The 55698-nt window shown below is 52.4% G+C and carries 64 protein-coding genes and 1 pseudogene (1 of these 65 only partly in view); 36 read left to right on the top strand and 29 right to left on the bottom strand.

Annotation, left to right across the window (positions count from 1 at the left end):
- Positions 1-170: 170 nt before the first annotated feature.
- The 9 genes from K1V27_RS00005 to K1V27_RS00045 all read right to left on the bottom strand — a co-directional run bounded on the left by K1V27_RS00005 (position 171) and on the right by K1V27_RS00045 (position 9503).
- Entirely contained in the window at positions 171-2330 is a 2160-nt protein-coding gene (locus tag K1V27_RS00005) for a winged helix DNA-binding protein (protein ID WP_258927467.1), read from the bottom strand.
- Positions 2331-2425: 95 nt separating this feature from the next.
- Positions 2426-3373 carry a hypothetical protein gene (locus K1V27_RS00010; protein WP_258927468.1) on the bottom strand — a complete coding sequence of 316 codons (948 nt, stop codon included), beginning with the start codon at positions 3371-3373 and terminating at the stop codon, positions 2426-2428.
- Complete coding sequence (locus K1V27_RS00015) at positions 3370-3828, bottom strand: DUF6932 family protein (protein WP_258927469.1); 459 nt, start codon at positions 3826-3828, stop codon at positions 3370-3372. The genes K1V27_RS00010 and K1V27_RS00015 overlap by 4 nt, the downstream gene beginning before the upstream one ends.
- An 88-nt stretch (positions 3829-3916) precedes the next feature.
- Entirely contained in the window at positions 3917-4210 is a 294-nt protein-coding gene (locus K1V27_RS00020) for a hypothetical protein (protein ID WP_258927470.1), read from the bottom strand.
- Between the two features lie 206 nt (positions 4211-4416).
- Positions 4417-5832, bottom strand: a complete 1416-nt coding sequence (locus K1V27_RS00025; RefSeq protein WP_258927471.1) for a cold-shock protein — start codon at positions 5830-5832, stop codon at positions 4417-4419.
- 299 nt (positions 5833-6131) lie between these two features.
- Positions 6132-6419 (bottom strand): CHC2 zinc finger domain-containing protein, encoded by a 288-nt coding sequence (locus tag K1V27_RS00030; protein ID WP_258927472.1) that lies wholly within the window; start codon positions 6417-6419, stop codon positions 6132-6134.
- Positions 6420-6430: 11 nt separating this feature from the next.
- A complete protein-coding gene (locus K1V27_RS00035) occupies positions 6431-7222 on the bottom strand; it encodes an ExeA family protein (RefSeq protein ID WP_258927473.1) in 792 nt (263 codons plus the stop codon).
- A gap of 5 nt (positions 7223-7227) precedes the next feature.
- A complete protein-coding gene (locus K1V27_RS00040; protein ID WP_258927474.1) occupies positions 7228-8784 on the bottom strand; it encodes a helix-turn-helix domain-containing protein in 1557 nt (518 codons plus the stop codon).
- A 38-nt stretch (positions 8785-8822) separates the two neighbouring features.
- Positions 8823-9503, bottom strand: a complete 681-nt coding sequence (locus tag K1V27_RS00045) for a DUF6431 domain-containing protein (RefSeq protein ID WP_258927475.1) — start codon at positions 9501-9503, stop codon at positions 8823-8825.
- Positions 9504-9529: 26 nt separating this feature from the next.
- Between K1V27_RS00045 and K1V27_RS00050 the strand changes: the two genes are divergently transcribed.
- Positions 9530-10099 carry a tetratricopeptide repeat protein gene (locus K1V27_RS00050; RefSeq protein WP_258927476.1) on the top strand — a complete coding sequence of 190 codons (570 nt, stop codon included), beginning with the start codon at positions 9530-9532 and terminating at the stop codon, positions 10097-10099.
- Between the two features lie 369 nt (positions 10100-10468).
- Here K1V27_RS00050 and K1V27_RS00055 read toward each other — a convergent pair whose 3' ends face one another.
- Positions 10469-11224, bottom strand: coding sequence for a hypothetical protein (locus K1V27_RS00055; RefSeq protein WP_258927477.1), 756 nt, complete (start codon positions 11222-11224; stop codon positions 10469-10471).
- Positions 11225-11647: 423 nt separating this feature from the next.
- On the opposite strand from K1V27_RS00055, the gene K1V27_RS00060 reads away from it, so the two are divergent.
- From K1V27_RS00060 to K1V27_RS00100, 9 genes are all read left to right on the top strand, one after another.
- Positions 11648-11959: a hypothetical protein gene (locus K1V27_RS00060; protein WP_258927478.1), complete on the top strand. Its 312-nt coding sequence runs from the start codon at positions 11648-11650 to the stop codon at positions 11957-11959.
- 603 nt (positions 11960-12562) lie between these two features.
- Positions 12563-13171: a DNA-processing protein DprA gene (locus tag K1V27_RS00065; RefSeq protein WP_258927479.1), complete on the top strand. Its 609-nt coding sequence runs from the start codon at positions 12563-12565 to the stop codon at positions 13169-13171.
- Positions 13172-13224: 53 nt separating this feature from the next.
- Positions 13225-14443, top strand: a protein-coding gene (locus K1V27_RS00070) for an ISAzo13 family transposase (RefSeq protein WP_258927480.1) whose coding sequence is annotated in 2 segments (ribosomal slippage) — positions 13225-13544 and positions 13543-14443 — 1221 coding nt in all. Because the reading frame shifts where the segments join, the coding sequence is not laid out codon by codon here.
- Positions 14444-14608: 165 nt separating this feature from the next.
- On the top strand, positions 14609-15643 hold the full coding sequence (locus tag K1V27_RS00075; RefSeq protein WP_258927481.1) for a hypothetical protein: 1035 nt from the start codon (positions 14609-14611) through the stop codon (positions 15641-15643).
- Between the two features lie 142 nt (positions 15644-15785).
- Entirely contained in the window at positions 15786-15923 is a 138-nt protein-coding gene (locus K1V27_RS00080) for a hypothetical protein (protein WP_258927482.1), read from the top strand.
- Positions 15924-16212: 289 nt separating this feature from the next.
- Positions 16213-16431, top strand: coding sequence for a hypothetical protein (locus tag K1V27_RS00085; RefSeq protein WP_258927483.1), 219 nt, complete (start codon positions 16213-16215; stop codon positions 16429-16431).
- A gap of 95 nt (positions 16432-16526) precedes the next feature.
- Positions 16527-16874 carry a hypothetical protein gene (locus K1V27_RS00090; protein ID WP_258927484.1) on the top strand — a complete coding sequence of 116 codons (348 nt, stop codon included), beginning with the start codon at positions 16527-16529 and terminating at the stop codon, positions 16872-16874.
- On the top strand, positions 16871-17512 hold the full coding sequence (locus tag K1V27_RS00095) for a hypothetical protein (RefSeq protein ID WP_258927485.1): 642 nt from the start codon (positions 16871-16873) through the stop codon (positions 17510-17512). The genes K1V27_RS00090 and K1V27_RS00095 overlap by 4 nt, the downstream gene beginning before the upstream one ends.
- Positions 17513-17892: 380 nt before the next feature.
- Complete coding sequence (locus tag K1V27_RS00100; protein ID WP_258927486.1) at positions 17893-18396, top strand: single-stranded DNA-binding protein; 504 nt, start codon at positions 17893-17895, stop codon at positions 18394-18396.
- A gap of 301 nt (positions 18397-18697) precedes the next feature.
- Here K1V27_RS00100 and K1V27_RS00105 read toward each other — a convergent pair whose 3' ends face one another.
- Positions 18698-18928, bottom strand: a complete 231-nt coding sequence (locus tag K1V27_RS00105; protein ID WP_258927487.1) for a hypothetical protein — start codon at positions 18926-18928, stop codon at positions 18698-18700.
- Positions 18929-19540: 612 nt separating this feature from the next.
- On the opposite strand from K1V27_RS00105, the gene K1V27_RS00110 reads away from it, so the two are divergent.
- The 9 genes from K1V27_RS00110 to K1V27_RS00150 all read left to right on the top strand — a co-directional run bounded on the left by K1V27_RS00110 (position 19541) and on the right by K1V27_RS00150 (position 26003).
- Positions 19541-20971: an AAA family ATPase gene (locus K1V27_RS00110; RefSeq protein ID WP_258927488.1), complete on the top strand. Its 1431-nt coding sequence runs from the start codon at positions 19541-19543 to the stop codon at positions 20969-20971.
- 317 nt (positions 20972-21288) lie between these two features.
- Positions 21289-21534, top strand: a complete 246-nt coding sequence (locus tag K1V27_RS00115; protein WP_258927489.1) for a hypothetical protein — start codon at positions 21289-21291, stop codon at positions 21532-21534.
- Between the two features lie 110 nt (positions 21535-21644).
- Positions 21645-21896, top strand: coding sequence for a hypothetical protein (locus K1V27_RS00120; RefSeq protein ID WP_258927490.1), 252 nt, complete (start codon positions 21645-21647; stop codon positions 21894-21896).
- Positions 21897-21955: 59 nt separating this feature from the next.
- A complete protein-coding gene (locus tag K1V27_RS00125) occupies positions 21956-22336 on the top strand; it encodes a DUF1257 domain-containing protein (protein WP_258927491.1) in 381 nt (126 codons plus the stop codon).
- A 3-nt stretch (positions 22337-22339) separates the two neighbouring features.
- Positions 22340-22570: a hypothetical protein gene (locus K1V27_RS00130; protein ID WP_258927492.1), complete on the top strand. Its 231-nt coding sequence runs from the start codon at positions 22340-22342 to the stop codon at positions 22568-22570.
- Between the two features lies 1 nt (position 22571).
- Positions 22572-22778 carry a DUF2997 domain-containing protein gene (locus K1V27_RS00135; RefSeq protein ID WP_258927493.1) on the top strand — a complete coding sequence of 69 codons (207 nt, stop codon included), beginning with the start codon at positions 22572-22574 and terminating at the stop codon, positions 22776-22778.
- A gap of 224 nt (positions 22779-23002) precedes the next feature.
- On the top strand, positions 23003-23881 hold the full coding sequence (locus tag K1V27_RS00140; protein ID WP_258927494.1) for a DUF3150 domain-containing protein: 879 nt from the start codon (positions 23003-23005) through the stop codon (positions 23879-23881).
- Positions 23882-24108: 227 nt separating this feature from the next.
- Positions 24109-24963, top strand: a complete 855-nt coding sequence (locus K1V27_RS00145) for a hypothetical protein (protein WP_258927495.1) — start codon at positions 24109-24111, stop codon at positions 24961-24963.
- Between the two features lie 89 nt (positions 24964-25052).
- Positions 25053-26003 (top strand): ATP-binding protein, encoded by a 951-nt coding sequence (locus K1V27_RS00150; RefSeq protein ID WP_258927496.1) that lies wholly within the window; start codon positions 25053-25055, stop codon positions 26001-26003.
- 73 nt (positions 26004-26076) lie between these two features.
- Here the strand turns inward: K1V27_RS00150 and K1V27_RS00155 are convergent, their stop codons facing one another.
- Both K1V27_RS00155 and K1V27_RS00160 read right to left on the bottom strand, forming a co-directional pair.
- Complete coding sequence (locus K1V27_RS00155; protein WP_258927497.1) at positions 26077-26778, bottom strand: hypothetical protein; 702 nt, start codon at positions 26776-26778, stop codon at positions 26077-26079.
- A complete protein-coding gene (locus tag K1V27_RS00160; RefSeq protein ID WP_258927498.1) occupies positions 26775-27287 on the bottom strand; it encodes a hypothetical protein in 513 nt (170 codons plus the stop codon). The genes K1V27_RS00155 and K1V27_RS00160 overlap by 4 nt, the downstream gene beginning before the upstream one ends.
- A gap of 153 nt (positions 27288-27440) precedes the next feature.
- Here K1V27_RS00160 and K1V27_RS00165 point away from each other — a divergent pair, with 153 nt between their 5' ends.
- Complete coding sequence (locus K1V27_RS00165) at positions 27441-27623, top strand: hypothetical protein (protein ID WP_258927499.1); 183 nt, start codon at positions 27441-27443, stop codon at positions 27621-27623.
- A gap of 373 nt (positions 27624-27996) precedes the next feature.
- Complete coding sequence (locus tag K1V27_RS00170; protein WP_258927500.1) at positions 27997-28428, top strand: hypothetical protein; 432 nt, start codon at positions 27997-27999, stop codon at positions 28426-28428.
- A gap of 51 nt (positions 28429-28479) precedes the next feature.
- Here K1V27_RS00170 and K1V27_RS00175 read toward each other — a convergent pair whose 3' ends face one another.
- From K1V27_RS00175 to K1V27_RS00205, 7 genes are all read right to left on the bottom strand, one after another.
- The gene (locus K1V27_RS00175; RefSeq protein WP_258927501.1) at positions 28480-29346 is read right to left on the bottom strand and encodes a hypothetical protein; all 867 of its coding nucleotides are present in this window, start codon (positions 29344-29346) and stop codon (positions 28480-28482) included.
- Positions 29331-29576 carry a hypothetical protein gene (locus tag K1V27_RS00180; RefSeq protein WP_258927502.1) on the bottom strand — a complete coding sequence of 82 codons (246 nt, stop codon included), beginning with the start codon at positions 29574-29576 and terminating at the stop codon, positions 29331-29333. Before K1V27_RS00180 ends, K1V27_RS00175 begins: the two co-directional genes overlap by 16 nt.
- A 235-nt stretch (positions 29577-29811) precedes the next feature.
- Positions 29812-30081, bottom strand: a complete 270-nt coding sequence (locus K1V27_RS00185) for a hypothetical protein (protein ID WP_258927503.1) — start codon at positions 30079-30081, stop codon at positions 29812-29814.
- 24 nt (positions 30082-30105) lie between these two features.
- A complete protein-coding gene (locus tag K1V27_RS00190; RefSeq protein WP_258927504.1) occupies positions 30106-30642 on the bottom strand; it encodes a hypothetical protein in 537 nt (178 codons plus the stop codon).
- Between the two features lie 107 nt (positions 30643-30749).
- Positions 30750-32213 (bottom strand): patatin-like phospholipase family protein, encoded by a 1464-nt coding sequence (locus K1V27_RS00195; RefSeq protein ID WP_258927505.1) that lies wholly within the window; start codon positions 32211-32213, stop codon positions 30750-30752.
- Complete coding sequence (locus K1V27_RS00200) at positions 32210-32431, bottom strand: PEGA domain-containing protein (protein WP_258927506.1); 222 nt, start codon at positions 32429-32431, stop codon at positions 32210-32212. Before K1V27_RS00200 ends, K1V27_RS00195 begins: the two co-directional genes overlap by 4 nt.
- 718 nt (positions 32432-33149) lie before the next feature.
- A complete protein-coding gene (locus K1V27_RS00205; RefSeq protein ID WP_258927507.1) occupies positions 33150-33341 on the bottom strand; it encodes an SEC-C metal-binding domain-containing protein in 192 nt (63 codons plus the stop codon).
- Positions 33342-33553: 212 nt separating this feature from the next.
- Between K1V27_RS00205 and K1V27_RS00210 the strand changes: the two genes are divergently transcribed.
- The 6 genes from K1V27_RS00210 (at position 33554) to K1V27_RS00235 (ending at position 36225) form a co-directional block, all read left to right on the top strand.
- A complete protein-coding gene (locus K1V27_RS00210; RefSeq protein WP_258927508.1) occupies positions 33554-33766 on the top strand; it encodes a hypothetical protein in 213 nt (70 codons plus the stop codon).
- 312 nt (positions 33767-34078) lie between these two features.
- Entirely contained in the window at positions 34079-34399 is a 321-nt protein-coding gene (locus tag K1V27_RS00215) for a hypothetical protein (RefSeq protein ID WP_258927509.1), read from the top strand.
- A 520-nt stretch (positions 34400-34919) separates the two neighbouring features.
- The gene (locus tag K1V27_RS00220; RefSeq protein WP_258927510.1) at positions 34920-35045 is read left to right on the top strand and encodes a hypothetical protein; all 126 of its coding nucleotides are present in this window, start codon (positions 34920-34922) and stop codon (positions 35043-35045) included.
- Positions 35046-35256: 211 nt separating this feature from the next.
- A complete protein-coding gene (locus K1V27_RS00225) occupies positions 35257-35610 on the top strand; it encodes a hypothetical protein (protein ID WP_258927511.1) in 354 nt (117 codons plus the stop codon).
- Between the two features lie 10 nt (positions 35611-35620).
- Complete coding sequence (locus K1V27_RS00230; RefSeq protein ID WP_258927512.1) at positions 35621-35869, top strand: ATP-binding protein; 249 nt, start codon at positions 35621-35623, stop codon at positions 35867-35869.
- A gap of 89 nt (positions 35870-35958) precedes the next feature.
- Entirely contained in the window at positions 35959-36225 is a 267-nt protein-coding gene (locus K1V27_RS00235) for an AAA family ATPase (protein WP_258927513.1), read from the top strand.
- Between the two features lie 18 nt (positions 36226-36243).
- On the opposite strand, the gene K1V27_RS00240 is transcribed toward K1V27_RS00235, so the two are convergent.
- Entirely contained in the window at positions 36244-37764 is a 1521-nt protein-coding gene (locus tag K1V27_RS00240) for a pesticin C-terminus-like muramidase (RefSeq protein WP_258927514.1), read from the bottom strand.
- A 1340-nt stretch (positions 37765-39104) separates the two neighbouring features.
- Here K1V27_RS00240 and K1V27_RS00245 point away from each other — a divergent pair.
- Positions 39105-40103, top strand: coding sequence for a DUF72 domain-containing protein (locus tag K1V27_RS00245; RefSeq protein WP_258927515.1), 999 nt, complete (start codon positions 39105-39107; stop codon positions 40101-40103).
- A gap of 30 nt (positions 40104-40133) precedes the next feature.
- Here the strand turns inward: K1V27_RS00245 and K1V27_RS00250 are convergent, their stop codons facing one another.
- Genes K1V27_RS00250 through K1V27_RS00260 form a run of 3 tightly spaced genes read right to left on the bottom strand, consistent with a single transcriptional unit; the run spans position 40134 to position 40769 of the window.
- Positions 40134-40418: an integration host factor subunit alpha gene (locus tag K1V27_RS00250; RefSeq protein ID WP_435051654.1), complete on the bottom strand. Its 285-nt coding sequence runs from the start codon at positions 40416-40418 to the stop codon at positions 40134-40136.
- Between the two features lie 40 nt (positions 40419-40458).
- A complete protein-coding gene (locus tag K1V27_RS00255; RefSeq protein ID WP_258927517.1) occupies positions 40459-40596 on the bottom strand; it encodes a hypothetical protein in 138 nt (45 codons plus the stop codon).
- Positions 40593-40769, bottom strand: coding sequence for a hypothetical protein (locus K1V27_RS00260; protein WP_258927518.1), 177 nt, complete (start codon positions 40767-40769; stop codon positions 40593-40595). Before K1V27_RS00260 ends, K1V27_RS00255 begins: the two co-directional genes overlap by 4 nt.
- Positions 40770-40878: 109 nt before the next feature.
- Here K1V27_RS00260 and K1V27_RS00265 point away from each other — a divergent pair, with 109 nt between their 5' ends.
- Positions 40879-41181 carry a hypothetical protein gene (locus K1V27_RS00265; protein WP_258927519.1) on the top strand — a complete coding sequence of 101 codons (303 nt, stop codon included), beginning with the start codon at positions 40879-40881 and terminating at the stop codon, positions 41179-41181.
- A 38-nt stretch (positions 41182-41219) separates the two neighbouring features.
- On the opposite strand, the gene K1V27_RS00270 is transcribed toward K1V27_RS00265, so the two are convergent.
- Together K1V27_RS00270 and K1V27_RS00275 are read right to left on the bottom strand one after the other, a co-directional pair.
- A complete protein-coding gene (locus tag K1V27_RS00270; RefSeq protein ID WP_258927520.1) occupies positions 41220-42620 on the bottom strand; it encodes an AcrVA2 family anti-CRISPR protein in 1401 nt (466 codons plus the stop codon).
- Between the two features lie 762 nt (positions 42621-43382).
- Positions 43383-43964 (bottom strand): hypothetical protein, encoded by a 582-nt coding sequence (locus K1V27_RS00275; protein ID WP_258927521.1) that lies wholly within the window; start codon positions 43962-43964, stop codon positions 43383-43385.
- Positions 43965-44109: 145 nt separating this feature from the next.
- Here K1V27_RS00275 and K1V27_RS00280 point away from each other — a divergent pair, with 145 nt between their 5' ends.
- The gene (locus tag K1V27_RS00280; protein ID WP_258927522.1) at positions 44110-44472 is read left to right on the top strand and encodes a GIY-YIG nuclease family protein; all 363 of its coding nucleotides are present in this window, start codon (positions 44110-44112) and stop codon (positions 44470-44472) included.
- Here the strand turns inward: K1V27_RS00280 and K1V27_RS00285 are convergent.
- Positions 44469-44612 (bottom strand): hypothetical protein, encoded by a 144-nt coding sequence (locus tag K1V27_RS00285; protein WP_258927523.1) that lies wholly within the window; start codon positions 44610-44612, stop codon positions 44469-44471. The two genes, K1V27_RS00280 and K1V27_RS00285, sit on opposite strands and share 4 nt — an antisense overlap.
- On the opposite strand from K1V27_RS00285, the pseudogene K1V27_RS22680 reads away from it, so the two are divergent.
- Positions 44554-44812 (top strand): annotated as a pseudogene (locus K1V27_RS22680) (DUF5131 family protein). The gene K1V27_RS00285 and the pseudogene K1V27_RS22680 sit on opposite strands and share 59 nt — an antisense overlap.
- Before the next feature lie 5 nt (positions 44813-44817).
- Here the strand turns inward: K1V27_RS22680 and K1V27_RS00290 are convergent.
- Together K1V27_RS00290 and K1V27_RS00295 are read right to left on the bottom strand one after the other, a co-directional pair.
- Positions 44818-46239 (bottom strand): ATP-binding protein, encoded by a 1422-nt coding sequence (locus K1V27_RS00290; protein WP_258927524.1) that lies wholly within the window; start codon positions 46237-46239, stop codon positions 44818-44820.
- 2 nt (positions 46240-46241) lie between these two features.
- The gene (locus K1V27_RS00295) at positions 46242-46967 is read right to left on the bottom strand and encodes a response regulator transcription factor (protein WP_258927525.1); all 726 of its coding nucleotides are present in this window, start codon (positions 46965-46967) and stop codon (positions 46242-46244) included.
- 142 nt (positions 46968-47109) lie between these two features.
- Here K1V27_RS00295 and K1V27_RS00300 point away from each other — a divergent pair, with 142 nt between their 5' ends.
- From K1V27_RS00300 to K1V27_RS00320, 5 genes are all read left to right on the top strand, one after another.
- Positions 47110-47727 carry a Spy/CpxP family protein refolding chaperone gene (locus K1V27_RS00300; RefSeq protein ID WP_258927526.1) on the top strand — a complete coding sequence of 206 codons (618 nt, stop codon included), beginning with the start codon at positions 47110-47112 and terminating at the stop codon, positions 47725-47727.
- A 572-nt stretch (positions 47728-48299) separates the two neighbouring features.
- Positions 48300-49034 (top strand): RadC family protein, encoded by a 735-nt coding sequence (gene radC, locus K1V27_RS00305; RefSeq protein ID WP_258927527.1) that lies wholly within the window; start codon positions 48300-48302, stop codon positions 49032-49034.
- Between the two features lie 225 nt (positions 49035-49259).
- A complete protein-coding gene (locus K1V27_RS00310; protein WP_258927528.1) occupies positions 49260-49532 on the top strand; it encodes an HU family DNA-binding protein in 273 nt (90 codons plus the stop codon).
- Between the two features lie 8 nt (positions 49533-49540).
- Positions 49541-50713 (top strand): UvrD-helicase domain-containing protein, encoded by a 1173-nt coding sequence (locus K1V27_RS00315; RefSeq protein WP_258927529.1) that lies wholly within the window; start codon positions 49541-49543, stop codon positions 50711-50713.
- A gap of 359 nt (positions 50714-51072) precedes the next feature.
- On the top strand, positions 51073-55698 hold the 5' portion of the coding sequence (locus tag K1V27_RS00320) for a hypothetical protein (RefSeq protein ID WP_258927530.1). Its footprint extends 60 nt past the window's final position; the window shows 4626 of its 4686 coding nt (coding positions 1-4626); it begins with the start codon at positions 51073-51075; its stop codon lies beyond the right edge, outside the window.

The following is a 55698-nucleotide window of genomic DNA, read 5'->3' on the forward strand; positions in this document are numbered from 1 at the left end:
ATACAGTCAATTGAAATCAAGATTAACATGAGCTTACGCGTTTAGCTCAAGAATGCTGATATACACTACCAATTTACATCGCGATAAAGCCAGCGTTCCAGGCATTAAATGATTATCCAGGAGGCTAACATGAGGGCTCAGGCGCGGCGGCCAAGGACTGTGACCTAACATCACGCGCGTGGTCCGCCGTCGCCTGCAGCCCTGGGTTCGGCGTCTCCAGTTGTAGGGAAATATGTCCGACGTGCCCTATCAGTGATCGTACTTCTCATCTTGCCATCCTGGGAGCTGGGCTGTTTCTGCACTAGCCCAGCATCGCGCAATTTCGAAGTTCGATGACCGACTAACTGATATGTGACGTCGATAAACGCCGAGATTTCACCCGCTCGCATTGGTCTTCCCTCAGAGTCGAGGGTATTTAAGATATCGAGTTCCACACTCTCGAGCATGAGGTCATCGCGCAATTCTGCGACTTCCGCTCGGAAGTCATCGGCAAGATTGACTACTGCACAGATCCCATCTCGGCATTCCGGACAGCGCCACTTGTAGAGTTCAAAGCTTCCTCTCTGCTCAAGTGGATAGCACTTCCCACAATTGGAACATCGTATTGTTTGGTTACGTGATAGAAATTCGTGAATCGCCGCAGTGAAATCGAAGCAACGTTGAACGAAGTAATTTCGGTACTCTCGTCCAGGTGGGTAACCCCAGGCAAGCCGCTCGAATTCAGCTAAGCCGTAGAAGAGGGCATAGACTGCTACAGCCCTGCCATCTTTGTCTCGAGTGTCCTTGTATTTGGAAAGAAGGAAATTTGACTCCAGAGACTTGAAGACATCTCCGATGGCAGAACTTATGACAAAATGACTGGTTGGTGGATTGCTTAAACCCTGGAAGTATGTGCCGCCAACGGAACCATCTGATATTCTCCGGCGTACGTCGCGTGCTTCCTTTACGATGTATCTGAGCAGTTGTTCCTGGTTGTGCCGATCTAGCTTATTCTCGAAGGGTTCCAAGGCAAACCGGTTCATTCGTTGGAAGTACTGCATGATTGTCGATTCATAGTACTTTCGTGCGGCTAAGCGCAGTGAAGCAGCGTTTACTTGTAGCCCTCTGGAAACCCTGTCGAGATAGCAGATGTGGAGGAGTGAACCCATCAGACGCGGCACGTTGAATGTAGTTTGAAACATGAGTTTCATATGTTCATCCATTGGGACTGACGGATCGAAATAGGCCGACATATTCTCCCCGAACGCCTTAAATCGCGTGTCCAGCAGTCTTGTGGCGTAATCGATGGCGGCCCTTTCCATCGTCTGGACCTCAGTAGCCTCATACAAAGCCGAGAAATCTAGACTGAAAGTATCGACCTTTGTTGCGTCGATCCGACCGTAATATACACGGCCAGGGTAGCCAGCGATCTTCAGCTTTACAGCCTCATTACTCGAATTGTTCAAAGGAGCTAATACAACATCGACAAACAATCGCTGGTCAAGGAAGTTCAGCTCCGAGAAATCATCGAAGAACACGACCAACCGTTTAAGACTGCTTTCATCGAGCAGGTCACGTAGTTCAGAAATGATTTCCTCGAATGGGAAAGATTTAAGCACCACATCGGAGTACTGGTTGTAGACTTCGCTGTCGTCCAACGACTTCTCGAAATCGGAGACCGACGCGTGGGTGCCAGCTTTAACACCTGTAACGGACACTTCGCCCTTCAACCCAGCATTTGCCCCCTCGGAATGTTCCATCTGCAAGCGTGATTTCCAGCTCCTGTTGATTTCTTGGAGTATTGGCAGTTCATGCTCAGTTAGTTTGACTTCTCTCACCCTACTCTGGAGATTGGATAGTTCGCCTCGCAAATCGACGAAGGATTTCTTTTTCCCACGCCATATGTCCCAAAGGGACATCTCGCTGCAAAGACGGTCGACTTCTTTGAGGAGTTCGGAGATAACGGCCCCTAAGAAGGCCTTCCGAAGGAGGTGCGCTCTGCAAATCCCGGCGTCAATGTCAGCCGATTCGACAATACGGGCTGGTGTCTCGGCAGTGTTGACGATGTCATAAAGGCTCTTGACATCAATGTACGTGGAGAGCAGGTCCTTCCTATTGCGGAAAATGCTCTGTGCGCGTGCGAATACTGTGCTCTTGCCAGTTCCCTTCCGTCCAAGAAGAAAAGTGGTATTGCTAGAGAGCACGGAATTCAGGACAGCGTCATTTGGCAGTGGATCTACATAAATAGCGTCAACAGGTCGGGCTCCGATTTCCTCCTCAAAGTCTTTAAGCTCTGCTCGTTGATACTGACGCAGAGATTCTGCAATTCTGGCGAACTTCTGAACGTTCACGGCCAAACCTCCATTTCTTTTCACTGGCTATGTCGAACGCGGCCGAACAAAAAGTTCACCAGCGCCTGTCTTTTCGGCGTCTGGTGCAACGACCGTTAGGTTTCTTCCTGGTTCTGATGTATCTCGACGAGGTCCAGAGTAACTTTCTCCTTGTCGGTCATAGAATTATAGATGGTGGTCTTGTTTATGGCACAGGTAATTCTGTCACCTAAATGCAACTTCTTAACCTGCCCAATCAGAAAGTGTGCAAAATTACATCTGTGAGTACATTCGCGATCATCTTTCAAATCTAGGCGACCTTTTTCGCTTAATAAAACCACTTCACCAGAGATTTTAATCCGCTCCGGCTTTTGTATTTGCAGCATGTCCAACGACGACGCAAGTTTTGTAATATCATATGTTGTAGCTTGCCATCCGTATTGTTCACCTGTGGGGGAGGTCCAACGAGCATCCAACGCCAGATTGTTTTTAGTTAAATACTTAAGGAGAGAGCTGACATTGTGAGTACTTCTTGCACCAAGAATCTGAACTGAGTCAGTAAGACTGCTTTCCTCCTGGGCAGTTAATAGATTAAATAAACCTCTAAGGCTTTCTTCGGTCATGCTACGCCCAAATAGATTGGGAGAGGTGTCAGCTGTTATGAGGAGTCTTGATGATCCCGGTTCAATACCGACAAGTCGCAAGTTCAAAGAACTCATTATGGATTCAGCAATACGCCCCTTTGGCTCTCGTCCAGTCCTGATGCGTGCAGATGCCGCGTGAAGCGCACCTGAAATGTAATGTGCTATCCCCGCCAAGACGCTGAGCGGCAAAGAACCGAATTGTGCAATAGAACCTTCTAAACGCAATTCGAGTACTTCTTTTTGGCGCTTTTCCTTCTCCTTGCGCAATTGATTTTCGAGATCTGAGATGTGTGCTTCTAAAGAGTTCAAGGCCAGCTCCAAAGCGAAATTGCCGGCACTGGTCTCTATGGTGCTCAACTGCTCCGTTCGCAGCTTATTAGCTTCATCTAGCTGATCTTGTAGGCTACGGATTACGTTCATGATAGCTGAACCAATCGGGCTATACCTTTCGGATTTTCACCCCTTGAGAAACCAAACCACCCTCGCCAATAGCTCCTTGCATTCGCGTCCTCGCCAGGCACAAAGTAGGCGTCACAACCGTATCTGTATTTGACTGCCTCTTTATGCTCCTTCGCGAATAGTTCCTTCATAAGGTTCCTGCCAGCTGCAGGCAATTTGTTGACTGCGTTAATTGGAGCAAAAACGACTAAGTCAATATCACCGGGTTCTGGCTTCATAGTGCAAAAGGAACCGTCAACCCAGATCTCGAAAGGTATGCCCAAGGAAAGCAACAGTTCAACGAAGTTTCTCAGACGCTCACAAAGGTACTGACGGTGTTCACCACTGTTGAATGGGGCGACAAATGTCTCCTCTAAATGAGAGAGCGGAACATTCTGGATTCCAGGCGCGAATAGAGGTTCGTAATCTGTTTTCATGCCATCACTCGATAGAAAGCGTCCTGAACCAAAAACCTAACGTGCTGATCACCGGTGCTGGCTTTTTAGCATCCGGTGAATTAGCTGGTTATATGATTTTCGTTAAATCCTCGCCGTATCGTTCCTTTGCCTTCGCGATATTATCAAAAACCCATTCTGGCATCGTAGGCTTGCCAATCCGGTAATGAATAACCATTTTTGCAAAAGCCTTCACCGTGCGTTTTAAAAGATCAATCTCTTGCAATTCTTCCCAGGGTGGTTCCGGTTCTCTCTGCTTTGGAATATCATAGGTTGGCAGTCTCCATGCCATTCCAGGTAAACAATTTGGGCATGGTTCATTTTTGTGCTCTAAAGGTGTCCCGCAGGCTGCACAATTAATCATTTCAATCTCCTTTCATATAACAGCGAGCATAACCGGCGGCGCGGAGCCGGTAAGGTTGGGCGGACGATGCGACTTCCTGTCACGCGCCCACGGATTGCGCCGTCCGGTTGATGCACTCGTTAGAAAATAGTTTTCTCAGCTCCCGTAGTTGAAGTACCCACTTCAATGAGTAAAAGCCGGAGGTTTAACCTCTGTCATGTATTGCTTTAGCTCATTCGTTCGTAGTATTTCTGTAAGTACTTATGAAATAAATAATCCTTTATAAAGTAATTGCCCTTCGAATACTTATAGATCAGTTCATTCTTTTCGAGAGTATCAAGGGCTGTTATAATTGCATTTTCATCGGTATCTGGAAGTAATTGCAGAAGTGTCTGGAATGAAATGTTTGCTCCCTGTCGTTCTCTCAATATTAATTTGAGAATTTGCTCAGCAAGTCCGAAGCCAATGCTTTCATGCTTACTGATAAACTCTTCCTTCTTCACATTGTCTAAAATATAATCCACGGCTATCTTGAGGTCATCATCATCAATATAGGAGTCCTTATCTATTTGATAAGCGTAAAATCCAAGTAACTGTAAATTAACAGGGTATCCTCTCGCCATTTTACATATAGATGTCCTGGTGCGGGAGTGATAGCGTTTCTTTCCAGAGCCCAAGTACGAGTCAAGTAGCTCATACGATTCTATTGCGGAAAATTCTTTAAGTTCAATAGGCGAGAATAATCGCAGAAACGAAGGATGCTGCAAGAAGAGGTCTGTTAGTGTGCATGGAATCCCCGAAAGCACAAAAGTTATATGCCTGTTTTCAGAAGAGAAATACTCGGTAATATTTTTGATGAAATTTGCAAAACCCGATGTAGGGTCTATGTTTTCGACCTCGTCAATCAGAATCAATAAGCCATCTCGATATCCCAAAGTATCGCATATCTTTATGATATCATACCCAAAGAAGTCCATAATGTTCTTAAGATCAAAATCTTTTGTTGTAGATTTAGCCTTAAATTTGTATACCTTCAAGTCAATCTGATGTTCAGTTTCCAGTTTTTCACCAATATCAAACTTGACTACTAATTCTCTTACTATTCCACCCGCAACATCTTCTAGTGTCATGTCTTTGAAGCCGCGGATGGAGATAGCAGCATACTGCGGGGAGTAAGACTCGGGTAGGTTTATACTCATTTTCTTCAATAAAAAAGTGTCACCTTCAGAAATGCGAACTAGCTGGTTGGCAAAGGAACTTTTTCCAATTCCTCTATCTCCAGTTATCAGAATATTGCTGTTATTTACGAGGCTAGTAACTCCATCTTTAATTCCGGTCTTCCTGCCGGCGAATTTCTCGGGGTTGTTTATCGGGCTTCGGGGAATAAATGGGTTTCTGTGGACTTGATATGGTTCGGAATCATCCATGTCGAGAATGGGTTGTATGTTAATTGCTGCGTCATATTTATGTTTTGAGTGATCTGATTCTACAACTTGAAACTGAACATATTCGTTGACATATAACCGCTCTTCCAGCCTGCCGACTATCTTGGAACAATGTGCAAAATACTGCTTTCCGTCCCCGCCCAGAATAAAGCCATATCCCTTTGATGGATCGAAGCTGGTGACTTTTCCCCTTTTCATGGGCACCTCCACATGGCCGAGAGTATCATATCATCGCACGCTAACAAGTAATTGAGGGTCGCTAATGGGACGTTCTTGAATTCGTCAACTTATCTTTCCGGTTGCGGTCCTCCCGATCATCGACGATCCGGCGTCTTTCTATTCCCCGGATGATCACGTGATGCAATGTCCCGGGTACGTCCAACCCTCGCTTGTCGTGGTGCTAAGTCTCACAATATTTGACTCTGAGAGTCCCAGTTTAGATGAAGATGTCCTCCCCCACAAGTTGGTGGGAGCTTGTGAGGGAAGACGTGAGTATTTTAGCAGTCTTGTAAGCCGTCGATCATTTCAACAGCCTCACGGAAGTTGCAGCATTTGACGGCCATGACCATGTCGATGGGATTGAAGTTTTTCTGGCACCGGAAGCACCGGGCCAGGTTGGTTTTGGGGTTGGTGGCGGTTTGAAACTCAGAGCACAGGGGGCATAGAAAGCGAAAATACCCGTCTGATACTTTGCAGGGGATGCGCAGAAAATCAGAGATGAGCCGGGAGATGGGGATCTGATTACGCAGTATCCGGAGTTTTTGCTTGGAATAGAGCTTTGTCATGATGTCTTCTCCTAGGGAAGGCGGAATTCGGCCATGGTGTCGGTGACCAGGGCTTCGTTGATCTTGTTGAGATTTTGGGCGGCGGCATTGAGGAGGCAGGCGGTAGCGATGTTATTAATCTGCCTTGGGATGCCGCTGGCATAGTCATGGATGAGGGATTTGGCTTCGGGCTCGAAGACCTTCTCGTTGCTCCCCGCGAAACGCATCCTGGAGTCGATATAGGAGGTGGTCTGGTCCGAGGTTAAGGCGCCGAGGTGACATCGGACGGTGATTCGGTTGACAAGATCGCTAAGAGAGGCACGGGCAAGGAGCTTGGCGAGGGGCTCCTGACCGCTGAGGACGATCTTTACGGGAGTATCGGTATCGAGGGCTGAGCTAACCAGGAGGCGCAGATCGGTCAAAGCTTGCGGATCTATAAGGTGGGCTTCGTCGATGATAAGCACCGTTGAGAGATCTTCTTTTGCGGTGCGATCGAGAATTTGTAAAAAGAGATGATCCTTGCCTCGCCGGGGGGCTTCTCCCAACTGAGTCACGATTAGGCGAAGCAGGCTGGATGACGGGATTCCGGTGAAGTGGAGATAAACGGGGCGGTAGCGGTTTTTAGAGAGGTTATGGATGAAGAGCCTTAAGAGTGTGGATTTTCCGGCACCGGTTGGTCCGATGAGGAGGGCCAGGGTCCCTTGCCGGGCAAAGTAGTCGAGTCTGGCCAGGGACTGGGAGATGCGGTGGTCGTTGAGGATCCATTCCACGGGAGGGCGTTCCTGGAAGGGATGGCTGTTCATTTTGAAATGATCGAGGAACATGGTGGTTACTCCTTTTGCTGTAGGATTTGTTTGAGCTCACCGACGAGGTGGGGGAACGACTTGTTAGGCACTCGGGCAAAGGCCTGCGTGAGCACGGATTCTGTGAGCTGAACGTTTTGATTGTAGAGTTTTTTGAGCGTTTCGAGCTCCTGTGCCGTGAAGGCGGAGATGCCCACTTCTTTTCCGAGCAGCCGGGCAAAGGCTTTGACAAAGGCATGAAACGGCCACGGCCGCACGGAGACGACCTTGCGGTAATCGATGCCGCGAGTGTTTGCGGCGAGCTGCTCCCGGTGCTCGCGAACGAGGAGATCGATGAGGTTATGCTTGGGTTTTCCCCGAGCTTGTGCGGGAAGGGGCGGTTGCTCGGCCTCGCGGTGATGGAGCACGCCCGATCCCTGGTATTCGCCTTTCAGGGAAAAGATCTTCACGCTATCTGAAGACGAGAAGGGATCGTAGTGGACCCAGACCTTGTCTCCCCTTAAAGCTGGATCGACCCGGTAGAGCCGCTTATCGAGGCTAATGTCGGAAAAATCCTTGTGGACGACCCGAGTGACCTTTCTAAGGAAGGAAGCGAGCACCTGGTCCATTTCCACGTGGCGGATGACGGAAAGTCCGGTATGATAGCGGTCCTTGGGAGTCTCGCCGGTCTCGGAATGAATGGAGCTATGATAATCCACCGAGATCCATGCGCTGAGAGCTCGGTTGAGATCATCGAGGCTTATGGCATCTTGTGCCCGCACCTCGGATTCAAACCGGTCTTGGGCGGTCTCAAAGAAGCGCTCAATGAGTCCTCCCGGGGAAGGGTCCCCGGCCGGCCGGTGGCGAAGCCGGATGTGGAGCCGGTAGCAGGCAGCCTTGAGGCCGATTGCGTGATAGACCTTGGCGTTATCGAGGTAGAGTTCGCCGGGGGCGCCATGCTTGGCCAGGGCGCGCAGCAGCGAGTCGATGAGGATATCGAGGCTTTGGCGCAGGTAGTAGCGGGCCTCGACGATATACCTGCTGTGGCAGTCGATGAAAGCGGAAAGATAGGTGGGCAGGACCTCCCGGCCGAAAACAACATAGGGGCCTTCCTCGAAGTCCCCAACCCAGAGATCATGGGTATGGTCTCTGGTCCAACGTTTTCTCACCTTGTTTTTGACAACGCCGAGCTTGAGGCGGGTTGCGCCCGCACCTTTAAGATGGCGATACAAAGTAGAGCGGGAGAGCGTAACGCCATAGAGGTCCTTTAGGAATCGGTTGATGGTGGCAGGGGAGCGCTTGGGCTGCTCGCATTTAAGCTCGATGGCGGTTGCAATGATTTCTGCGGGTGCGGCCCTGGCATGGCCGCGGTCATGGCGGTCTTTTCTTGCGAGAGCATCGAATCCTCCGGTTCGATAGCGCTTCAGCTTTCGCCTGAGGGTGGAAAGGGAGGGCTTGCCGGTACGTCCGCCGGGAAAGACCATCTCCTTTTGAGAGATCTCTTTGAGAAAATCCTGGATCGATTCCGGCTCCACCTCGTCGAAGAGAACGGGGCGAAGGAGATCGCACCAGAACAGGGCCCATTTTTCATCTTTTTGCTTCATAACGCCTCCTTTGTTTTATGGTTGGAGGCGAGCATAAATCATTGCCAGGCGCAGCCTGTTGCAAAGAAGGGGAAAATTGAAGCACCAAAAACAACTCGGAATACCGCCTCCAGGTGGACGAGCCGGCGAGAGCGTTTGAGGGTTTCTTCCCGAGCGGTTTTCACGAACTTATTGGGGGAGATCGTTAGCGCGGCGAGATCCCGGTAGACTTTTGTCGCCGGATCCTTCTGTAAGATGAGGTCCAGAGCGCGGCGCGGGATTTCTTTGAAGCGGCCAAGAGTGTCGATCCAGCGGTAAGGGGTTGTGTGGGAGAGGACTTTATCGACCGGCGTATTTCCTTCGTCCGTCGAGGCATGGAAGATCTCCGAGCCTTCTTCCAGGACTGTCTTCCGATAGGTCGACGTCTCATCTTCCAGATAGCTTGCCGAGCGATGAAGTATCGCGTCGCTGGTGTAACGCTTGAAGGGAAGCGCGAAAGGAGGCTGTTCGGTGAAGGTCTTATGGCAGCCGGGGCATTTCCACCGAATGACAAGGCATTTTACCACCTGGACCAATGCGTCGCATAGAATGCGGAATTTGCGGGGGCGTGCCTGATGCCGCCTGAACAAATACGGTTGAGTATTGCAGACGGGGCAGGAGGGCAAACCGCAGCGGATCTTGTTTCGCAGCACATTCAAGCTGTATTTTCTAATATCTGAGCGGGTAAATGGAGCAAACATGGCGTCTCCCACTTGAGCGAATAGTCATGATCGAAGAGGTTTCCGAAAAAGCCGTTCGTTTACTCCAACCTGGCGCCGCCCGCAAGCGCAAAACCGCCGGCGCCCGACGCGCCAGATGCTATGTTTGGCAACGGTTTTTCAACAAAGGAGTTGCGTTACCCATGAGTAAGATATCCCGCAATGCGCCCTGCCCTTGTGGAAGTGGAAAGAAGTACAAAAAATGCTGTTTGTTGCGCGAACAGGTCTCAGCGACACGGCCGCCGCAGGCTCCTTCAGATGTCTTCAAACAGATCCATGCCCAAATGGAGGAGTTGGACAACCTATCGAATAGTGTCATTGATCTCATCCAAGCCGGGAAACTGGACGAAGCGGAAGCTCAGTGTCACAAGCTATTGGAGCAATATCCGGACGATGTTGACGGGCTCGACAGACTGGCAACGGTCTATGAAGCCAAGGGGCAGAATAGGATGGCCGCTGAGTACTACCGAAAGGCGGCCGCTTTTATGCGCTCAAGGCCAGGATTTGACAACGAAGCCATTGAATGGGCTCTGAAGAAAGCCTCTGAACTGGAGTCTGCATCGTCATCAGCAGAATAGATCTTGCAGCCGAGCCATGGCCTGCAGGTGGTCGGCGAGGCTCGTGGCGCTGCGACAACCAGTAATGTTGACATTCCGGAGGTGCTTCGGCGCCCCCGCTGATGCCCAGCCGTTATCCGGCGTGGTCTTGGGACCGGTTAGCGCCCGGCGCGCGGGGTAGGCAGGGTAAAGTGCAAAAGCATGGCGAGGTATAGCGGGATAGGCGGGATCAGATTACTTGGGACTGTTCAAATCAAATATTGTGGGACGTAGGATCGTGGCATGCAAGCTCCCTATACGCAATGAATTCTATCTATCATTCCCTCTGCCATACGTTCAGCAGTAACATAACAAGTTAACTAATTCAAGAACGTCCCCTTTGTGCCTAGCTCACTGCCTTGAATTCAACCGCGCCTGTAGCACCGGTTCCATCAGGATCAGCATTCTCCTTGCCTGACCAGGATCAATCTCCTCGCGTATGAATCTATCGTAGACATCCTTTACCTCTTCAGGCAGAGAGGAACGCGCCAAAATAGCACAGTTGCTTTCCACCTTCCATTTTTTGAACTTTTCGAGAACTTCATGAATCAATACAAATCCAGCTTCCTGGAATTTCCTGCCAATGGACGTAAATGTCTCCTCAGGATGAAACTGCATATGGCAGTATTCACTCAGATCCCGCCATTTCCTGTTGAGATACGCCGTGTCCACCATGGTGACCTCCGGCAAGCCAGGCGACAGGGAAACAACCAACTTCGTAAACTCAATTGTCTTCCGATAGAATGGATCCGTCTCTTTCATCAAGGTAAACATGCCGGTAATGCTGCGACAACGGCTTTGTTCGCTTGGGGATAGATTACCTTCCTTCAGAAGGTAGAGCAGTTCAAAGATGTACCTCTCGATGGCCGCTCTCAATTCGACGGCAGCATATACAAGTGTGCTGTCGAGTCTCCGACCTCCATCAAATTCAAGCCACTTCATCGTTTGGACAATATGCCAATCGAATGAAACCCCACGTGCTGATTCTAGAAAGGGTATGTTCATATGAAAACAAACCTTGCAGTGAAAATAGCTAACAACGAATTGTGTAGTTCTGCTTATCTCACCATTCCCGATGATGACCAGAAGGGTAATTGGTACTGACAAACTTCTGAATCCGACGCGGGAAGGACTTGCCGTTGTGAGTGGAGCGATCTGTGTCTATCCTGGAAGCGATCGGGGGTGTGCTGATTCCCACATCGTACTGTTTTTTCAAATTATTATGAGCGAAAAAGCTTTACAAGTTTTTTCTGGATTTATTTTTCTGTATATCTGTCGAACGGAAGATTATCCTAATTTTGGGGAGTTCCCATGCTTAATATGTCCTGCCTCAGCTATAATACGGATTCAATAAAGTGGAGAGGGCATTACGAACTTCATTTGGTATAATTTGCACAAATCCGCCTAGATCCCAGAGGTTTCAGCTACCTCCTTTAGACTCCCTTGTTTTATCTGACCTTCAACCCACCGATTTATGCGATCACTCATTAATACTCGCAAACGGGCACGCAAGGATCGCTCCCGGCTAGTATGCGGGGCAGTTTAGGCATGCCCTGGGCGAGGCAGCTGAGTTTCGAGTTGCTCATGTGCAGCATGCAGTGGGGCACCGGGGCTGACACGGGCCATGCAGAGCGGGGCCTGTGCAAAAGCGCGCAGCTCAGGGGTGGGCATGGCCCGCGCCAGAAGGGAGGCCCCGGTGGTGCGGGCGTTGTCCTCGGGCGGCACAGTGCTCGCCTGCAGGCACTGGGCAGTACGCAAGCCCTCGGCATAACGGAGGCATCTGGCAGTGCCGCCCTGCGGGTGGAATGCTGCAAGCCGCTGATCGTCTATGTTGGGAATTAAGGTGCAGCGGCTTGCAGGGTGGGGTTCGCGCGGCCCGGTTGGTCGCAGATGCCGGGTTGGGGGCCGCGCGGGTGGAGTCCGTCGGGTAACGAACTCCCGGGGATTATGGGGGCGCGGCCTCCTCTGGCCGGCAGGGGCCGCGCCAAAGCCGGCGCCCTGTCACGCCTTGCAAAGAGTTGCCTGCACAGACTGCGAATCGAACGGGGAGCAAGGCGCGCCAGGGCACCATCTTTGGCACGCCCCCCGCACGCCAGAGATCCGCGCTTTCCCACCACACACAACTCACCTCAGTCTACCATGGGTACCCTCCCCAAACTCAAGGGGTGGATGGTTTTCGGCAAAAAAGAGTATTTTTTGTCACGGCGCTTGACAAAGCCCGTGATTGCCCATTAATCATCCCCCCTCGCATGCGCCGCGCCAAAAAATCTTCCTTTTTTCCCGAAAACCACGATGGCTGTAGAGAATTTGCGGGCACGACCTTTGGACGCTGTGCCCGCAAATTCAACAGCCATCGCCCCTTGACTTTGGGGCCCCGTCCCATGGTGGTGGTGGAAAGTGTGTTGTGTGGTTTTGGGGTGTTCACGTTTTCATGGGAGGTGCGTCATGTCTAATCGTTTGGTTGCGGTTGTTGGTTCTCGGGTGCTTCCGGCTTCCTGGTCGGGTGCGGTTTCAAAAGTGGTATCTGATCTCGTCGGTCGGGGCTGCCGGGTCGGTTCGGGCGGTGCCGTCGGGGCGGATCTGTTCGCTTTGCAGGCGGTCGTCTCCATCGGTCGTTCGGCTTGTCAGGGGTCGCGTATTTTTCTTCCGGGCGGCATCGATCAGGCTCCCAGGTCCTGCCGGGCGCTGCTCGTTCACTTTCAGCAGCTCGGTGGGGAAATCGTATCGGGCAGTGCGGTTCCCGGCTGTTCGCGCTCTGATTTTATTTCTTCTTTATTTGCGCGCTCAAGGGCACTGGTTGCCTCGGGCTCGGGGGTTGTCGCGTTTGTTTCCGGGCGCTCTGCCGGCACCTGGTTCACCTGTCGGGAGGCGGCTCGCCGGGGCCAGCCGGTGGTCGTTTTTCCAGTTTCCGGTCCGCGCTCTCTGCAGTCTCTCGGGTGCGGGTCCTGGGCGCCTCTTTCCTGCTGGCCCGGTGCTTATCGTTGGGTGCCATCGGTTGCCGTCGGTAATCGTTGCCGGCACGGTATTTCGGTGCAGTGCTGTGCCGGTGTTTAGTGCCTGTCACGAAATAAGCTTTACACTATTCCTTCCCATGATATACTGCTGTCATGGAGAAAGAATTGATCAAAAAACGATTTGAATTTCTGGCTCCACTGCTCAACGAGAGGCAGCTGCGACTCTACGTGGCTGCCGAGGCGCTGGTTCTTGGCCGTGGAGGCATCTCCGTGACGTCCCAAGCGACAGGGATTTCGCGGCCAACGATCACTATGGGGTGCAGAGAGCTTCTCGATGAAACGACAAAGAAGGCTTCTGCGAAGTCCTCTGCGGGGCGTGTGCGCAAGAAAGGCGGAGGACGAAAGCGTACCATCGAAGTTGACGAGACACTTCGAAGTGACTTGGAAGGACTCATTGAACCCGTCACAAGAGGATCCCGAATCGCCATTGCGATGGACGGCTAAGAGTGTGCGTAATCTTTCCGATGAATTGAAGAAAATGGGACATAAGACCAGTCATCGGATGGTTGCCGAGCTCCTTCACGCGATGGACTATAGTCTGCAGGCGAACCGAAAGACCGCTGAGGGAGGCACGCATCCGGACCGGAATGCCCAGTTTGAGCACATTCACGGGAAGGTCAAGGAGTTTCAGTCTTGTAACCAGCCTGTTATTTCGGTGGACACAAAAAAGAAGGAACGTGTGGGTGACTTCAAGAACGGTGGACGGGAGCTCCGACCAAAGGGCAACCCGGAAAAAGTCCGCGTCTACGATTTTGAGATCCCCGAACTTGGAAAAGTGGCCCCCTACGGGATTTACGACCAGACCCGCAATACCGGATGGGTCAATGTCGGAACCGACCATGACACTGCAACGTTTGCCGTGGAAAGCATCCGCAAGTGGTGGATTACCATGGGACGGGAAGCTTATCCGAAGGCGGCTCGCCTTCTGATTACCGCTGATGGTGGCGGCAGCAACGGGGCGAGAGTTCGACTCTGGAAGATCGAGTTGCAGAAGTTCGCCAACGAAACTGGTCTTGTCATATCGGTTTGCCATTTCCCACCGGGCACCAGCAAGTGGAACAAGATCGAGCATCGACTCTTTTCCTTCATCAGTCAGAATTGGCGGGGTAAACCTCTTGTGAGTCATGAAGTGATCGTCAACCTCATTGCTTCAACGAAGACCCGCACAGGCCTGACAGTCAAGTGCGAGCTCGATACCAATAAGTATCCCAAAGGAATTAAGGTTTCGGACAAGGAGTTGCGCCAGGTCAACATCGTCCGTGACGAATTCCATGGCGAGTGGAACTATGCTATACGCCCACAATCCGCATAAACTGTAAATGTTATTTTGTGACACGCACTTAGGCGCTCCAAGTTTTGGGTTCTCACGCCGGGGTGGTTTATCCATCCCGGCTTTTTTCGTTTTAGGTCAAACAAATTTTATTTCTGTCTGTTTCCAGCAACATTTATCCGGCATGGCCGGAGAAAGGAGCGAGTCATGAATCCTATGTCTTATCTGCTTCCGGTATCACCGAATTATTGGCCTCAATACGGGCTGGAGGTCCATTCGGTCGAGAGCGCGCTGGAAATTCCGGCGGGGAATCACTTCCCAAAATTTGTCCGGCAGCTGGATCGCGCGGTTTTTGAAGGCATCCCTGCCGGCATGCGCGAAGTCGTTGCCGCTCACGAGGTGTTCGACACCTGCCCCAGGCACCTTCGGCCCGAGATCATTGCCACAAAAGCTCGTTGCACGCTTTCGGAGGCTGTTCAGCTGGCCGATGCTTTGCACATTCTGGATGCCGACGAAAAGGTTGCCAAGGCCGTCACGACCTGGGCGCGGGTAAGAAGCGTGAAAGCCACCCTGCACTATCTTCACAGGTTTTTGGTCGGTGTTGCCGAAGTTGAAAACCCTTCCCAGGATCCCGATCCGGACACCCCACCCGTCCTCGGTTTCCAGGAAATCCCCGATGTTCGAGGCATGACCTGCAAGCAGTTGCGCCAGGAGCTTACCCGCCGGGGCAGAACACCTTATGCTCGAGCCACCAAGGCCGAACTTCAAATGGCCGTCATAAAGCTCGACCAGGCAGATGCAGAAACCGATGAGCCCTCTCCGGAAACTCTCGGGTATCACCGGCTCGGCGAAACCGGCCAGCAGGACTGGATCGCATTTCAGCCCGCCTGGTTTCAAAAGCTCATCGCAATGGTTCGAGGGTGCAAGGATGTTTCGGCTCTGAAAGAGATCGGAAAGCGGGTTTTTGCCTCCAACCTCACTGGCGACCGCGCCAGTGTCTTCTGGTCCTTCTACAACATCCAAAAGCGCTTTTTGGAAAGCCGACAGGTCATCTCCAAAGCCGCTCTGAACTTCATTTCAAAAATCCGCGAGGCGGGCCCCAGGGAGTTCGCCGTTTTCGGCAGGCACCTCTTTCGTATCCAAAAAGGCGTGATCAAAGGTCCCGCTTTTCGCGAGCATGAATGGAAGGCCATCTGGGGCGCCTATCACGAAGCCAAAGCACGGTTTCAGCAAGCAGCGTAAACGGAAATCGGAGGTCGGAGGTCAGAGATCGGATAGCGGAAATCGGAAAAATAAAAGTGCATGTCGAACCATCCAGGCTCATCCCCCTCAACATCCGCCCTCCGACTTCCGTCCTCTGCCCTCCGTCCGAAAGGAGCATGCCATGAAAAGCATTCTTCAACACCATTTGAATGTTCTCCACGTCTATTGCCGGCTTTGTCCCTTCCTCGGGTGCCGGGTTGCCCGACAGTTTTCTCAAAGATGGGCACGCACTGTAATTTACCGGGTGCTCTACGCTTAGGCCGGGGCCTCCCGGCCCCTTTTTTGTGCTCGCCAACATATTCTTCTTTTCCTTTTGGCTTTCTACTTCGACTCGGCCCGCTACTCAGCACTGCGTAGCCTAGGGCCTTGTGCCCGTTCCAGCAACGCCCACAAGGGGCTAGACTACACAGAGGCGGAGCCGGAGACTCCGCCCAGCCACCACGCAATCCCAATGGCAATTCAATCAGCGCTCCTCTGCATTGTGCTTGGCCGTAATTTCATTTCCGTCTGTCGGGGATGAGAGTCACTTTCAAAAGGAGGATTTAATCATGAGGGATTTCCTGAGCGTGCTTTTTCTGGCTTTGGCCATTGCAGGCTGTGTCGAGTTTTTCATGAGTGTGCCTTTGCCTGCAGATCCACCGCACATGAGCGTCAAAACCATTTGTTCGAGTCCGGAGCGGCCGGAATGGTGTCAAGAATACTATGCCGACCTGGCTCGGGCGGGAAAGGAGGTGATAGATTCCCCGCCCGCCATAGCTACGCCATAGGCGCAGCGGCGGGCTTGCAGGGCAATGCGGCCTCGAACTGCATTGAGGATGAAACATTAGAGGAGTTTTAAACCCAAATCAGAAAGGACAAACACATGAGAAAACAGAGCAACATGGTCAGTAAGGTAGCCGTTTTGGTCTTCGTTCTTAGCTTGCTCACCATTTCGACCGCTGCGATCGCAGCGGACACGGTGATCGAAGCCAAGGTGACCAACGTCATGGAAAAGCTTGATAAAAACGGCAATCCCTTCAGCGTGATCATCTTCGAAGAGCAGCGCACGCTGAATGGAGTTTCCTACACGACGGAAGTCATCGCCACGGCTTTTCGCAAGGTGCACGAGGACGTGAGCCAAGTCAAAGTAGGTGACACCATCAAGGCCATTGCCTCGAAGCGCGAATACAACGGCGATGTCACCTACACGCTCAGAAAAGTCATCAAATGATCCGCCTGAAAGCAATTCTTCGGAGGATCAAAAGCAAGGCCAAGGTCATCGTGTCGACCTTGGCCGTCTACATTTCCACCGCGGGCCTGGTGACTTTTTCGTTGTTCATCCTGGAGGAATCGATTCAAACAGCGATGTTCGGTACCTGGCCCGCCCAGGAAGCGAAAGATTGGGCCGTCGTCCAGTTCGGATGCGACCGCATCCGTGACGCCAATCGGGCGCTAAAGCTCATGAACTACACCCTCGGCTGGATCCAGCCGCTGGCTTTCCTTGCCTACAAATCCTACGGAGAATCCACCGATATCTACATCCAAGGCCTGGAGGCGAAAATCTTCGCTAACGCTCCCGAGCTTTTCGCCGGCAGAGCGGTCACCTTTTCTTTCAATCCGCAATCGGTCACCACATCTTCCGAAGGGTTTCACCATGTCAATCGGCGCATCCATGTCGTCTCTCCAACCAAGCTGCAGCCCGGCATCCAACATCGTGTGACCGGCCGTGTGACAGTTGCCGGCAACCAGCTCATTATTCACGTTCTAGATGTCGGCTCGACTTCCAGCTCGAATTCCTCACCCACCGAATCCTCCCTGGAGAACGGGCCAGCAAACCAGAGCGCGAGCTCGTTGATTCGCACCAACTAAAAATCTCATTTCCGGCTGTCTTCAATGAAGTGATTGCAGGCTGTCGCCTTCAGACCGAGTGCAGGCTAGAGGCCTGAGGGCAAAAGCTTCCCCGCCTGCTAGAGGCAACATGTTCGGGAGAACCCTGAGAATCGGGGACGCGGAGAAAAACATGACACGGAGAGGGGGAGACACGGAGACACGAAGACATCGAAATGCGGATAAATCCTCACCCGATCTCTCCCTCTCCGCGTCTCACCCTCACGCTTTCTCCCCATTCCCCCTTCTCCCTCTCTCCCAGTCACGCATGGTGCCAGGGCAAGCAGACGGCCGTGCAACTCTCAGAAGCCGATTCACCCATTTGTCCATTCACCTATTCACCGAAAAAAGGAGAGCACCCCATGCTGAACACTGTTTCCATCATTGGCAACCTTGGCGCCGATCCGGACGTCCGCTACACCCAAACGGGATTGGCGGTTTCAAACCTTAACGTCGCCGTAAGCGAGTTCTACCGCGACCAGAGCGGAGAATCCCAGAAGCGCACTCACTGGTTTCGCGCCGTCGCCTTCGGCCGCACCGCCGAAATTGCCGGAGATTACCTGAAGAAGGGATCCAAGGTCGGTATCGGCGGCCAGCTGGTCACCCGCGAATGGCAAGATCAAAACGGCCAAAACCGCCGCACCGTCGAGATCCGCATCAACCAGCTGGAGCTCCTCGGGAACAACGGCAGTACGGCGCAAAACTCCAACGGCAGTGGGAACGGTCAGCACTCGCAGCCGCCAGCGCAGCAACAGCAGACTCGGTCGCGGCAGCCAACCGGCTCCAGACCTCCCGGTCAGCTTCCCCCCGGCGAGGATCTGCCCGAACCGCCTCCGTATGATCCTGCAGATGACATACCTTTTTAGTCAAGTCCAACCAGCGGCTTGTGCGCGCAAATGGTAGGCGCTAGCACCGCAGAAAACACGAGTTTTGTGGGAGGGGCGACCAGACTGTAGCCATAGCGCTTCCCCCATGGCCGTTGCAATAATGGTGGGCGGCACGCTGCTTGCTATGCGGGCTGGCAGCATCTGTTGGCGCTGCGTAGCCGCATGCCGCCACCGCCAATCAGTAGCGATTCGGCTGCCAGCCCGCGCAAGCGCCGCGCCGCTGCGGTGGCAACCTGCCCCCGTCCCGCCCAGCCACCACTCCCATCCTGACGGTTGATACTCAAAACAACACCAGCAAAGAAAGGATCGTCATGGCGTACACACCGGAGCTCGACCTTTCCACAGTTCGTATTCTGCGGCGCATTGCATGGGCCATGAACGTGCCCATGACCGTCGCCTTGCCGGCGCTTATCGCGTGGGTTGCCATCCATCTCGATTCGCACAAAGTCTGCAGCGCCTGTCGCGCTCCGCTCGAGTGCGGCGAATGCCCGTTCAAAACAGAGGACTTCATTCCTATTGATCCTAATTGAGGGAAAGTCATGCGAACTTTCATGGGATTCAAGAGAACCGTTTGTGATTGCGAGCTCTGCAGAGTCAACTGCCGCTTTATTCCAGGTTACCTCCTGCCGGAGGACCTCATCGACATGGCCTCATTCCTTGGTCATGTCGAACTGTTCAGCTTTGCCGAGGAGCACCTGCTTGCATCTCCAGGCGCCTTAGTCGCCAAAGCTTGTCCAGGGGCCCAATCCGGATTCCAACTGCTAAGAATCAGGACCCTCGTTCCCGCGCGGGCAGATCATGGGTGGTGTAAATTCTTCGACGGTAATCTTTGCCGGATTCATCCCGTTGCGCCTTTCGGCTGCGCCTTCTTTGACAGTCATCAGAACCCTCGATACAGTCGGCAGGTCTCGGCAGCAGGTCTGACGTGCATTGCTGAAAATTGGCTACATGAAAGTCATTCCATCTACTGCCAAATGTGGCGTTTTCTGCAATCCTCCAGGCTCATCGCTCCGGCGCCCGAGGAGTGCAGACGAAAGATGCATGCGCACTGTGCCCCGCCGAATTTCATCCCCGTCTGTCCTTCGTGAAATTCACTCATCTTTTTCAACGAAAGGAGAAAGCCATGCTGCAGGACTACTTGAGGGCCGGCTATCCGGCGATTCTTCTGCTCACCCAGGAGCCGCATCGGGCGGAAGGCGTTCTACCCTGTGAAGGGTGGGCGTTTCTTAGCTGGGATTGTCTGCGCGGACTGCGCCAGGCGGGAAGGCCGCAGACCTTGGACGAGATCCGCGACCCAGTCGAGGCGGTAAACCGCCTCGGGGAGATGCACGATACCGTTCTGCTCGCGCACAATCTGCATCTCTTCTTCGACATTCCCGAGTTGCTGCAGGCGATCCAGAATGGCGTCACCCGGTGGAAGAGCACCGGCTGCTGCCTGGTGATGATCTCACCAGGAGTGCAGATGCGGCCCGAGATCGAGAAGCTCTTTCACGTGCTGGATCTGCCGCTGCCCGGCGAGCCGGATCTTTTCGCCATGCAGGAGGACCTGGCGAATGGGGTGAGCGTGCAGGACGAAGACGGAAATGCAGTGCAGGTTGCAACCGATTACTCGAGTGCACGGGCGGCGAAAGGACTCACCGAATTCGAGGCAGAAACGGCCTTTTCTCTGTCGCTGGTTCGAAGCGGCCGGTTCAGCCCGAGGGTGATCAGTGAAGTGAAAGCGCAGATGATCCGAAAATCGGGTCTGATGGAGTTCTGGCAGCCGGCGGATATCGCAGACGTTGGAGGCCTCGACAACCTCAAGGCTTACATTCGCAACCGCGCCCGCGCTTTCGAACCGGACAACGGTCACCTCCCCAAACCCAAGGGGATCATGCTCGCCGGGGTCCCCGGGACCGGAAAGTCCCTTTCCTGCAAAGCGACGGCCTCGCTTCTCGGCTGGCCGCTCATTCGCCTCGATATCGGCGCGCTGAAGCACGCCTACATCGGCGAAAGCGAGCGGCGCATGCGGGAAGCAACCCGCATCATCGATGCCTTCGGCGAGGCGGTTGTGTGGTGCGACGAGATCGAAAAGGCGCTGGCAGGCTCAAGGTCCAGCGGAGAAACCGATGCAGGCACCACCGCCTCGATGCTCGGGCATCTCCTCACCTGGATGCAGGAAACCAAAGCCCCGGTCCTTTTCATGGCTACGGCCAACGACATCAGCAAGCTTCCCCCGGAATTCATTCGCCGCTTCGATGCGCTCTTCTTTGTGGACCTTCCTTCCGCGGCCGAACGCAGCGAGATCATCCGCATCATGAACCGCAAGTATAACGCTGAGATATCCGAGGCTTACGCGGAAAAGCTGCAGGGCTATACGGGTGCTGAAATCGAGCAGCTGGCGAAAGATTCGCTTTTCGATGGAATCGATGAAGCCCTGAACGGCATCGTGCCCCTGGCGAAGACGATGCGGGAAGAAATTTCGGCCTTGAGAGAGTGGGCAAGAACCAGGGCCAGAAGCGGCAACACCCCGGAGGTTCAGCCGGTTGAGCTCCGAAAGATCCGCACAGGTTGATAAGGAGGAACAATGGGAACCCATCCAGGATTGTACATTGTCAAATATCCGAGCGGCTACCTCGCCCGTGACAGAAAGATTACCCCGGTGAGACGGCGGGCATGGAAATTCCCTACCAAGCAAGAAGCCGGTGGACGAGCAAGGGCGGTTGCAATGGTGAAAGCACAATCCGAATACCTTACATACCGCATCATGCCATACAGGAGAAGATCCGCTCGAAGAAACACGCCCAGTAAAAGACCTGTCGTCGGTCAATCGAAAATCAAAATTCCTGTCCATATACTTGCCCGTTAAGGGAATTGAAAGGAGGAGCGTCCATGCCATTCTCTAAAAAGCCTGTGTCGAGCTTATCGAAGGGACCCGTCCTGAGTTCATCGAAGGATGAGCTTTCAACCACGGAACAAAAACTTGCCGGAGCCCTGCAACGTCTTGTCGAAGATCTCATCGATGCCGACGAGCACCGGGACCCCGAGACCGGCGAGCTCTATTCCAGCGTTAAATTCGCCGTGGAAACCCTTCGGCAGATCACGGGCAATGAAGAAGTGCTGAGCGATGAGTGCTGAGGACTGAGTATGTCAGGGCTGAAGCCCTGCGCTACGTATTCTCGGACAAGCTCTTAGAAGGGGGATTTTTCTCAGTCCTCAGTCCTCGGAACTAACGTGGAGATTAAGCCATGATCACACCACGCAAGCTGATCAGAAGAGCCATGAAAACCATGTGTCCGACCGCCTTCGGCTTCGGCCTCCTGGATGCCCACTTCGCCGTCAGGTGTGATGAGGAGAGCGTCCGGCTGCTCGATGCCCTTTTCCTGCTTTACATGAGAGAAGGGCATCCGTGGAGGCAGTCTTCCTATCTTGAATGGGAGCAAAAGATCCGAAACATGCACGGAACCGCCAAGCCACAAAGAACGCCAGGAATGAGTTAGATCCTTTGCGCCCTTGGCGCCTTTGCGGTTCACTTCTCATAAAAGATCGGAGAAAAACCATGAGCCACATTGCCAAAATCGAACTGGATATCAACGACCTGGATGCGCTGCGCGCAGCCTGCGTAGAGCTCGGGGCAAGCCTGAGCACGGAAAAGAAGAGTTTTATCTGGTATTCGGGTGAAAGCTTCTGCGATGCGGTCATCCAGGTGCCCGGCGCAAGCTACGAAATCGGCGTTGTACGCTGCGGCCAAAACTTTGAGCTGTGCTGCGACCTCTATGAATCAGGTGGATTGGAGAAAGCTCTCGGCAAAGGCCTCGGCAGGCTTAAACAGGCCTACGCGCGAGAGCGGGTCCGCCGGGAAGCGCGCCAGAAAGGCTACGCCGTCCGTGAACAGAAGACCGAAAAGGGCATCCGCTTGGTGCTGACGCAAAGGAGGTGAAACGTGCCGAAAACCTTCACCGTTCCCGAGCTCAAGCTCGATCTGGTTCAGATCCGGCAAGCCTATTTCTCAAAAGACTTTTTGAAAGGGTGGAATGCTCTGAGCGACAGGGAAAAGTACATCTGGATCCTCGGCGCGCTTGCCGAACTGGAGCACAGCCTCGCGGCCGTGCAGGCACAGCTCGAGAGAGTGAAAGAGGCCATCGCCCAACTCCAATCAAGATGGGAGGACTGACATGCCAAAGCAAATCATCGTCGATATCGGCGACGAGGGAGAAATCAAAATCGAGACGCGCGGATATCGGGGAAAAGCGTGCATCGAAGAAACGAATTTCCTCAAAACCCTTTTGGGAGAAGAAATCTCCAGGCAACTGACCCCCGCCTATTACACCCGCACAAGTCAAAAGAAAGTCGTCAAGAAACATTTGCCACTTTGCGGTTGATTCATTTGCAGAATTTTGAATTGAACAACGGAGACACAGAGGGCACAGAGGTTGATTTTGTTTTTGACTGGTCGTGAGATCGACCAGTCAAAAGAACTGCCTGGCGGGTAAGCAAAAGCCTGGGGCTGAGCTTTTTTGAGCGATCGATCTCCCGATCACTCAAAAGAAATGCTCCCTCCGTGACCTCTGTGCCCGGTTCTTTTTTGAGCACCAAGGAGAGAACCATGGACAATGACATTTTCCAAAGAGCGTGCCTCATCCAGCTAAGCACCTCCTGCTGGCAGGGATCGCGCATGCTGGAGCCGGCCGTCATGGAACGGATCGGCAACAGCGAATGGCTGCGCGGCAGGAAGTATCTCGTCGAGCCCGACAGCCTCAATCCCATCCGCGCGGTCATAAGCAGGGCAAGGAAGGACCTGGAGAAATCAGCTCTGCCTTTTCCCCTAACCGGGCTCATACTGGTACCGAAGGAACGCCTGACTGCAGTGGATGAATCCCTGCAGATACACCAATCCGATTACTGGCTGCAGGTGAAAATCTTCGAGGCCCGCTATCACGAAGCCCGCAAGATCGCCCGTAGGAACCTGGGCGATCTTTTCAACGAGCATGATTATCCTTTGAACATCCGGGAGAAGTTTGGGTTCGAGTGGAGATATTTGACCCTCGATGTTCCAGGCAAAAGCAGGATCCTCACTCCCGAAATCTACAGCCGGGAAAAGGCCAAATTCCAGTCCATGATGGAAGAAACCCGGCAGCTTGCAACCGCCGCGCTACGCGAAGAATTTGCCGGGATCATCAATCATATGGCCGAGCGCCTCGGCGGGAGCGAAGACGGCAAGCCCAAAAAGTTCAAGAACTGCATGGTCGAAAAGATGCAGGAATTTCTCGATTCCTTCGACTCCAGAAACCTGTTCGACGACCGCAGCCTGGCCGAGCTCGTCGACCAGGCGCGCGAACTGGTCAACAACGTCTCGCCGGATGAGCTCCGTCAAAACGACGGGCTGCGAACTCGAATCGCGTCCGAGATGAACAAAATCAAAGATGTTATCGACGAATCCCTCGAAGATCTGCTGCCCCGCCGCAAAATCCGCTTCGCAGCATAACCAATCGTTCACCACTAAGCCGCTAAGGACACAAAGTTTGAGTGTTTTTTCCCGGCCGGGAGGCGGCCGGTAAAATGAAACCTCAATGCTTGGCTTCATCTCGGATCAGCAAATCCTATTGCGAAGCTGCCTTCGTTATTGCCCGATCACCCTGTCGATCGGGCAAAACAAAATTCATCTTCGCGTCCTTAGCGTCTTGGCGGTGAATCCAAAAAAAAGGAGGCTCCATGCACTACACCAACAAATATGGAATTCCACAGGAAGTCGTCTCGGCCATCGTCCGGGACCCGTATTATCACGACGGGCGGATCAGCGTGACGGCCCTGATCGGACCGCCACGGATCCATCAGTTGCGAAAGCGCTACGTCGATGAAATCGTAGAAGATGTCAGCGAAAGGCTGTTTGCCCTTTACGGGCAGATCGCTCACGGCATTTTGGAGCGCGCCGACGACTTCGACGCCATTCATGAAGAGCGCCTCTCCATGCAGGTCGACGGCTGGAAGGTAACGGGCGCAACCGACCTATACAAACACCATGGAAATGGCGAATACCTGTTGCGGGACTATAAGTTCACCTCGGTCTATGTCAGCAACTTCGCCCTCAAGCCCGAATGGATCGCCCAGGTCAACTTCTACGCTCTGCTCTGGCGCCAGCACGGCTTTTCGGTGCACCGCGCGCAGATCGTTGCCGTCTATCGCGACTGGCGTCGGATGGAGGCCGAGCGAAAAGCCGGCTATCCGCCGCCGGTGCAGCTTTTCAATGTGCCTTTGTGGAGTCGCGAAAAAGCTCTGCAGCAAATTGAAGAACGGGTTAGCTTGCACCGGATGGCAGAGGGGTTACCCGACGAACAACTTCCCCTCTGCACCCAGGAAGAGCAGTGGAGACGCGGAGAAAAATGGGCCTGCATGAAAAAGGGTCGAAAGACCGCCGTGCGTCTCTACCACACCCTGGATGAAGCCGAAGAAGCGGCTGCCGGCGTCAAAGGTGGCTACGTCCAGCACCGGCCGGCGGAAGCCGTCCGCTGCAAGTACTTCTGCTCGGTGAGCCCCTTCTGCAGCCAGTTCCAACTGGAATCCGCTTAATGGAACCGCTAAGACGCAAAGAGCGCCAAGAAGAAGTAAAGCTCTTCGCGTCCTTAGAGTCTTTGCGGTTCAAATAAAGGAGAAAAACCATGTATCGTAAAGCCCAACGCAAACAAGCCAAGCTTCGCCTCGCCCTGGCCGGCCCTTCGGGATCCGGCAAAACCTATTCCGCACTTCGCATCGCAACCGGCATTGGCGGCCCCATCGCCATGATCGACACCGAACGCCGCTCGGGGGACCTCTATTCCGACGAGTTCGATTACGACATATCGCCCATTGACGGCCCCTTCGGGCCGGCGGAATACACTTCGCGGATTAAAACGGCCGAGCGGGCCGGCTACAACGTGCTGATCATCGACTCCCTGTCGCACGCCTGGGCCGGCACCGGCGGCATCCTCGATATCAAAGACCGGGTCGCGAAATCGGGCAAAGGCATGAACGACTTCACCGCCTGGCGGACAGCCACTCCCATGCATAACGAGCTGGTCGACACCATCCTCACCAGTCCGTGTCATATCATCGCCACCCTGCGCACCAAGACCGCTTACGATGTCATCCAGGAGGAGGGCAAAAAGGCCAAGGTGACCAAGCTCGGCCTGGCCTTCATCCAGCGCCCGGAGCTCGAATACGAATTCACCGTGGTGCTCGACCTGTCGGTCGACGGCCACATCGCCACATCGACCAAGGACCGCACCCATCTTTTCGACGGCAAGTACTTCGTGCCGGATGAGGAAACCGGAAGACAGCTTGCCGTCTGGCTCAACTCGGGAGTCGATCCCAAGCAGGACCTCATCGGCCACATCCACTCACTGATCAACGCCCTGCACTTGAACACAAACGCCTACTGGCTATATGCCGCCACCAAGTACCAGGCGGCTTCAATCGATGAGATCGACCAGCTGCAGCTCCAGGAGCAAATCAACCTGCTCGGGCAGTGCCGGCAGAATCCCGCCAAGCTCGACCAGTTCCAGCAGCTCCTGGCCCAAATCGCAGGCAGGCAGTCGGATGGGTCCGATGGTCAGCGGGAAGCAATGCACTGACTCTCCCCTATAGCTCCCACTTGCGGGTTGAATTCCTTGAAAGATCACGGCATCTTCTTCATCGGCCAATCTGTCATTCCGAAGTTGAGCCGATAGAAATGACCTGTTGCATTCTCTCGAGAATGATGGGACGGCGTGCCTGGCTTGCTGCATCTCCATACAAATATCCTGGCAAGGCATCATGAAATGCGGCATCATTCAGCAGGTCCATGAACTTCTCCGCCAAATAGACTTTGAGTTCGGGATCGCAATGACCGATTTCCGTAATAATCTCCCTGCGGCCATCGATCAACGTGACAATGTCTTCCATGTCATGGCTGGTAAAATAATCGCCCTTCCCCCGGCCCAAAAAGGCTTCCATCTTCGTGGCCAGAAAATAAGGGGCTGTAACCAAACGGATATCAAGATCATCGGCAATGTGTCTTTTTTCCGAATACTTCAAAGCATCGGCGTACCAACGGTTGGAGAAACCGAGAATGGATGCCTCGGTCGGCATCACATCAATCCTCACTCCCTCGATCATCCAACGGCAAACAGGATCGTCCTCACCGATTGACTCAGTGAATCCAAGACTGCGGAGTCTGTCTTCGAGCTTGTAATAGTCCATTCGGGACCCGATCTCTACGATCACATCGACATCAAGCGTCGGGCGGATTTGCGGATAAGCTGGATCAGTGATGAGAAAAGACGTGGTTGCGCCTCCTACGAAGGCAACTTCATCGCGCAGAGCACCCAACCTTCTTGCAACGATGATAACTCTCTCGATGTTTGTCATGAAAGCCGCAACCTCATTTGAAGCTCTCTCACTGCCAGATCCTTTTCTCTGGCGCGGCCCTCCCGAATTGCATCAACCAGCGCCAGAAGCTCGTACAGCTTGCGATCCACTGTGGCAGCTTTTGGGGCAGACTTATGCAAAGGGGAAAATTCAGTGCCGCGCGTGTTTCCTTCGGGATCTGGCCATACCGGTGGCAGATCGTCGGAGGAGGAAATCATCTGATCGAGGGGTGGAGCGGCATAGCTTGTGGGCATGCCACGTGTGAGGCTGCCCCGGACGGGCGGGTAGGCATACTTGACACCGTGGATGAGATACTCTTCCAATCCCCTTTTGATTGGCACCCTCCTGAGATCGTCATAGAGGCGCGCCGCCAGGGCGCGCTTGATGGCCGCATGTACTTCCGAAAGGCTCATAAAAAGGGAATTGGAAAGATACGGATAGGTCCAGCGAGACCCTTCCAGGGAGACGAGCTTCAATAGAACGTAAATGTCGTGTGGTTTCAAAATCATAATTTTCTATATTCGCGAAATGCGAAAATGGCAAGAAAAAAACATGCATGTACCCCCGAAGTCCCACGACATTCTATGTGTAAAACTACCTGAGAGACCACTTGCAGTTGACATAAAGGGGTGGCTCTTTGCTTGTGAAAAGGAGTGGAGGCCATGGCAGACGCAAGAAAATATCCCAGATATCCGGCCAAAAGTGGCGTTCTGGCAGTCCTTCACCTTCCCCACCCGATGGTGATGACCACCGGCCAGGTCGTTGACCTCGGCGAGGGAGGCATCGGATTCGTATATACCGGAACCGAAGGACCCTACACCGGTCCTGCAGGGCTCGAAGTCTAAGGCTTCGAGCTCCCCGAATATTCCCTCGGAAGAATACCCTGTCGAGTAGTATACGAAAAAACAATCTATCGAGATCCGGAAACCGGCATGGAAGAGAGAAGATGCGGACTCGAGTTCCCCCAAAGCATAAGGGACCTAGCGGACAAGCTCCGCGCCTTCATCAGGAGCAACACAAGGTCCATCGAATAAACCAGATATTTTTCTCTCTCGTCTTGATCCCCCCTCCGCGAAACCCGCCCGGAAAACCGCTCAAAAGACTTGATAGTTCAGACCAGCGCGCACAAAAGAGTACCAGCGATAGCCACCCGGAATTAGACTCCATTTTCATAGCGTCACTTTCAACACAAGTACATTTGCAGAAAGGAGGCCCACAATGCTGACTCACAATGAATTAACCGAACGGATAATAACCGCCATCGAAGGCTACAAATCGTTGCGCTCGATCTTCAACGACTTCTACACCCACTCCGCGAAGCTCCACGGCGAACAGAGCCTGTTCGAAGAGATCCTTTTTATTCCACAGCTTGCTACCGATTCCTTCGATGTTCTTTTCGTGGGGCGCCTCTTCCGCTTCAGCCTTGTCGTCCGCTCGTATGAAAAGAATGCACCCACTGGAACTGTCAAATGCGTCGAGCTTGACCGAACAACAAATTCACCACTGGCAGAAATCGGAAGCTTCAATTTCACTGAGTCCGGCGTATCAGATGTAAAACCACCCGATGCTGATCAACCCCTCCCAATGGATCACGAAAACGCTGCGTGTTATCTAGTCCTCAATCTGCTCCGGGAAGGCATCGAAAAGTAGAGCTTCAGATTAAGGTTGTTTGACCCCATCCTGCAAAAGAGATATCTCAATTCAATCAAGGAGACTCATTATCAAATGCTCTCTATTGGTTGTGCCGATAAATTTGTTGCTGCTGTCGAGGACGGGCATATCTTCTTTCAACTTTGCTGGTTCTCTCCAAATAGGCTTCATCAAAGCCTGTTGGATAGTCAATTCATAAGAAATTGACGATGTGCAATATGAGCCAAACAGCTGAGAGAGCTGACTTTTGGCATCTGCAATCGACAAACGACCTGCGGGTTTATTAAAAAGTTCATACACTTCCACAGTTTTCTTTTCGAGTTCATCTGGATCAAGCTCTGCAACGAAACTTCCGTCCCTATCTAGGACCAGAACGAACCGGAATTGTGAGCCGAATTGCTTTTTAAGTTTCAACAGATATTCTTTAAGCATCCAAGGATGGTACTTCTTGCCTTTGCGTAGCGGGACCGTTAGTGCGACAGTTACATTACGTTCTTTCAGTTCCTGGATCTTAGGTCGACTTAGAAAATCATCCAGATATTGAGGATTTCGCTTCTCCAACGATTCTATCTCATCCAGCCTCGCCACATCAGCGACCAATTTTTTCGTGTTCCTATCAATCCTTTCTGAGAACCTGTCAGCAACTGAACGCATTGCATTATTTATTACCTCGACCATCATCCGTCTTCCCTGCTCCGACTCAAGATGTTTGTTCACAAGCTCACCCATTAAATTCATTCCTGTATTCCCCGAGAAATATCCTTTCACCACAGTGTGCAAAATCTCTTCACCCCTTTCGCCATCAAAATACTCCCTAATCTGATTATTCACATGTTTTGCTGTGGCCGAGGCCAACATCGATTTCCCTTGTTCGCTTGCCAGGAATGCTGAAACCTCAGTCTTTAGCTTTTCTTGCACAGTCGGGTCTGTCCGATAAAATTGCCGACCTCGTTGGGCAAGAAAAACAGTATTGCCCACAAGATCGCGACAAGTCCTGCTCCTCCTATCGGCAGACCTACCCATTTCAAGAAGCTCGACTTCACCTCAGAGTCGATCCGCCTGCTCAGAAGCTCAAGTGTTGCTTCATTGACATAATGCTCATCAGCAATCTTTATCTGCTCTTGATCGTTCTCTTGTATACTCATCATACTCCCCCTTCCCGTGCCTGCTTGACGCAAAATTGTGTTGTTGTATCGGCATCCCTCCAACCAGATAAGACCTTGGCCAAACTCCTCACCTTTTCCGATGTAACATCCTTTTGTAGACTCTAGGCTGCCCACTGCAACTACGTTTCAGCAGTTTCGCCTTTCGGTTATAAACTAGAGCGGACTCATGATGGGGCAAACTCAAATCTCATTAGTGGATTCGCCTTGGCTATTACGACTAGACTATGATTTTTGCCAGTTTGAGAGCCTTAACAACAACGTCGCCGTAAATGTCTATCTTCTCAACCAATTTTGCACGTTGTTCATTTTCATTGGTTGCAGATTCCATGTCATCAATTAGAATCTTGAGTCGTTCCAGCTCCTCCAAACTGAATATCTCTTTGATCGTTAATGCATCAAAAGGCAGCCAAAATGCAGCCTCTTTGTATTCTTCTGTTATTTGATCAATAATGTTTCGATACTCTGAGCTTCTCTTTGAAAAAGACATAATTTTACCTCATATGCAATGTGGTTATGGTGCAAGGACCAGCGCTTTCTCGACTGTGCCCACAATTAAACTCGGATCGACACCGGTTATCTCATTGAATAAGTCAGATATCTCATGCCTTGAAGCATCTAACCTTTCAAGCGATAGAAGGTACGCTTGCACCTTGGAGTTCATGCCAATTACAAGCTGTGCATTTTTGCGGGAATCGTTTATCAGTTCCTCCTCTTTTGCTGCTATTTGAGCCAATATTTCCTCCCTTGCCGCCGCTGCAATGGTCGTGATATCTAGCCGTTGCTCTTCGGTTAAACATTCGCTCGAAGTAATTACCATTTCAGAGCGGTACTTCTTTTCAGCACTGCGGTATATGTCTTCCCATTTTTCGTCCAATATGCCTCTCTCAACATCACCTAAGGCTCGAATAACCTTCTCATTTTCCGCCTGCAGACGTGTAATTCCACCATTTACGGAGGAACTCAGTAAAGCAGCATTTTTGGGTACTCTTGCACATCCAGCACACAATATGCATACAATGGCGACAAAAGCGGCTAGTCTCTTTAGCATTGCTTACCTCCACATGTTTTAAATTAGCTTAATATGATGGTTACACGTTTTAGACGACACGCGATCTGGATTAGAGAAGCACGCTACAATTGAAAGGTACTAAAATGCTAAGGAAAAATTCCCGCTCCTATGGGGCACGCCTCGGGCCGGGGGCGCCCTTCTTCTTTGGCGGCCAGTACTTCGAGTAAACATTGGTACTGAGGCGAGGTCTGCAACAGCTTGGGCCCGATGGCGATTAGTTTGGCGACCTGCTCCTTGCTCAGCTTAAAAGAAGTGGGCAAATCCAGGTAGTAGCGCGGGTCTTCGCCGGGGATTTGGTCAGCCGCCTCGAAATTGATCTCGATTACATAAGGATCGATATCGACCGGAAAGAGAATGGGTTTTGGTGCTTCAGGACAATATTCGGAGAGCAAGGCGACGCAGGCTTGGTCATTCTTTTGGGTCTGCACCCGGCGATAGAGTGCCTCTCGCAGTTCGGTCACGCTGTCATAACTATAATTATCCATTGCCACGGTGGCGGTTTTCTCTGCCACCGTGAAGAATCCTGGTGGTTTCTCTTTGCGGCTAATTTGATCTTCACTCTGTGTGCGGGCATTGACGACAATCAAAACCAAGTGCTCGATGGCGCCCTGATTGATGCGAGTACGAATGAAGCCTCGATCAAGTGCATCCAGAATTCCCCTAGCACCGATGTTATCCGACAAGCCGCCATCCATCAAATGAATATAGCGATTCTCCTTGTCCAAGTAGACCTTCAGGTTTTTTGCGGCGTTGTAACGTTCGGTGATCCAATCTTCCGTGGTTAAAGCTTTCTCGTACCACCAAGGTGGTGTGTATCCTTCCGCGACCGGATAATTCTTTAAACTGATGGGGGTTAATAAGTAAGGAAAAGCAGATGAGGCTGCCACAGCCCTTGAGACCTGGTACAGATCAAGCCGAGAACCGAGCGCGTCGAAATACTCCTGGGTAAAATCAAACCGTCGATTAGCTCCTAAATTGGTGGCGTTGAGAATCACAAAGGGACGCTCTTCGCCTTGCAGGCTTTCGAAGGTGGCCGCATCGAAAATATCGCTATTGTAAAATTCTGCAGCCATATCGATGCGGCTAAAGTAAGGTGAAGCCAGCCGGATCCAATTTACTGGGTTAAAAAGTCGGCCAGCCAAGGACCCTTGAATATCACGCTCCAGGAATCGGACCCTGAAATCTTCGAACAGTCGGTCCCGAAACAGGCCATAATAGGCTGCGGTGAAAGAGCCCCCAGACACCGAGGAGATGCAATCCACTTCATCCAAAAGGCGTTTCTCCTGGCCATCGACGACAATAACTGTGTCTCGCAAGGCCTCCATAATGCCATAGGACAGGGCAGCAGCTCGGGTCCCACCTCCCGAAAACATTAGGCAAACAAAAAGTGAATCACTATTATGTGGCCCAGGATCAATAGCATCAAATCGATAACCTGACTCTGAATCAAACTCTCGGCTTTGTTCGTTGACGATGTAATGCGCACACCCCGTGAAAAGAATCAACGTCGAAGCAAGAAAAACCCTCCAGAATTTATAATATTTCCTCATGAGGCCACCTCGAACACGACCACCCTCGGCTTGAGCGATGCCGTGTCGCGCAAATCAATATCATGTTTCTCAGGAGTAAAATTATCAGGAGGGCCGAGAGTCACTTCATAAGGACCGCTTTCAAGTTCAAGTTTTGTATTCGTGATTCCCATATACTGGCCGTTGATCATCACGCGGCGGGTCCGTGGAAACAATGCCACCAAATACTCCTTTGCCATGATCTTTTCTCCATTTCTCGCGCGGTCATGCAATCTGAGGTTTATTGAAAGCAAACAAGGAAGCGGCGGATGTGGTTATGGCTTCCTTGTCCTACGTCCCACAATATTTGATTTGAACAGTCCCAAGTAATCTGATCCCGCCTATCCCGCTATACCTCGCCATGCTTTTGCACTTTACCCTGCCTACCCCGCGCGCCGGGCGCTAACCGGTCCCAAGACCACGCCGGATAACGGCTGGGCATCAGCGGGGGCGCCGAAGCACCTCCGGAATGTCAACATTACTGGTTGTCGCAGCGCCACGAGCCTCGCCGACCACCTGCAGGCCATGGCTCGGCTGCAAGATCTATTCTGCTGATGACGATGCAGACTCCAGTTCAGAGGCTTTCTTCAGAGCCCATTCAATGGCTTCGTTGTCAAATCCTGGCCTTGAGCGCATAAAAGCGGCCGCCTTTCGGTAGTACTCAGCGGCCATCCCATTCTGCCCTTGGCTTCATAGACCGTTGCCAGTCCGTCGAGCCCGTCAACATCGTCCGATAGCTGCTCCAATAGCTTGTGACACTGAGCTCTGCTTCGTCCAGTTTCCCGGCTTGGATGAGATCAATGACACTATTCGATAGGTTGTCCAACTCCCCTCCATTTGGGCATGGATCTGTTTGAAGACATCTGAAGGAGCCTGCGGCGGCCGGGTACGTTGAGGACCTGTTCGCGCAACAAAATGTTACTTGTACTTCTTTCCACTTCCACAAGGGCAGGGCGCATTGCGGGATATCTTACTCATGGGTAACGCAACTCCTTTGTTGAAAAACCGTTGCCAAACATAGCATCTGGCGCGTCGGGCGCCGGCGGCGGCGCTGCGGGCGGCGCCAGGTTGGAGTAAATAACTGGCTTTTTCGGAAACCTCTTCGATCATGATCATTCGCTCAAGTGGGAGACGCCATGTTTGCTCCATTTACCCGCTCAGATAATAGAAATACAGTTTGAATGTGCTGCGAAACAAGATCCGCTGCGGTTTGCCCTCCTGCCCCGTCTGCAATACTCAACCGGATTTGTTCAGGCGGCATCAGGCACGCCCCCGCAAATTCCGCATTCTATGCGACGCATTGGTCCAGGTGGTAAAATGCCTTGTCATTCGGTGGAAATGCCCCGGCTGCCATAAAGACCTTCACCGAACGTAGCCTCCTTCGCGCTTCCTTCAAGCGTTACACCAGCGACGCGATACTTCATCGCTCGGCAAGCTATCTGGAAGATGAGACGTCGACCTATCGGAAGACAGTCCTGGAAGAAGGCCTGAGATTTTCCATACCTCACGGACGAAGGAAATACGCCGGTCGATAAAGTCCTCCCACACAACCCTCTACCGCTGGATCGACACCTTTGGCCGCTTCAGCAAACCGCGCCGCGCTCTGGACCTCATCTGCTGTAGTTGATCCGGCGACAAAGTCTACCGGGATCTCGCCGCGCTAACGATCTCCCCAATAAGTTCGTGAAAAACCGCTCGGGAAGAAACCTCAAACGGCTCTCGCCGGCTCGTCCACCTGAGGCGGTATTCCGAGTTGTTTTTGAAAAGCCTAATTTTTCCTTTGCAACAGTGGCCGCGCCTGGCAAATGATTTATGCTCGCCTCCAACCATAAAACAAAGGAGGCGTTATGAAGCAAAAAGATGAAAATAGCCCCTGTTCTGGTGCGATCTCCCCGCCCCGTTTCGACGAGGTGGAGCCGGAATCGATCCAGGGATTTTCTCAAAGAGATCTCTCAAAAGGAGATGTCTTCATGGACGTACCGGCAAGCGCCCTCCTTTCCACCCTCAGGCGAGCGAAGCGCTATCGAACCGGAGGATTCGATGCTCTCGCAAGAAAAGACTGCCATGACCGCGGCCATGCCAGGCCGCACCCGCAGAAATCATTGCAACCGCCATCGAGCTTAAATGCGAGCAGCCCAAGCGCTCTGCCACTATCAACCGATTCCTAAAGGACCCTATGGCGTTACGCTCTCCTGCTCTACTTTGTATCGCCATCTTAAAGGTGTGGCGCAACCCGCCTCAAGCTCGGCGTTGTCAAAAACAAGGTGAGAAAACGTTGGACCAGAGACCATACCCATGATCTTCTGTTGGGGACTTCGAGGAAGGCCCTTGCGTTGTTTTCGGCCGGGAGGTCCTGCCCACCTATCTTTCCGCTTTCATCGACTGCCACAGCAGGTATATCGTCGAGGCCCGCTACTACCTGCGCCAAAGCCCGATATCCTCATCGACTCGCTGCTGCGCGCCCTGGCCAAGCATGGCGCCCCATGAACTCTACCTCGATAACGCCAAGGTCTATCACGCAATCGGCCTCAAGGTTACCTGCTACCGGCTCCACATCCGGCTTCGCCACTGGCCGCCGGGACCTTCCCGAGGACTCATTGAGCGCTTTGAGACCGCCCAAGACCGGCGAATCCGAGGTGCGGGCACAAGATGCCATAAGCGCCGAATATCCCCAACCGAGCTCAGCGCATGGATCCGGTGGATTATCATAGCTCCATTCATTCCGAGACCGGCGAGACTCCCAAGGACCGCTATCATACCGGACTTTCCGTCATCCGCCACGTGGAATGGACCAGGTGCTCGCTTCCTTTCTAGAAAGGTCACTTCCGGGTCGTCCACAAGTGATTTTTCCGACATTAGCCTCGATAAGCGCCCCACTGGGTCGATCCAGCTTTAAGGGAGACAAGGTCTGATTCACTACGATCCCTTCTCGTCTTCAGATAGCGTGAAGATCTTTTCCTGAAAGGCGAATACCAGGGATCGGCGTGCTCCATCACCGCGAGGCCGAGCAACCGCCTTTCCCGCAATGCTCGGGGAAAACCCAAGTACAACCTCATCGATCTTCCTCGTTCGCGAGCACTGGGAGCAGCTCGCCGCAAACACTCGCGGCATCGATTACCGTAAGGTCGTCTCCGTGCGGCCGTGGCCGTTTCATGCCTTTGTCAGAGCCTTTGCCCGGCTGCTCGGAAAAGAAGTGGGCATCTCCGCCTTCACGGCACAGGAGCTCGAAACGCTCAAAAAACTCTACAATCAAAACGTTCAGCTCACAGAATCCGTGCTCACGCAGGCCTTTGCCCGAGTGCCTAACAAGTCGTTCCCCCACCTCGTCGGTGAGCTCAAACAAACTTACAGCAAAAGAGTAACCACCATGTTCCCTTGATCATTTCAAAATGAACAGCCATCCCTTCCAGGAACGCTCCGTGGAATGGATCCTCAACGACCACCGCATCTCCCGTCCCCGGCCAAGACCTCGACTACCTTCGCCCGGCAAGGGGACCCTGGCCCTCCTCATCGGACCAACCGGTGCCGGAAAATCCACACTCTTAAGGCTCTTCATCCATAACCTCTCTAAAAACCGCTACCGCCCCGTTTATCTCCACTTCAACGGAATCCCGTCATCCAGCCTGCTTCGCAACTAATCAGACCTTCAGTTGGGAGTAGCTTTCCCCGGCGAGGCAAGGATCATCTTTACAAATTTCCGATCGCACCGCAAAAGAAGATCTCAACGGTGCTTATCATCGACGAAGCCCACCTTATAGATCCGCAAGCTTTGACCGATCTGCGCCTCCTGGTTAGCTCAGCCCTCGATACCGATACTCCCGTAAAGATCGTCCTCAGCGGTCAGGAGCCCCTCGCCAAGCTCCTTGCCCGTGCCTCTCTTAGCGATCTTGTCAACCGAATCACCGTCCGATGTCACCTCGGCGCCTTAACCTCGGACCAGACCACCTCCTACATCGACTCCAGGATGCGTTTCGCGCGGAGCAACGATCCTTGAGTTCGAATCAATTCGAGCTCACCCTACCACCCGCAGAGCCTTGGCCATGTAGTCGGCACGACGTTCAAAGCGGTCACGAGGAACGCCAATCTGCTGTTTCCAGTATTTCTCGTCGCTCATGAAGGTCGCTAAACCAACAACATCGTTGGCGACGACTAAGGGTTGTACCCGTTTACGTGTGAAGGGCGTGTAATCGCCTCGATAGCGCAAGTCTACAAGAATGTCTTTGATGGCTGGATGAAGTTGCTCCCAATCCGTCCCCCCATAGGTTCGAACCGCGCTGCTCTTGTTGCATATCCGTTCCACATCAGCAGAGTGCTCAGCGTATGTGATCTCAAACAGAGCCTTTTGCTGTGTTGGAGTAATAATTGCATTCCCAAGCCCTTGGCGGAGAATGTATTGGTTGGCTGCATCGCCTTTGAGTCCCGCCGCCCCTGCGAATTTTTCCGCCAGTTCGGGATCAAGGCCGGATTTGGTCAAGTCTGCAAGGATCTGCGACTGCTTTTTGCTTTTCAGGTCGTAACCGCGACCAAGTGTGACACCGGAGCTATTCGAGGGAACGTGTGGCCTGCGGCTGAAGTAGAGACCGCTGATTTCCTGTCCCTCTGCATCGAAGGTCAGCTGCCCCGCATCTACGATGAAATCATTACTCACTGATGATAGTGGCTTTATCGTCGGCGCTTCCTCAGGAAACCCTTTTTCAATTTCAATATGGCGTAGCCGCATTGTATTCTTGCGACCAAGCTTTGTGATCAGGCATCGTTCCTTGGTCAGGCCCATTATGCGGGTCCCTCGCTCTCGTCCCCTGTCCCGGTAATCAATGCTGGCGTTGACCACATCGCATGGCTTGTCCTTCGGATATACCCGGCCATCCAGGTCTACACCGGAAAAAGGACCGACGTACAAATTGACATGCCTCAGACGATTGCTCTCCAAGTCACCGTTCCAGTAAATCAAGATATCTCCAGCTTGCCATGGCTCATTGTCGGCAACCTTTCGTAGAAACTCATTTGGTCGGAAGTAATTAGCGGCATGAGGCGATTTGAAGGACGTTCCTTGTGGTGCGTCTACAGTCCACTCAATTTCTCGAATGCCTGCAGCTTTCAGGCAAATATAGACAAGATCGGCACAAACTATGTCCTTATGATGGAGGTGGTACAGATCGTGTCGATAGTTCCATCCACAGCAACACTTCTGAAAAACCTCTGGCAGATTGTCAAATACAGTCGTGTCTTCTCCAAGCATTCGAAGTGCCTGCTGCACCAGCGCCATCCTCTTTGAGGATTCTCTGTCAAAATCTGGGATGAGTGACCGTAAGCCGGTTGCCTGAGGCCCATCATCCTGAATGTGAATAAGTGCACCCCATACGTATCCTTGCAAATCCCCGACAGACACATGGTACCAGTCTCCTTCGCTTCGCAGGATCTGCATTGCAAAGCCTTTTGGCAATGTTCTCAAAATGGGACTGGATGTGGAAGGTTCTTGACGCAGTCTGAGGCTCCCCGAGCGTGTCACCACAATTCCAATTCGGATTGCCATAACAACCTCCTTTTTGAAGGCTTTCCGTAATTACAATTAGGCGGAAGGCAATTATCCTATTGAAATAAATATTTTTACCCTAAAGCGACGTTCGATGAATCTCTGAACGTGGACAAGATAATAAGGTGGCAATAGCAAACAAGAGTTTCCGAGGGAGGCAGCGAAATCGGCATTTCACATCATTCTTGCTTGCGCTGCAATGGCTTTTACTTTTTGTTTTTCCTCCGATGCTTTGGCATTTGGTGTTTGGTTTGTTTTTTAACATCCGGATATACAATCACTTATCTGGTAGATTCAACCTAACGCCTTCGTCTTTTTTCATTCCTTACATCTGCAGCACAAATCAATCGATTATTCAATAGGTACATTTGCCTATTTTGATGTCAGTAATTTTGCCTATGCGTAAGATTGCTCAATTGCCTTTGCGACCAATCGATGAATTCCAAATTAAACAAGAGTAGATATGGATCATACCCTTTTGGACTGTCCTTTTTATTCCAGAAGATCGTATTTCAGATCAGCGGGCGAAACTAAATTGTGCACGAAATATCGATCTGGAAGCATTGACCCTATTTCATTTGGCAACCCCGGTCAGGGCATTTTTCCCTTTATCGAAGCCTCAATTGATCATGCGCGGCACAGCCAACGATGTGCAAGGAATCGAGCGGCATCAGCATTGGTCGTATTCAACGTATGTCACTTCGAGAGATCAGCTGGGTAAAAAATGGAATAAATATGTGCGTCCGATTGAACAATTAATTTCAGCAAGCAGTGTGCCAATTCTATGCGCGTGCACGCTGCCGTGCCATGGAGGCCGCAGGCCAAGATCACCACAGGTTCCACCGTTGGTGATTTATTTGAATCTAGCTGGTAAGAAGTGTCATCACAATTTACAGTTGGCAACTCAGTTGATGTTTTTCGTGACGCAGCCTGGAGAGAATCCTCCCACCGTCGCTTTCCTTGCCGTTCCTTCGACTACAAAAACTTTCTCCGCCTCAAAACATGAACAGTATATGCAGATACACAAGGAAGTGAGCCAGTCAAAAAATGGCCATGCCAAGTCGATGACTCTTTTGTAGTTTCTTAGTCGTTCAGCGATCAATAAAAAAACATTGGCACACATTCCAGCCGATCCCGTCAGTTCATATTCACTTCATTGCGGCCGATGTTTTCGGTAGAATCCGTTCGCGAATTGGTTTGATTCCGGTTGGACATTTCGGGACCGAGAGAAACTGAGAAGATAAATTCTACCCACAAGCAGGATTGAGGCAATACTCTCGGTCACTCCGCTTTAAGTATTGGTTTATACCTCAATAAATTCCGGCAGAGGTGTCGTATTTATGGCACAGCGCGATGACATCGAAAGGTACAGGTTCAGGAACCTTCACCCCAATGTTCTTATCGGGACTGCAAGTGACAGGTATTGGGGCTGGCTCGGCCAGATCTACACGCCGGAAAAGTACCAGGGAAGGATAACCAAAAGAACCAACAAGGTCGGCGGGAAAACCTTCCCGGAAGAGGTGCTGCCTGTCGATAGTGTAAAAGAATACTTCGAGCACTTCGGCGTGCTTGAGATCGATTACACTTTCTATCGACCGCTGCTCGATGAAAAGGGCGAGCCCACACAGACCCATCGCGTGCTCGCAGCCTATAGAGAATATATCAGGGACCGAGATTCTGTCGTGTTGAAGGTTCCACAGCTTGTCTTTGCGCAGAAGCTCAAGCGCGGCAATCGGTTCGTCGAAAACGATTCATATCTTGATCCGGACGTTTTCACGCGACAATTCTACCGGCCGGCCGTCAAGATCCTTGGAAAAAGCATGGCCGGCCTCATCTTTGAGCAGGAGTACCAGAGAAAGGATGAACGGATTTCCGCAAAAGAGATGGGCATGCAGCTTGACGCGTTCTTCTCCAAAATACCAAAGGATACGAGATACCATATTGAGCTCAGAACAGCGTCCTATCTTGACAGGGCCGTGTTTGAAGTCTTCGCGAAGCATGGAGTCGGCCAGGTGCTCTCTCACTGGACGTGGCTGCCGCCTCTAAGAAGGCAATTCGCAAAAGCGGGCAGACGGTTTTTCAACTCGGGAAAGCAGGCGATAGTCAGGCTGATGACGCCTCGCGACGTGCGCTATGAGGACGCTTATGCAAAGGCGCATCCTTTCGACAAGATAGTCGACGGTATGCTCAGCCGGGAGATGATCGAGGACACAGCCGTCCTGATGCACGCCGCGGTCAAGCGCGATGTGAGGATGAATGTCATTATCAACAACCGGGCCGGCGGCAACGCCCCCATGATCGCGCAGAGGATTGCAGGAAGTTTTATTGCGAAAAGATAGTCGCCTTCGACCACTGGCTGCTTGTCATTGTCACCCCGCTTCTTCATTGACAGCGTCCCTCAAGATACCGGAACATTTGAAGGTGACCACCTTGCGCGAACCGAGCACCATGGGCTCACCGGTTTGCGGATTCCGTCCCCGCCGCTGGTGTTTCTCGCGCACACAAAATTTTCCAAACCCGGATATGAGCACATCTTCGCCGGATTCCAGCGATTTTTTGACCAGATCGAAAAGAGTATCGACGATCCGGGCGCAATCGCTTTTCGTAAACATGTTTTTGGCAAAAAGCTTCTCCACGATCCGGGCCTTGGTCAGCGTTGCCACACATCCTCCTCGTCCACCTGGCGGTGACATCTCAAATAATTTTTCGCCGGGTGCTCAGTGCTTCCTCGTCATCGAATTCGCCCATCACATACAGCCTTATCTTATTGCTTCGCGGGAATTCCTTGCGGATGAGGCTTTTCAGCAGTTTCCCCAGTTTATCGCCGGTCACGGTGAATCTTTCATTGAAGTAGCCGTTTTCGATACCTTGAACTCCCGTTCGCTATTTTTTACGATGATAACCGACCTGTTTCGTTTGTAGGTGCGCAAATCCAGACAATGACCTGTGGATAGCTTCTTCAGCTTGTCGTGAACCGCTTCGACGATTTTGGTCTTGTCGATCATTGGCAACCACCCGTGAACAGCGGTGTCATTAGTTTGCAGTGCAACTGCTCATATCTTTTTTCTTGGGCAAGGATTAGATCACTATTTTGCCGGAGTCAAATGATATGGCATGGAACGATTTTGTGGTACATTCTTTCACCTCAACTATTATTTCAATCAGGAGGGAGCTATAGGCCGGGTCCTCAATCGGGTTTGGCCGGACTTTTTCATCACACTGTTGATGCCTCTGTTCATGCCGAGCTTGCCTTTCTCCGGACACGGTTATGAGAGACACCCCGGGAAGTACCCGCTGCAGATACTGCATCAAAACATTGGTGCCAGGATGAAGTTCAGGGAAATTCTTGAAGAAGATTATCATACCTTCCTGCGGAACCTGGAAGTGTCCCACGGCACGGTATTGAACAACGGCTAGGTAGCTCGCGAGAGCGCACCGCTACCAACCAAATCCGCTCAGCGTTTCACCAGGTAGTCCCGAGGTCCTCCCTCCACGCCCTTTTCATACTCCCTGCCGCGTATGTAGGGCGCGATCCAGATGAGTTTTCGCAAGGAACGCTTCGGGCCGTGCGGCTGCATTTTGTGATGACCGCGCACGCTCACCATTCGGGCGATGGTGTAGGCTGTCTCGCCTGCTTTTCGCTCCATCTTCGGTAAAGACTTTGCTGACCGGATGATAGTATATCGCCTGGCCGTGGCAGCCCTTCGTTCTGCGCTGCGCAGCTTCTTGGGATTTTGGGTGCGCTTCATTTTCTCGATCAGCGGCTTCAGCTCATCCCGGAGCTCGCCACGGTAGCTGTCGGAAGTAATGAAAAGCAGCGTGGAGAGGATCAGCGAAGCAATGTCCCGCGTGATGTACTCGTGCGTTCCCGGCAGTGAATCCTCGACCGTTTCCCAAATCCGCCTCCCCGGCTCTTTGGGGAGGATAATGTTCCGGTGAAAATCGTCATGGGTTTTCGCATGTTGACCAAGAACGGTAATGAGAAGCTGTTCTCCCATATCGACCAGATATGCGCCGACCACATCATAGCGTTCTCGAACCCATGAAGTTCCGGCCTCTTTCGAGTCTGGCAGAAGATCCATGCCGGTCGCTCCGAAGTGGAAGTAGCAGGCCGGATAGGGAAGCAGCAGGTGGTCCCAGAGGAGATCGCAGTCGGTCGCCATAAGATAGGGCAAAAGATCGGGGTGCACTTCAAAGAGTGCCCCCTTATCATGCAGCGTTGCATCCCGGTAGAGAGGCGGCACCGCTTCATCAAGGGATTCATAAACCTCCGCCAGGAGCGACCCGTGAAACCAGCCGGCCAGATTGAGAAACCAGGCATCCAGGAGGGCCTCGAAAGAGACGGGATCTTCTTCGAGCGCCTTGCGGACCGCTTTTTTCGCTTCATCGGGCAGCCCTGCGTAAATGGCACGGTAGCTAAGGTAGGAAATATCGGGCGCCAACGAGTTGACCAGCATCTCTATCGTATCTGAGAGGTTGGAAAGAAATTTCCCGGCATCACGAACGCTCTGGGACGAAAAGAGAACCGATACCTCCCCTGCGCCCTGGGGCGCAATCTTAAGAAAGCCGATATTGTCCTCTGCCGGCATTCTTGGCAGGATTTCCTGTCTGAGCAGCTCGATCAGTCGGGGGAGCTCCGGGTGTGGCGCGATTTCGGTTCTTGCATCGACTGAAGCGGCTTCCAGGGATCTGCAGATGCTGTCTTGAAAATACTCGACCTCTCCCGTTTGCCGAACCACCAGACAGTAATCCGCCAGACGCAGCCGGCATTTCGGATAGCCCGGATACAGCCAGATGGTAAAGCCAACCGCCGTTTTCAATATCCTCAAGTAACAAGGAATGAGCGCTTTTTCCACTTCTCAGCCGCCTCGATCGATGAGGTTCACAAACCCTGAATAGCACAGCCACAGCCTCAAATCATGCATATTTTGCCACCCTCGGCCATTTCGACCGAACCTGGGGAAGCATGGCCGCGCAGGGTCTATGAGCAGAGCTTTTCTGTACAGCTGCTCGGCGCTCTTGCGGCGTGCAAAGGGTATCCGATGTTTCCCAGGTTGACCAGGGCGTGTACTCTCGTTGGAAAAACCGCCAAGACCGGACAGACGTTGCCGGGTTGCGAAAGATGCGTTGCAGTGAGAACGGGGCGATGAAATTGTTTTGATTATGGCCCAACCCATGCTAGAAAAATAGTGGCCTCGTATTTTTTGTGGCCGATCCCTTTGACTTGGCGGGTTGTGGATGCCGACCACGGCCCGCCGCTCTATTTTGACAAGAAACACTACAGAGACGCTGTCAGCCCTTCTGGACGGCGCCGCAAATACATACTTGTTAGGACTAGATCCTGCATTTATCTTCGCAACTATTCTGGATTCCCGCATGCAGGAATGACGGTTGGGTGGCTGGGGCTGAGGAGTGAAACAACGTGCCCCAGCAATCATGCCTGATTGGTGAATCAAGCCGTAAAATGAAACTTTTCAGCCTAAGACAGTATAATATACTGGGGAAAGCTGGTCTGCCCCCATACAGGGAGTCATACAAACATCACGCTCGACCGAAATTCGGCATAAATGTCCTCCTTGCCGTCAAGAAATGTGTTGCTCTCCATCCGAACAAAACCTTCAGGATTTAGAGCCTATGGGCGGTGGTCGTTTGAAGCCTTTCTGCTGAGCGGGATAGCTGCAGAGGTAGGGAGGTTTTAATGGGTCTTTGAAGATCACTAATTCGGTGATTTTCGCACTCCGGCATATCTGAACAATCTCGGATGCCCACTGCACTGTGTGGTCATTGAGGGTCAAAATGACGGCGGAAGTCACATCGCCGGCTACGGCCAGTTGGTCGTTCTGGTCGAGATAACGTGCTATTTCTTCAACATCTTGATCGCTGATCAGTTTAGCTTTGGCCAGTTTCGCCTCGATCTTTTCTTGCATTCGTCGAAATTCTTCTCGCGAGATCGGCCAGAAATACTGAAACAAGTCCAAAAACCTTACCCTAGAGGTACAAAGCATAAGCTCCGGCAACCCGGATTGAAAATAGCGCTGGTCTTCATTGCGCGACATTTTCCCATCACGAGCTTCAAGCAGAGGCGCCGGAATCAATTTGCTTGGGTCATATACATGAACGCAGATGAGCTCATCCTGAAAAACGTCAAACCCCACCGAATCCAGAAGCGCAGCCGGTATCGCTACACAAAACATTTGCATTAGTTGTCGTCTCGTAATTGAACATGCCATGGCGGTTGCTCCAGTCAAAACAAATCTCTTCATTATGTTTTTCCATCTTTTCGCCAATCGAAATCGCATCTTTTTTGCTAGATTATTCTAATGAAGACAGGCAAGAGAGGCAATTATGCAGTGCGGACAAAACATCAGATCCTATCAGCTGCACATTTTCCTGGAGGAGACGGCAACGATTGTCGTGGGCAAGCTGGGTGTGTTCACATTCCCTCCGGGAAGCTACATTTACACCGGGAGCGCCAGGAGGAACATCGAGGCCAGGGTGGCAAGACATTTGAAAGCGAAAAAGCCGCTCAGATGGCATATCGATTATCTGCTTGCCCATGTCCGCTGCCGCATGCTCAAAGTCAGTTTGTCTGTTGATAGTGAGTGCGACCTCAATCAGAGCACGCCGGGAGTGATCCTCATTCCTCGCTTCGGATCTACGGATTGCAGCAGCCACTGCGGAAGCCACCTGAAGTATCTTGGGCTTTAAGAGGAGCCCTGAGCGATGGCCACCTGTTCGAAAATCGAATGGACGGAGTGCACCTGGAAACCGGTCACCAGATGCACCAAGATCAGCGCCGGCTGCCAAAACTGCAACGCCGAGCGGATGGCCGGGCGCCTCCAGGCCATGGGCAATCCAAGCTATGTGAAGGGCTTCGATCTTACCATCCATGAGCGCCTGCTGGACCTCCCGCTGCACTGGAAAAGCCGAAGCGGTATTCGTCAACTCCATGAACGACATGTTTCACAAGGAACTGCCTTTCAATTTCATCCCCAGGGTCTTCGATGTCATGATAAAGCCTCGCAGCATCGCTTTCCCGGCGCGATAATCTGTTCACGACAAAGGCAGTTTCATCTGCACAATCAGCCCGCCGCCTTCGGCGTTGCAGGCAGAGATGGATCCTCCGTGCAGGCGTACGGCGCGCTCGGTTATGGTGAGCCCGAGGCCGGTTCCGCCGGATGTTCTCTCCCGTGCATCTTGGACTCGGAAGAAGGGCCTGAATAAATCTGTGAGGGCTTCCTCCGGCACTCCCGGTCCATGATCACGAACCATCACCAAGGCATAGTTTTTGCTTTCTCGATCCTCCCGAGATAGTGATATCTCGACCTCTGAGCCATGTTTTGTGTGTCGCAATGCGTTGCGCACCACATTTTCCAGAGCGCTTCGAAGCAGTTCCCTTGATCCCCTGATGGGCAGCGGTTCGCTATGGGCCATGTGAACGCAACATTTGTCATTTCGTGCTTCGAAACTGGCATCCGAGGCGATTTCATGGACCAAATCCGACAGGTCGAACGACTCATTCAAGCTCAATCCGGTTTCGGCCTCCAATCGCTCAAGGTCGAGCAGTTGCCCGATCAATTCGTTCAATCGGTCGGTTTCCCGCTCCATGCGGTCCAAGAAATCGGCGGTTTCCGGGTCGGGCTTTCGGCGGACGATTTCCAGGGCCACTTTGAGGCGGGCCAGGGGCGAGCGCAGCTCATGGGAAATGTCTCTCAGCAGGCGACGCTGGGCTTTGAGCAGAGTCTCGATTCGCGCCGTCATCCGGTCGAAATCTTCTGCCAGTGCGGCAAGTTCAGAGGGCTTTTTGCCGATGGCCTCGCTCACTCGGACCGAAAGATCACCTGTGGCTGCCTTTTGTGCGGCCTTTTGCAGCTTCAGGATGGGAGTCGAAAGGTAGCTGGCGAGCCAGCAGCACAAAACGATCCCCAGGATGAGAAAAATGAGCAGCTTAATTCCCAAAGCGTGTATTTGATCCAGCAAAGCCTGCAACGGTCCTCTGGAAATGTGTCTTACCGCCGCATAGTGCTCCCCTCCCGGGCCGGCGACAGATTGAGCCGCCAGAAACATTCCTTCGAAAAACTCCATCTCAACTTTTCCGCTTTTCCTGCTGCGAAGCGCGAGCTCCGCGGCAGGCTCAGGAGCTGTGCGACCCGCGATGTCCTGGAGCGAATCGTCAAGAAAATAGAGGCAGGCGTGAGAAGATTTTTCCATCTCAGTGAGATATGTAATCGTTTTACCGGTCCCTTCGCGCTCAGAGATTGAGGCAGCCGCTTTTCCCAGGAGAGTGAGCGAGCTGCCTATTTCCCGCCGATACATTTCGAAGAGAGGTCCTGCTTGAGCTGTGAAAGTGAGCACCAGAAGCGTAACGGAGATAAGAGACATGGCCAGACAGAACCAGGCAAAAATCTGAAAGAAAATACTCCCGGGCCTGAAAAAAGAGCGCAGGCTGAAGTTCTTATCATTTCTGAGTTTCATGCTCACTCATCCTTTGCTCCAATCTCTTGGACGGGAAGCGTATAGATATAGCCTACGCCCCGAACCGTTTTGATGCGCTCTGTTCCATCGTACTGATTGCCAAGTTTTTTTCTCAGGTTGCTCATATGCACGTCGATGCTCCGGTCATAAGGGGTAGGATCACGGCTGAGCACCAGTTTCACCAACTTTTCTCTGGCTACGACCGATCCGGCTTCTCGCAAAAGTATTTCCAGCAAATTAAACTCCAAAGCCGTCAAGTCGATTCGCTCCCTGTCTCTTCTTACCACCCTGGTTCCGGGATCGAGCTCCACGTCACCGACCGCAACCGGCCGGCAGAGAACGTCGGTTGTCGCCACCTCCGAAGGCTGCCTTGCCCTGCGCAGGATTGCCCGGATCCTCGCTGCCAGCTCCCTGGAATTGAACGGTTTGGGCAAGTAATCATCCGCCCCCATTTCCAATCCCACAATACGATCCACATGGTCCCCGCGTGCCGTAAGCATCAATATGGGTGTGGTCGACTCCCTTCTTATTTGATGCAACACATCGAAGCCACTCATTTCCGGCAGCATGACATCGAGCACAATCAAATCAAAGGCTTCCCGCAATGCATACTCCAGTCCCGTTCTGCCGCCATGAGCGGACTCTACCTTAAAACCTTCCGGTTCGAGATATTTGGTCAGCAGGTCACAGAGCTCCAAGTCATCATCGATTATAAGAATGCGATTCATACTCTCCCCAAATTTCGACAAGTGCGGCAATTAATTGATTCAACGGCTCGACCGATCAAAGCGCAAACAGTTAACAAAACTTTACATAACTTGACGGATTCTTAACAATCACTTTCTGAAAACTGTCTGTATGATACAAAAAATGATCCCGGATGATGTCGACCGGATTCTCAAAGATGTGAAGGCAAAAGGAAAGACGGATCAAGGAGAAAAAGAGCTGAGCCAACAAGGAAAAGAAAGGTGCTATGTGAAAAATAAAATGATCGTGCTTTTAATTTTCGTGATGATGAGCTGTGGGGGCGCCGCAGGAACTGACGCGAGGTCTCGATTGATCGGCAAAGAAACTCAATCGGGGACACCAAATCGTTTTCTTCGCACTTTCTTACAAGAAAATCGTCCCATCGCCTGGTGGATGCTCAATCGGCTGGCCGACAAGCTGCAGCTTACAGAGACTCAGCGGGAAGAGATCAACGCCATCGTTGCGGCAGAGCTTCCGGCTATGCAACCTTTTGTTCAAAAAATGATTGACTACCGCCGGCAGTGGCGCGCCGAGAACCAAACGAGCGACTTTAATGAAGCGCAAATCCGCACCTTTGCCGAGCAGCAGTCCGCGCTCATGACTGAGTTGATCGTATACAAAGAACGCATCCGGCACCAGGTGAAGATGGTCCTAACCGGAGAACAGCAGGATCAGGTCCAGGAGTTCGTGGATCTTGTCGAGCAAAGGATAATCTGGTGGTTCACCCAGTGGAATGCCTAATGTCATTTCGAGTCGCGCCGGTAGGGTGACGAGAAGGTTTATGATGAGTGGCAGCACAACGCCTCCGACAATCTTGCAACTAATCATGCGCAAATCAGTTTAACATCCTGTTTATATTAGAGTATAAAAATATATCGGTATTTTTACCTAGATGAAAATAGGCACTTTTGCCTATGATCTATTCAAAAACCATCGGCGCGTGAAATAGCCTACCTAATGACAGGCTATTGTGTAGATTGGCGAACCCCCCTCTTAATACTTCTTAACTCAGCAACCGAAAAATTAACCAATCTTTTCTTTTTTTAACCGTTTCTTAACTCTGAAAATAAGAGATTCTGTGTAATATTGGCCACATCCATATGTAATCGAGCAGCAATCCATTCGAACAATCAGGCGGCAGAAAAGGTAAAACGTGCTTGCAACGATCTTTTGCTGGCTTTCACTGTTAGGAGAACAAACCCAACGAAATAAAAGAGCTTGAAGATTCAAGGTTTGCTTTTAAATTTCGGATCCAGTTTGAACCTGCTTGATGTTGGTCTCGTCTCTTTTGACGCATTTGGTGAGAAAACCCAGTGTATGACCCAAAAAGACAGCCAAATCCGACAAGGCAATCACCGGAGTTCCAAAAGAACGACTTCCAAGCCGCGAGGAAACGGCTCCAGTCAACATCCTCAGAGATTGGTCCCCGCCAAAAGCTTTGGAAAAAAGGAGCTGCTGCCCTCACCGACACCGAGTTGCTTGCCATCCTGGTCGCCGGCAACAAAAAGCCCTGCAATGTTATAGCTCTTGCCGATCGCATCTTGAAAAATCTGGAATATTGTAACTGGCAGCCGAAAATGAGGGAGCTGCTGCAGGTTAAAGGAGTTGGCGTCTCCAAGGCGAGTCTCATTGCTGCAGTGGTCGAACTTGCCCGTCGGCGCATCCATCCACGGGAATTCAAAATTTCATGGCCGACCGACGTGCTCCCTCTCATCCACTACATCGCCGAGCGCAAACAGGAGCACTTCATCTGCATTTCCTTGAACGGCGCCAACGAAGTCCTTGCCGTTCGCATCGTCGCGGTCGGACTTCTGGACCGAGTACAAGTGCATCCGCGCGAACTCTTTGCCGATCCGATAGCGGAGCGGGCCTCTGCCGTGATCCTTGCCCACAATCATCCTACCGGCATTGTCACCCCGAGCGAAGATGACAGAGCAGTCACCAAGCAATTGGTCACCGTCGGCAAACTGCTCGGAATCCCGGTGTACGATCACATCATTTTCACCCGCAAGAGCCACTACAGTTTCCTTGAAAATTTGGAAATATAATGCCTTTTGTTGATTCTGCCGTGCTACCGTATAAAGGGAACCCAACGTTCCGGCTAAACGGCGCAGCCAAGGACTTGGACCATGTAATTCAGTAAGCCAGTAGCGCACGCAAAAAGTTCATATCATCAGCCAAATCCTCTGGACAGGAGCACCGTCAGCATTTACACATTGCAAGCTAGAGGCGGCTTACCGAGTACTTATTAACCTATCAACAGGAGGAAAGAGATGAACAAGGCGGAATTGATTGCAAATGTTGCGCAAAAGGCAGGCATCAGCAAAAAGACAGCGGAAGACGCCCTCAACGCTTTCACCGATTCTGTTGCTGAAGCCATGGCGGATAGGGACACTTTAACCCTGATCGGCTTTGGGACCTTTAAAGTTAGCGAGCGCGCGGAAAGAAAGGGACGAAATCCAAGGACGGGTGAGGAACTAACCATTCCCGCCAAAAAAGTGGTCAAGTTCCAACCCGGCAAAGGCCTGAGCGAAAGAATTCAATAGAGGCAATAATGAGGAGTACAGTCAGGCTGCAGCAAATTGTTTCCATGGAAAATTATCGAGAAATAATCGCGGAGGAAGAAGCTCGGCTTGCGCGTATACTCCAGGACATCCAATCCACCTTGACGGAGGAGGAAGAGGATAAGCGGAGAAAAAATCAGGAGCTTGCCGAGCTCAAACAACAGAAGCTGGAAGCGGTCGGTTGGCGCGAAAAGCGGGAGATCGAAGAGCGCATTAGAGCATTTCTGAACCATTGGCATATGCGCCGCTATAACGACCCTATTGCGCTCAACCAACCCTACTTCGGGGTTCTGAAGCTGGCAGATGACGACCTGGGCTCCCTGAGCTATTGCCTGGGGCGCAGGTCGTTTTTCGGCGGGAACGGCAAACTTCTGGTCCTTGACTGGCGGGAAGCGCCCGTTTCACGACTCTATTACGAGTACGAGGCGGGCGAATTCTATGATGAAAAGATCCAGGGAAGAGAGCGCTCGGGCACGATTGCAGCCAAACGCCAGGTGGAAGCCAGCGGCGGGGAACTGCGCAGCATCCTGGAAAACCAGGTGCAGCTGGTTCGTGATTCTGAGGGCGAATGGCGCACCGCGGATGAAGAAGGTGGAGCGGTCTCGCGAAAGGAAGAAAAAGCCGACCACCGGCTGCCGGAAATCAGCGCGCTCATCAGTCGGGAGCAATTTCAGGCGATCACTCATCCGGAATCCAGCACCGTCATTTTGCAAGGCGGCGCCGGCAGCGGCAAGACGACCGTCGGGCTGCACCGCATTGCCTACCTCGCCTATCAGGATCCGGAAAGATTCAGACCCAATCGCATTCTGGTCGTAGTCTTCAATCGGTCGCTACGTCATTATATTTCCGGAGTGCTGCCCCAGCTCGGGATGCAATCCGGTGTGCAAGTCGAAACGTACCACAGCTGGGCAGGCAAGCTGCTTCGCTCGGCGGGAATCCAGGTTTCCTACAGCTCCCGCCAGCCAGGTGCAAGAATCGCGCAGTTCAAAAAAAGCCCACAGATGATGACCCTGGTGGATGCTTATCTGCAGATGCTGCTGTCCAGGTCACGCGACTGGTTTCTGGAAGAGCTGCAGCGTTTCCGCGACCCGAAAGTTCATGAAATAACGACACTCTCACTTGTGGCTTATCGGCCACGAGTCGATGGCCTACGGCCTGGATGAATACCTGCCAACCACTGAATTGTCTACACGCCTCGCGTCCGGCTGATCTGCATTTGTGGTTAGTGCCTTCGAGGGTATCTCTTCCTTTCAAAAAGTAAGACTTCCGTAAAATGAACCATGGGACCAGGGGAATGTCCTGAAGTGTGGATTAGCTCCATGGTGTCGACCTGGAAATTAGCTCAGTTCACTGGCACCGACATTTCTGATATAAAACCGCTGAATTGTCCTGACAATTTCAATCAGCTACTTATTGGTGCTCTTGCGATGAATGTAGTAATGGAAGTCCTAATCCCAAGAAGGTTGTGGATAAGGAGTGCACCAAAATGACCACGACACTCACGAACAATCGGTATTTTTAAATGCATCTTAGCGCAACAGAGCTGGAAAACCTGAAAAACCTGAAACGAGAATTGCAGCTGGAGGATAGGCCGTCCAGATTAGAAAACTTGGCGGCTGCCTTGCTCGGACGGCTTCTTGACGTGCCGATCGCGGTAGCTAAGTCCGGATTTCAGCACGGGGGAGATGCCGGTCCAGCTGGTCAACAAGGCCGGCGATTCCGGGTGGAGTGCAAGAAATACAGCGACGCGACTAGCTTAAGTGACCGGGAACTCCTTGGTGAGATCGACCATGCGCTGGCGCGAGATGAGGCGATCGAGGCCTGGTTTCTCATTGCCACACGCAGCGTCCCCGAGCAACTCGCACAGGATCTGCGCCAAAAGGGTGAAAGGATCGGGGTGCCCGTCGTAATTGTTGATTGGAAAGATAATGAACTCGGCTCTCTAGCAACATTATGCGCGTACGACCCTGACTTAGTTGGTGAGCAGTACTCGGAAAAGGCCGCCGCACTTGCTCGTTTGCTGCGACCATTTGCTGACAATGCCTTATCCATGTTGCGTCGAGACCTGCAATCCTGGCACCTTGGCTTTGAGATGTTGCTAAGGCGGTCGCACGAAGTGCTCGATAAAATTTGGCACTCTCCCCGAGAATCAAATGCAAAATTCGGACAAGACGCCGCCGGAGGGGCTCAATCTAGCAGGGTAAGACGAACAGCGGTATATGAAGCACTCAGTGAGTGGTGGAGTGGGACGGCCCAAACGGATGCACCAGCAAGTATCATTGGATGGGACGGCGTCGGCAAAACTTGGGCTGCCCTAGACTGGCTAGTAGACAACAAAGAAGCACTGCCGGTTGCTCTCGTAGTGCCCTCTTCTGCTGTAGCCGCCCTCTCGGGTGCCTCGGAAATCAGCGTAAAGCGTTTTCTTGCGGACCAACTCTTCGAGTTGACTGGTGTGCGGGATTCCGAGCACTGGCTGCGTCGGCTGGATAACTTGCTCAAGCGACCGATTGAGGAGGGGCCTGTTCTAACTGTTTTCTTCGATGGTCTGAATCAGGAGCCCTCTATTCCTTGGCTTTCGCTCTTAAAGGTCTTGCAGGGCGAAATTTTCTCAGGACGGGTGCGAGTAATCGTCAGCACCCGCAATCATCACTTTGATGATAAGTTGTCAAAGCTACGAAGTCTCATAATGCCGGCTGTACCAATAGTCGTGAACATATACGACGCCGCGCCAGGGGGCGAGCTCGACCAAATGCTGCGATTCGAAGGGCTTGATCGGACCGATCTGCATCCAGACCTAATTGAGCTCGCGCGCACGCCTCGTCTCTTCAAACTGGTGATAAAGTTCCGCGATCGGCTTGTAGAGGCAGGCCAGGTGACTGTGCATAGGCTAATCTGGGAATACGGGCGTGACACCCTCGGAGAGCGAGCTCAAAGATCATTCAGCGAAGCCGACTGGCGAGCTTGGCTACAGGAGGTTGCCCAGAGACATCTCGCCGGTATACAGGAATTTACCATCAAATCTCTGGGTGAGATGGCAAACCGTCCGGACCTCTCAGAACGCGAGGTTTATGCTAGGCTCAGTGACATCATTGACAGCCGGTTTACCGTACCTGGTCCGTCAGGTAATCTGCAACTCACGCCCACACTTGTCGCACATGCGCTTGGTGCAGCACTTTTGGCCCATTTGGATATAATGGCAGAATCAACATTTGCGGCACTCGATGCCGAGCTTATGCAGTGGCTGGATCCCATCGCGGGTTTCGATCAACGTTCGGAAATCTTGCGGGCGGCAGTTTCGATACTGGTAGAACGGGGAAGTCCCACAGTATCTGCATTGCCTGGGGTTCTCGTTACAGCGTGGCTGCAAACCCAGAACATAACCGACTGCCATCGGCTGGAACTCGCCAGTCTAGCTGCAAATCTTACCGGTGCTCTACTTGATGCGGTCGAACACTCGCGTGGTCAGACTCAAGCATCCGCCAGATTATGGGCCATCAATGCGTTGCGTTCCATACCGCGAAAGGACACAGCAGCTCTTGATATAATCATCAAACGGGCACGCCATTGGCTCAGCATCGTCTCTCGTGATGTCAATCCGCGTGGCGAGACCAATGCTGAATTCGAAGCGAGTCGCTCCGACCGGCTCAGAAGTCGAATCGGGATGGATGCTTCGAGGCGGATCACGGTCGTTGGGGTTGATCTCAAACTCGTAGATTGCAATGATCGCGGGCCTCAATCCACGATACCTTCGATCCTTGAAGGTTTCCCATTGGCTCAGGCACAGTCGGTTTTTGAAGTCACGGCGGTTGCATTAGCTGTTAGAGGTCGCAGTGAGATCTGGGATGGAATAAGATGGCTCTGCCTGCTTAACGAAACCGATCCAGACGAGACAGCGGCGGCCTTACGCCACCTGTCAGAAGTGGTCCGCCTCCGAAAGCCGGAATCAGGCGTGCATCCGGACCTTCCGGCACGTGTAGCCGCACTTTTGCTGTGGCTGAGCGGACAGGAGCAAGACGAGGATGCCGCAACGTCGATTGATCCCGGGATTGACCATCCGCTGACCTATGAAAAGGATTACCTGCCAAGGCCCTGTCGCAGTTTTTTCCCGCTGGAGCGACGGCATGCAAAGGCAGCGCTTGAAGACACGGAAATGCCATTGCATGTGCGCGTGCAGCGGTCCAGCGAGCTGTGGTTCGATCCAACCTTTGAACCGCCAGCTGCCCTTGTTAAGGAGGTTCGGGAGGCAGCAGCCGGAGTTGATGTCGAGAAGCTGAGCCGGCACGGCTCACATACTATTGAGGATCACGTCTTCGAACAACTGGAACCGGTAATCGCCCGATGCGCGCCAGATCAGCTAGCCGATCTAATCCGCGGCAAAATGCAAAGCATTGCGACGTCTCCGGCGGAATCTCGCTATTGGAGCGCGATCCAGGTAACCGATCATTTCTTGCTGGCAGGGGAAGCGGAAGCCGAAGCAGCGCGAGTGTTGCGGTCAAGCGGTACCGAATCGGATGCCAGTCGAGAATTCTATGCAGCCAGCAAACTCCTCATGTTGGAGCTTCAGGATCTGGATGCGCGGGCCCAAATCGATGCACTGATTCGAGCAGATCTCAGATCTTTCCTCACAGACGTGAAAGAGATCTTAGATACTCCCACGAAGGATGATGCCGACGCGCTAATCGCTCGTTATGCCGGTGGCTCGCCCAAGCAGCAGCAAGATCTTCTCATCCTGCTGTCGATTCATCCGATCGATTTCAGCAATAACGCCTGGTTGTGGATCGAAGGCTTTGCAAAGGAGGAAAACCGTGAGCTACGTAGCTTTGCGTTCCGCGCACTGACAGCCAGTGATGTGCTCCGCTTCGGACGGACGCTTGCAACAGAGGGTTGGTCCTGGAGCCCAGATGCACCTTTGTGGGTAAATCACTATGGTACACAGGCACTTATGGAGGCCACAAGAGCTCTTCCCTTCGATCAGGTAGTGCCGCGTTTGGCCCCGTGGCGGGTACTGGAAGCTGCCCGCAGACGTGGAGCCGATCCCTCAGAAGTGCGACTCGCGGCTAAGGTCTTTGGTCATGTGCTCGCGGCTGATAAGATTGATGCACCCGAACCAGGATCAGCCTTGTTGGTCGACCGCACTGAGGCCAAAGCTTCACCCTTCACGTTCTCGGTTTTACCGCAATCCACCCAGGAAGGCTCCGATCCTATGGCGGCGCTTAAGGCGGCCATGGATCCCGAGGTACAATTCAAAACACACCGCCGAGCCGCCGAAACCGCTGTTTCTCGCATACGCGAAGCCCGAAGGTCAGGTGCCAGCCTCTACCTAACCGAAGTCAATTCAGAGGATTTTAGCCCGGTACTGCAGCATGCATCAGATATGGTCGACCACTGGCTTGAGGGCTCGCATGAACTCACGGCTGATTTTAGACGTCGAGTCGCCTTGGCAGAATCAGCATTTCTTGCGCTGTGCGAGGCCCTCCTCGCTCACGATCCTGGCCGAGGCGTTCAGTTGTGGCGTGCCCTCCTTACATTCATGTCAACCAGATATATCGGTGCGGCGGATGTGGACGACCTCTTGCACATGGTTTTTCGTGTTCCGGAATCGGAAGCGATAGCCGAACTTCGAAAAGAACTGATCGAGCTGGATCTTTGCCATACAGATCGGTCCTTGTTGGACATCGCGATTGCAGCCTCCCACAACGGAAAGTCCGACTGGCTCAGAGAGATGGTCGAAGCAGATCAAGCTTCGAATTTAGTGTGGAAGAGGAAAAGAGGCACGGTGCTTGCCGGATTCAAAGCAAATAATACATTGCCGGTTGAAGGCGCTTGGCCCGAGGGTGAGATCAGGACTGGTTACGCTGCGCTTGAACAAAAATCAGCACGGTTTCGGTGGATTGAAGCTTGTGCCCGCTACTGGTGGCATGCCTACCTTAAGGCTTCTGATCCAGCTGAAGCCTACGCAAGCTGGGTCCTATTCCTTCGCTCGGCTGACCGCCGTGCGTGGATATGGATGCGCCAAGACGTTGAAGCCGCAAACGATACCAGTGAGTTTTTTGAGCTCAAGCTGAGCCATGCCCGGATTAACCGATCCAAGCTGAAGCGCGCCATGCAGAAGCGCACCGAAAAGCTTCAGGAAAATCTCTTCGATCGC

Source organism: Desulfoferrobacter suflitae (genome assembly GCF_022603395.1).
Taxonomy (GTDB): Bacteria; Desulfobacterota; Syntrophobacteria; order Syntrophobacterales; family Syntrophobacteraceae; genus Desulfoferrobacter; species Desulfoferrobacter suflitae.

Coding starts and splice junctions, on each gene's coding strand:
- K1V27_RS00275 (WP_258927521.1), bottom strand. CDS start 43,964: ATGCAAATGTTTTGTGTAGCGATACCGGCTGCGCTTCTGGATTCGGTG.
- K1V27_RS00225 (WP_258927511.1), top strand. CDS start 35,257: ATGCTCGGGGAAAACCCAAGTACAACCTCATCGATCTTCCTCGTTCGC.
- K1V27_RS00045 (WP_258927475.1), bottom strand. CDS start 9,503: ATGTTTGCTCCATTTACCCGCTCAGATATTAGAAAATACAGCTTGAAT.
- K1V27_RS00245 (WP_258927515.1), top strand. CDS start 39,105: ATGGCACAGCGCGATGACATCGAAAGGTACAGGTTCAGGAACCTTCAC.
- K1V27_RS00165 (WP_258927499.1), top strand. CDS start 27,441: ATGGCAGACGCAAGAAAATATCCCAGATATCCGGCCAAAAGTGGCGTT.
- K1V27_RS00105 (WP_258927487.1), bottom strand. CDS start 18,928: ATGAAGTCCTCTGTTTTGAACGGGCATTCGCCGCACTCGAGCGGAGCG.
- K1V27_RS00095 (WP_258927485.1), top strand. CDS start 16,871: ATGATCCGCCTGAAAGCAATTCTTCGGAGGATCAAAAGCAAGGCCAAG.
- K1V27_RS00145 (WP_258927495.1), top strand. CDS start 24,109: ATGCACTACACCAACAAATATGGAATTCCACAGGAAGTCGTCTCGGCC.
- K1V27_RS00240 (WP_258927514.1), bottom strand. CDS start 37,764: ATGGCAATCCGAATTGGAATTGTGGTGACACGCTCGGGGAGCCTCAGA.
- K1V27_RS00090 (WP_258927484.1), top strand. CDS start 16,527: ATGAGAAAACAGAGCAACATGGTCAGTAAGGTAGCCGTTTTGGTCTTC.
- K1V27_RS00110 (WP_258927488.1), top strand. CDS start 19,541: ATGCTGCAGGACTACTTGAGGGCCGGCTATCCGGCGATTCTTCTGCTC.
- K1V27_RS00150 (WP_258927496.1), top strand. CDS start 25,053: ATGTATCGTAAAGCCCAACGCAAACAAGCCAAGCTTCGCCTCGCCCTG.
- K1V27_RS00285 (WP_258927523.1), bottom strand. CDS start 44,612: ATGGCCTGGAGGCGCCCGGCCATCCGCTCGGCGTTGCAGTTTTGGCAG.
- K1V27_RS00230 (WP_258927512.1), top strand. CDS start 35,621: ATGAACAGCCATCCCTTCCAGGAACGCTCCGTGGAATGGATCCTCAAC.
- K1V27_RS00310 (WP_258927528.1), top strand. CDS start 49,260: ATGAACAAGGCGGAATTGATTGCAAATGTTGCGCAAAAGGCAGGCATC.
- K1V27_RS00060 (WP_258927478.1), top strand. CDS start 11,648: ATGCGGGGCAGTTTAGGCATGCCCTGGGCGAGGCAGCTGAGTTTCGAG.
- K1V27_RS00260 (WP_258927518.1), bottom strand. CDS start 40,769: ATGATCGACAAGACCAAAATCGTCGAAGCGGTTCACGACAAGCTGAAG.
- K1V27_RS00065 (WP_258927479.1), top strand. CDS start 12,563: ATGTCTAATCGTTTGGTTGCGGTTGTTGGTTCTCGGGTGCTTCCGGCT.
- K1V27_RS00215 (WP_258927509.1), top strand. CDS start 34,079: ATGAAGCAAAAAGATGAAAATAGCCCCTGTTCTGGTGCGATCTCCCCG.
- K1V27_RS00280 (WP_258927522.1), top strand. CDS start 44,110: ATGCAGTGCGGACAAAACATCAGATCCTATCAGCTGCACATTTTCCTG.
- K1V27_RS00050 (WP_258927476.1), top strand. CDS start 9,530: ATGATCGAAGAGGTTTCCGAAAAAGCCGTTCGTTTACTCCAACCTGGC.
- K1V27_RS00190 (WP_258927504.1), bottom strand. CDS start 30,642: ATGCTAAAGAGACTAGCCGCTTTTGTCGCCATTGTATGCATATTGTGT.
- K1V27_RS00120 (WP_258927490.1), top strand. CDS start 21,645: ATGATCACACCACGCAAGCTGATCAGAAGAGCCATGAAAACCATGTGT.
- K1V27_RS00100 (WP_258927486.1), top strand. CDS start 17,893: ATGCTGAACACTGTTTCCATCATTGGCAACCTTGGCGCCGATCCGGAC.
- K1V27_RS00180 (WP_258927502.1), bottom strand. CDS start 29,576: ATGATGAGTATACAAGAGAACGATCAAGAGCAGATAAAGATTGCTGAT.
- K1V27_RS00080 (WP_258927482.1), top strand. CDS start 15,786: ATGAAAAGCATTCTTCAACACCATTTGAATGTTCTCCACGTCTATTGC.
- K1V27_RS00195 (WP_258927505.1), bottom strand. CDS start 32,213: ATGAGGAAATATTATAAATTCTGGAGGGTTTTTCTTGCTTCGACGTTG.
- K1V27_RS00300 (WP_258927526.1), top strand. CDS start 47,110: ATGATCCCGGATGATGTCGACCGGATTCTCAAAGATGTGAAGGCAAAA.
- K1V27_RS00140 (WP_258927494.1), top strand. CDS start 23,003: ATGGACAATGACATTTTCCAAAGAGCGTGCCTCATCCAGCTAAGCACC.
- K1V27_RS00155 (WP_258927497.1), bottom strand. CDS start 26,778: ATGACAAACATCGAGAGAGTTATCATCGTTGCAAGAAGGTTGGGTGCT.
- K1V27_RS00160 (WP_258927498.1), bottom strand. CDS start 27,287: ATGATTTTGAAACCACACGACATTTACGTTCTATTGAAGCTCGTCTCC.
- K1V27_RS00025 (WP_258927471.1), bottom strand. CDS start 5,832: ATGAAAAGGGGAAAAGTCACCAGCTTCGATCCATCAAAGGGATATGGC.
- K1V27_RS00220 (WP_258927510.1), top strand. CDS start 34,920: ATGGATCCGGTGGATTATCATAGCTCCATTCATTCCGAGACCGGCGAG.
- K1V27_RS00015 (WP_258927469.1), bottom strand. CDS start 3,828: ATGAAAACAGATTACGAACCTCTATTCGCGCCTGGAATCCAGAATGTT.
- K1V27_RS00040 (WP_258927474.1), bottom strand. CDS start 8,784: ATGAAGCAAAAAGATGAAAAATGGGCCCTGTTCTGGTGCGATCTCCTT.
- K1V27_RS00315 (WP_258927529.1), top strand. CDS start 49,541: ATGAGGAGTACAGTCAGGCTGCAGCAAATTGTTTCCATGGAAAATTAT.
- K1V27_RS00200 (WP_258927506.1), bottom strand. CDS start 32,431: ATGGCAAAGGAGTATTTGGTGGCATTGTTTCCACGGACCCGCCGCGTG.
- K1V27_RS00170 (WP_258927500.1), top strand. CDS start 27,997: ATGCTGACTCACAATGAATTAACCGAACGGATAATAACCGCCATCGAA.
- K1V27_RS00295 (WP_258927525.1), bottom strand. CDS start 46,967: ATGAATCGCATTCTTATAATCGATGATGACTTGGAGCTCTGTGACCTG.
- K1V27_RS00035 (WP_258927473.1), bottom strand. CDS start 7,222: ATGTTCCTCGATCATTTCAAAATGAACAGCCATCCCTTCCAGGAACGC.
- K1V27_RS00085 (WP_258927483.1), top strand. CDS start 16,213: ATGAGGGATTTCCTGAGCGTGCTTTTTCTGGCTTTGGCCATTGCAGGC.
- K1V27_RS00115 (WP_258927489.1), top strand. CDS start 21,289: ATGCCATTCTCTAAAAAGCCTGTGTCGAGCTTATCGAAGGGACCCGTC.
- K1V27_RS00290 (WP_258927524.1), bottom strand. CDS start 46,239: ATGAAACTCAGAAATGATAAGAACTTCAGCCTGCGCTCTTTTTTCAGG.
- K1V27_RS00075 (WP_258927481.1), top strand. CDS start 14,609: ATGAATCCTATGTCTTATCTGCTTCCGGTATCACCGAATTATTGGCCT.
- K1V27_RS00030 (WP_258927472.1), bottom strand. CDS start 6,419: ATGACAAAGCTCTATTCCAAGCAAAAACTCCGGATACTGCGTAATCAG.
- K1V27_RS00010 (WP_258927468.1), bottom strand. CDS start 3,373: ATGAACGTAATCCGTAGCCTACAAGATCAGCTAGATGAAGCTAATAAG.
- K1V27_RS00135 (WP_258927493.1), top strand. CDS start 22,572: ATGCCAAAGCAAATCATCGTCGATATCGGCGACGAGGGAGAAATCAAA.
- K1V27_RS00265 (WP_258927519.1), top strand. CDS start 40,879: ATGGAACGATTTTGTGGTACATTCTTTCACCTCAACTATTATTTCAAT.
- K1V27_RS00185 (WP_258927503.1), bottom strand. CDS start 30,081: ATGTCTTTTTCAAAGAGAAGCTCAGAGTATCGAAACATTATTGATCAA.
- K1V27_RS00205 (WP_258927507.1), bottom strand. CDS start 33,341: ATGATCGAAGAGGTTTCCGAAAAAGCCAGTTATTTACTCCAACCTGGC.
- K1V27_RS00020 (WP_258927470.1), bottom strand. CDS start 4,210: ATGATTAATTGTGCAGCCTGCGGGACACCTTTAGAGCACAAAAATGAA.
- K1V27_RS00125 (WP_258927491.1), top strand. CDS start 21,956: ATGAGCCACATTGCCAAAATCGAACTGGATATCAACGACCTGGATGCG.